The organism is Citrobacter sp. Cpo012 (assembly GCF_030333015.1).
GTDB lineage: Bacteria > Pseudomonadota > Gammaproteobacteria > Enterobacterales > Enterobacteriaceae > Citrobacter > Citrobacter portucalensis.
Genome location: NZ_JAOWGR010000030.1, coordinates 230,686 through 285,502 on the forward strand (window position 1 = coordinate 230,686; position 54,817 = coordinate 285,502).

Annotated in this window: 66 protein-coding genes, 3 tRNA genes and 1 pseudogene (2 of these 70 running past the window's edge); 31 read left to right on the plus strand and 39 right to left on the minus strand. The window is 51.1% G+C overall.

The annotated features are described in order from the left end of the window. The 3 genes from motA to flhD form a co-directional block, all read right to left on the minus strand. Positions 1-403, minus strand: partial view of a flagellar motor stator protein MotA gene (motA, locus tag OGX90_RS03310; protein WP_003034628.1) — the 5' portion only. The gene continues 485 nt to the left of window position 1, outside the view; only the first 403 of its 888 coding nucleotides appear in the window; its start codon is at positions 401-403; its stop codon lies off the left edge, out of view. Positions 404-527: 124 nt separating this feature from the next. Beyond that, positions 528-1,112, minus strand: a complete 585-nt coding sequence (gene flhC, locus OGX90_RS03315) for a flagellar transcriptional regulator FlhC (protein ID WP_008785071.1) — start codon at positions 1,110-1,112, stop codon at positions 528-530. Further along, the gene (gene flhD / locus OGX90_RS03320; RefSeq protein WP_003034622.1) at positions 1,109-1,450 is read right to left on the minus strand and encodes a flagellar transcriptional regulator FlhD; all 342 of its coding nucleotides are present in this window, start codon (positions 1,448-1,450) and stop codon (positions 1,109-1,111) included. Before flhD ends, flhC begins: the two co-directional genes overlap by 4 nt. Positions 1,451-2,243: 793 nt before the next feature. Between flhD and uspC the strand changes: the two genes are divergently transcribed. After that, on the plus strand, positions 2,244-2,672 hold the full coding sequence (uspC, locus tag OGX90_RS03325; protein ID WP_008785072.1) for a universal stress protein UspC: 429 nt from the start codon (positions 2,244-2,246) through the stop codon (positions 2,670-2,672). 17 nt (positions 2,673-2,689) lie between these two features. Here the strand turns inward: uspC and otsA are convergent, their stop codons facing one another. From otsA to OGX90_RS03355, 6 genes are all read right to left on the minus strand, one after another. Further along, positions 2,690-4,111: an alpha,alpha-trehalose-phosphate synthase gene (otsA, locus tag OGX90_RS03330; protein WP_008785073.1), complete on the minus strand. Its 1,422-nt coding sequence runs from the start codon at positions 4,109-4,111 to the stop codon at positions 2,690-2,692. Next, the gene (otsB, locus tag OGX90_RS03335) at positions 4,086-4,889 is read right to left on the minus strand and encodes a trehalose-phosphatase (protein ID WP_218659166.1); all 804 of its coding nucleotides are present in this window, start codon (positions 4,887-4,889) and stop codon (positions 4,086-4,088) included. The genes otsA and otsB overlap by 26 nt, the downstream gene beginning before the upstream one ends. Before the next feature lie 175 nt (positions 4,890-5,064). Further along, positions 5,065-6,051, minus strand: coding sequence for an L-arabinose ABC transporter permease AraH (araH, locus tag OGX90_RS03340; RefSeq protein WP_003034609.1), 987 nt, complete (start codon positions 6,049-6,051; stop codon positions 5,065-5,067). 14 nt (positions 6,052-6,065) lie between these two features. Then, positions 6,066-7,580 (minus strand): arabinose ABC transporter ATP-binding protein AraG, encoded by a 1,515-nt coding sequence (araG, locus tag OGX90_RS03345; protein ID WP_003839135.1) that lies wholly within the window; start codon positions 7,578-7,580, stop codon positions 6,066-6,068. Positions 7,581-7,712: 132 nt separating this feature from the next. Beyond that, a complete protein-coding gene (locus tag OGX90_RS03350; RefSeq protein WP_003833897.1) occupies positions 7,713-8,702 on the minus strand; it encodes an arabinose ABC transporter substrate-binding protein in 990 nt (329 codons plus the stop codon). A 318-nt stretch (positions 8,703-9,020) separates the two neighbouring features. Beyond that, positions 9,021-9,578, minus strand: a complete 558-nt coding sequence (locus OGX90_RS03355) for a DJ-1/PfpI family protein (protein WP_286623128.1) — start codon at positions 9,576-9,578, stop codon at positions 9,021-9,023. A gap of 555 nt (positions 9,579-10,133) precedes the next feature. On the opposite strand from OGX90_RS03355, the gene OGX90_RS03360 reads away from it, so the two are divergent. After that, on the plus strand, positions 10,134-10,637 hold the full coding sequence (locus OGX90_RS03360; protein WP_003034597.1) for a non-heme ferritin-like protein: 504 nt from the start codon (positions 10,134-10,136) through the stop codon (positions 10,635-10,637). Positions 10,638-10,776: 139 nt separating this feature from the next. On the opposite strand, the gene OGX90_RS03365 is transcribed toward OGX90_RS03360, so the two are convergent. Then, the gene (locus OGX90_RS03365; protein WP_003034595.1) at positions 10,777-11,028 is read right to left on the minus strand and encodes a DUF2766 family protein; all 252 of its coding nucleotides are present in this window, start codon (positions 11,026-11,028) and stop codon (positions 10,777-10,779) included. A 129-nt stretch (positions 11,029-11,157) separates the two neighbouring features. Between OGX90_RS03365 and OGX90_RS03370 the strand changes: the two genes are divergently transcribed. Beyond that, positions 11,158-12,579, plus strand: coding sequence for an MFS transporter (locus tag OGX90_RS03370; RefSeq protein ID WP_060683679.1), 1,422 nt, complete (start codon positions 11,158-11,160; stop codon positions 12,577-12,579). 33 nt (positions 12,580-12,612) lie between these two features. Here the strand turns inward: OGX90_RS03370 and OGX90_RS03375 are convergent, their stop codons facing one another. After that, positions 12,613-13,251, minus strand: coding sequence for an RpiB/LacA/LacB family sugar-phosphate isomerase (locus OGX90_RS03375; protein ID WP_003034591.1), 639 nt, complete (start codon positions 13,249-13,251; stop codon positions 12,613-12,615). Between the two features lie 267 nt (positions 13,252-13,518). Between OGX90_RS03375 and yecR the strand changes: the two genes are divergently transcribed. Both yecR and ftnA read left to right on the plus strand, forming a co-directional pair. Then, a complete protein-coding gene (gene yecR / locus OGX90_RS03380; protein ID WP_008785081.1) occupies positions 13,519-13,854 on the plus strand; it encodes a YecR family lipoprotein in 336 nt (111 codons plus the stop codon). Between the two features lie 194 nt (positions 13,855-14,048). After that, positions 14,049-14,546 (plus strand): non-heme ferritin, encoded by a 498-nt coding sequence (gene ftnA, locus OGX90_RS03385; RefSeq protein ID WP_003034588.1) that lies wholly within the window; start codon positions 14,049-14,051, stop codon positions 14,544-14,546. A gap of 45 nt (positions 14,547-14,591) precedes the next feature. Here ftnA and OGX90_RS03390 read toward each other — a convergent pair whose 3' ends face one another. Next, positions 14,592-14,831 (minus strand): YecH family metal-binding protein, encoded by a 240-nt coding sequence (locus OGX90_RS03390; protein ID WP_003034586.1) that lies wholly within the window; start codon positions 14,829-14,831, stop codon positions 14,592-14,594. Positions 14,832-15,056: 225 nt separating this feature from the next. Between OGX90_RS03390 and tyrP the strand changes: the two genes are divergently transcribed. After that, positions 15,057-16,268 carry a tyrosine transporter TyrP gene (tyrP, locus tag OGX90_RS03395; protein ID WP_286623129.1) on the plus strand — a complete coding sequence of 404 codons (1,212 nt, stop codon included), beginning with the start codon at positions 15,057-15,059 and terminating at the stop codon, positions 16,266-16,268. Positions 16,269-16,294: 26 nt separating this feature from the next. Here tyrP and OGX90_RS03400 read toward each other — a convergent pair whose 3' ends face one another. The 6 genes from OGX90_RS03400 to OGX90_RS03425 all read right to left on the minus strand — a co-directional run bounded on the left by OGX90_RS03400 (position 16,295) and on the right by OGX90_RS03425 (position 20,306). Next, positions 16,295-16,960: a YecA/YgfB family protein gene (locus OGX90_RS03400; protein WP_003034581.1), complete on the minus strand. Its 666-nt coding sequence runs from the start codon at positions 16,958-16,960 to the stop codon at positions 16,295-16,297. 209 nt (positions 16,961-17,169) lie between these two features. Continuing rightward, positions 17,170-17,451 carry a heavy-metal-associated domain-containing protein gene (locus OGX90_RS03405; RefSeq protein WP_003833910.1) on the minus strand — a complete coding sequence of 94 codons (282 nt, stop codon included), beginning with the start codon at positions 17,449-17,451 and terminating at the stop codon, positions 17,170-17,172. Continuing rightward, positions 17,448-17,804, minus strand: a complete 357-nt coding sequence (locus OGX90_RS03410) for a hypothetical protein (protein ID WP_286623131.1) — start codon at positions 17,802-17,804, stop codon at positions 17,448-17,450. The genes OGX90_RS03405 and OGX90_RS03410 overlap by 4 nt, the downstream gene beginning before the upstream one ends. Then, positions 17,782-18,924 (minus strand): transglutaminase-like domain-containing protein, encoded by a 1,143-nt coding sequence (locus OGX90_RS03415; protein WP_167820048.1) that lies wholly within the window; start codon positions 18,922-18,924, stop codon positions 17,782-17,784. The genes OGX90_RS03410 and OGX90_RS03415 overlap by 23 nt, the downstream gene beginning before the upstream one ends. A 208-nt stretch (positions 18,925-19,132) precedes the next feature. Continuing rightward, positions 19,133-19,603, minus strand: a complete 471-nt coding sequence (locus tag OGX90_RS03420) for an SRPBCC family protein (protein ID WP_167820049.1) — start codon at positions 19,601-19,603, stop codon at positions 19,133-19,135. 13 nt (positions 19,604-19,616) lie between these two features. Next, positions 19,617-20,306 (minus strand): LolA family protein, encoded by a 690-nt coding sequence (locus OGX90_RS03425; RefSeq protein ID WP_286623133.1) that lies wholly within the window; start codon positions 20,304-20,306, stop codon positions 19,617-19,619. A 204-nt stretch (positions 20,307-20,510) separates the two neighbouring features. On the opposite strand from OGX90_RS03425, the gene OGX90_RS23820 reads away from it, so the two are divergent. Next, positions 20,511-20,855, plus strand: a complete 345-nt coding sequence (locus OGX90_RS23820) for a hypothetical protein (protein ID WP_048235186.1) — start codon at positions 20,511-20,513, stop codon at positions 20,853-20,855. Positions 20,856-21,011: 156 nt separating this feature from the next. Here the strand turns inward: OGX90_RS23820 and OGX90_RS03435 are convergent. The 6 genes from OGX90_RS03435 to uvrY form a co-directional block, all read right to left on the minus strand. Then, a tRNA-Leu gene (locus OGX90_RS03435) sits at positions 21,012-21,098 on the minus strand. A 12-nt stretch (positions 21,099-21,110) separates the two neighbouring features. Next, a tRNA-Cys gene (locus tag OGX90_RS03440) sits at positions 21,111-21,184 on the minus strand. A gap of 51 nt (positions 21,185-21,235) precedes the next feature. Next, positions 21,236-21,311 (minus strand) — tRNA-Gly (locus tag OGX90_RS03445). 151 nt (positions 21,312-21,462) lie between these two features. After that, complete coding sequence (gene pgsA / locus OGX90_RS03450) at positions 21,463-22,011, minus strand: CDP-diacylglycerol--glycerol-3-phosphate 3-phosphatidyltransferase (RefSeq protein WP_003030490.1); 549 nt, start codon at positions 22,009-22,011, stop codon at positions 21,463-21,465. Positions 22,012-22,066: 55 nt separating this feature from the next. Continuing rightward, entirely contained in the window at positions 22,067-23,896 is a 1,830-nt protein-coding gene (uvrC, locus tag OGX90_RS03455; RefSeq protein WP_079934683.1) for an excinuclease ABC subunit UvrC, read from the minus strand. Then, positions 23,893-24,549 (minus strand): UvrY/SirA/GacA family response regulator transcription factor, encoded by a 657-nt coding sequence (gene uvrY, locus OGX90_RS03460; protein WP_003834023.1) that lies wholly within the window; start codon positions 24,547-24,549, stop codon positions 23,893-23,895. The genes uvrC and uvrY overlap by 4 nt, the downstream gene beginning before the upstream one ends. A 296-nt stretch (positions 24,550-24,845) precedes the next feature. On the opposite strand from uvrY, the gene OGX90_RS23870 reads away from it, so the two are divergent. After that, complete coding sequence (locus tag OGX90_RS23870; RefSeq protein WP_418219448.1) at positions 24,846-24,989, plus strand: hypothetical protein; 144 nt, start codon at positions 24,846-24,848, stop codon at positions 24,987-24,989. 19 nt (positions 24,990-25,008) lie between these two features. Beyond that, the gene (locus tag OGX90_RS03465; protein WP_003030482.1) at positions 25,009-25,233 is read left to right on the plus strand and encodes a DUF2594 family protein; all 225 of its coding nucleotides are present in this window, start codon (positions 25,009-25,011) and stop codon (positions 25,231-25,233) included. 66 nt (positions 25,234-25,299) lie between these two features. Here the strand turns inward: OGX90_RS03465 and sdiA are convergent, their stop codons facing one another. From sdiA to OGX90_RS03505, 8 genes are all read right to left on the minus strand, one after another. Beyond that, on the minus strand, positions 25,300-26,022 hold the full coding sequence (gene sdiA / locus OGX90_RS03470) for a quorum-sensing transcriptional regulator SdiA (protein ID WP_008785095.1): 723 nt from the start codon (positions 26,020-26,022) through the stop codon (positions 25,300-25,302). Between the two features lie 230 nt (positions 26,023-26,252). After that, positions 26,253-27,005: an L-cystine ABC transporter ATP-binding protein TcyN gene (gene tcyN / locus OGX90_RS03475; RefSeq protein ID WP_286623135.1), complete on the minus strand. Its 753-nt coding sequence runs from the start codon at positions 27,003-27,005 to the stop codon at positions 26,253-26,255. Beyond that, complete coding sequence (gene tcyL / locus OGX90_RS03480) at positions 27,002-27,670, minus strand: cystine ABC transporter permease (RefSeq protein ID WP_003030474.1); 669 nt, start codon at positions 27,668-27,670, stop codon at positions 27,002-27,004. The genes tcyN and tcyL overlap by 4 nt, the downstream gene beginning before the upstream one ends. 21 nt (positions 27,671-27,691) lie before the next feature. After that, positions 27,692-28,678: a D-cysteine desulfhydrase gene (gene dcyD / locus OGX90_RS03485; RefSeq protein ID WP_212025387.1), complete on the minus strand. Its 987-nt coding sequence runs from the start codon at positions 28,676-28,678 to the stop codon at positions 27,692-27,694. 107 nt (positions 28,679-28,785) lie between these two features. Further along, the gene (tcyJ, locus tag OGX90_RS03490; RefSeq protein WP_003030469.1) at positions 28,786-29,586 is read right to left on the minus strand and encodes a cystine ABC transporter substrate-binding protein; all 801 of its coding nucleotides are present in this window, start codon (positions 29,584-29,586) and stop codon (positions 28,786-28,788) included. A 100-nt stretch (positions 29,587-29,686) separates the two neighbouring features. After that, complete coding sequence (gene fliZ, locus OGX90_RS03495) at positions 29,687-30,238, minus strand: flagella biosynthesis regulatory protein FliZ (protein WP_003030467.1); 552 nt, start codon at positions 30,236-30,238, stop codon at positions 29,687-29,689. A gap of 57 nt (positions 30,239-30,295) precedes the next feature. Next, on the minus strand, positions 30,296-31,015 hold the full coding sequence (locus OGX90_RS03500; protein WP_003030465.1) for an RNA polymerase sigma factor FliA: 720 nt from the start codon (positions 31,013-31,015) through the stop codon (positions 30,296-30,298). A gap of 162 nt (positions 31,016-31,177) precedes the next feature. Then, the gene (locus OGX90_RS03505; protein ID WP_286623141.1) at positions 31,178-32,452 is read right to left on the minus strand and encodes a FliC/FljB family flagellin; all 1,275 of its coding nucleotides are present in this window, start codon (positions 32,450-32,452) and stop codon (positions 31,178-31,180) included. A 255-nt stretch (positions 32,453-32,707) separates the two neighbouring features. Here OGX90_RS03505 and fliD point away from each other — a divergent pair, with 255 nt between their 5' ends. The 4 genes from fliD (at position 32,708) to amyA (ending at position 36,458) form a co-directional block, all read left to right on the plus strand. Next, positions 32,708-34,108 carry a flagellar filament capping protein FliD gene (fliD, locus tag OGX90_RS03510; protein WP_267428597.1) on the plus strand — a complete coding sequence of 467 codons (1,401 nt, stop codon included), beginning with the start codon at positions 32,708-32,710 and terminating at the stop codon, positions 34,106-34,108. Positions 34,109-34,123: 15 nt separating this feature from the next. Then, complete coding sequence (gene fliS, locus OGX90_RS03515) at positions 34,124-34,531, plus strand: flagellar export chaperone FliS (RefSeq protein WP_019077068.1); 408 nt, start codon at positions 34,124-34,126, stop codon at positions 34,529-34,531. Further along, a complete protein-coding gene (gene fliT / locus OGX90_RS03520) occupies positions 34,531-34,902 on the plus strand; it encodes a flagella biosynthesis regulatory protein FliT (RefSeq protein WP_008785101.1) in 372 nt (123 codons plus the stop codon). The genes fliS and fliT overlap by 1 nt, the downstream gene beginning before the upstream one ends. 68 nt (positions 34,903-34,970) lie before the next feature. Further along, a complete protein-coding gene (gene amyA, locus OGX90_RS03525; protein ID WP_286623146.1) occupies positions 34,971-36,458 on the plus strand; it encodes an alpha-amylase in 1,488 nt (495 codons plus the stop codon). A 40-nt stretch (positions 36,459-36,498) separates the two neighbouring features. On the opposite strand, the gene yedD is transcribed toward amyA, so the two are convergent. Then, positions 36,499-36,912, minus strand: a complete 414-nt coding sequence (gene yedD, locus OGX90_RS03530) for a lipoprotein YedD (RefSeq protein ID WP_003030454.1) — start codon at positions 36,910-36,912, stop codon at positions 36,499-36,501. A gap of 185 nt (positions 36,913-37,097) precedes the next feature. Here yedD and yedE point away from each other — a divergent pair, with 185 nt between their 5' ends. Together yedE and yedF are read left to right on the plus strand one after the other, a co-directional pair. Beyond that, positions 37,098-38,303 carry a selenium metabolism membrane protein YedE/FdhT gene (gene yedE / locus OGX90_RS03535; RefSeq protein ID WP_286623150.1) on the plus strand — a complete coding sequence of 402 codons (1,206 nt, stop codon included), beginning with the start codon at positions 37,098-37,100 and terminating at the stop codon, positions 38,301-38,303. Next, complete coding sequence (gene yedF, locus OGX90_RS03540; RefSeq protein WP_000790504.1) at positions 38,300-38,533, plus strand: sulfurtransferase-like selenium metabolism protein YedF; 234 nt, start codon at positions 38,300-38,302, stop codon at positions 38,531-38,533. Before yedE ends, yedF begins: the two co-directional genes overlap by 4 nt. Before the next feature lie 54 nt (positions 38,534-38,587). Here the strand turns inward: yedF and fliE are convergent, their stop codons facing one another. Continuing rightward, complete coding sequence (gene fliE, locus OGX90_RS03545; protein WP_003030448.1) at positions 38,588-38,902, minus strand: flagellar hook-basal body complex protein FliE; 315 nt, start codon at positions 38,900-38,902, stop codon at positions 38,588-38,590. 216 nt (positions 38,903-39,118) lie between these two features. On the opposite strand from fliE, the gene fliF reads away from it, so the two are divergent. The 14 genes and pseudogenes from fliF (at position 39,119) to rcsA (ending at position 50,619) form a co-directional block, all read left to right on the plus strand. Then, the gene (fliF, locus tag OGX90_RS03550; RefSeq protein WP_286623152.1) at positions 39,119-40,792 is read left to right on the plus strand and encodes a flagellar basal-body MS-ring/collar protein FliF; all 1,674 of its coding nucleotides are present in this window, start codon (positions 39,119-39,121) and stop codon (positions 40,790-40,792) included. Beyond that, positions 40,785-41,783, plus strand: coding sequence for a flagellar motor switch protein FliG (gene fliG, locus OGX90_RS03555; RefSeq protein WP_003030443.1), 999 nt, complete (start codon positions 40,785-40,787; stop codon positions 41,781-41,783). Before fliF ends, fliG begins: the two co-directional genes overlap by 8 nt. Continuing rightward, the gene (gene fliH / locus OGX90_RS03560) at positions 41,776-42,483 is read left to right on the plus strand and encodes a flagellar assembly protein FliH (RefSeq protein ID WP_003834049.1); all 708 of its coding nucleotides are present in this window, start codon (positions 41,776-41,778) and stop codon (positions 42,481-42,483) included. Before fliG ends, fliH begins: the two co-directional genes overlap by 8 nt. Continuing rightward, complete coding sequence (gene fliI, locus OGX90_RS03565; protein ID WP_003030440.1) at positions 42,483-43,853, plus strand: flagellar protein export ATPase FliI; 1,371 nt, start codon at positions 42,483-42,485, stop codon at positions 43,851-43,853. Before fliH ends, fliI begins: the two co-directional genes overlap by 1 nt. A 21-nt stretch (positions 43,854-43,874) precedes the next feature. Then, the gene (gene fliJ, locus OGX90_RS03570; RefSeq protein ID WP_234692079.1) at positions 43,875-44,318 is read left to right on the plus strand and encodes a flagellar export protein FliJ; all 444 of its coding nucleotides are present in this window, start codon (positions 43,875-43,877) and stop codon (positions 44,316-44,318) included. Beyond that, on the plus strand, positions 44,315-45,529 hold the full coding sequence (gene fliK, locus OGX90_RS03575; RefSeq protein ID WP_234692080.1) for a flagellar hook length control protein FliK: 1,215 nt from the start codon (positions 44,315-44,317) through the stop codon (positions 45,527-45,529). Before fliJ ends, fliK begins: the two co-directional genes overlap by 4 nt. A gap of 104 nt (positions 45,530-45,633) precedes the next feature. Further along, positions 45,634-46,101: a flagellar basal body-associated protein FliL gene (gene fliL, locus OGX90_RS03580; protein WP_003834054.1), complete on the plus strand. Its 468-nt coding sequence runs from the start codon at positions 45,634-45,636 to the stop codon at positions 46,099-46,101. Between the two features lie 4 nt (positions 46,102-46,105). After that, complete coding sequence (fliM, locus tag OGX90_RS03585) at positions 46,106-47,110, plus strand: flagellar motor switch protein FliM (protein WP_003030434.1); 1,005 nt, start codon at positions 46,106-46,108, stop codon at positions 47,108-47,110. After that, a complete protein-coding gene (gene fliN, locus OGX90_RS03590; RefSeq protein WP_003030433.1) occupies positions 47,107-47,520 on the plus strand; it encodes a flagellar motor switch protein FliN in 414 nt (137 codons plus the stop codon). Before fliM ends, fliN begins: the two co-directional genes overlap by 4 nt. Then, the gene (gene fliO, locus OGX90_RS03595; protein ID WP_103014243.1) at positions 47,520-47,897 is read left to right on the plus strand and encodes a flagellar biosynthetic protein FliO; all 378 of its coding nucleotides are present in this window, start codon (positions 47,520-47,522) and stop codon (positions 47,895-47,897) included. The genes fliN and fliO overlap by 1 nt, the downstream gene beginning before the upstream one ends. Beyond that, on the plus strand, positions 47,897-48,634 hold the full coding sequence (gene fliP, locus OGX90_RS03600; RefSeq protein ID WP_003834056.1) for a flagellar type III secretion system pore protein FliP: 738 nt from the start codon (positions 47,897-47,899) through the stop codon (positions 48,632-48,634). The genes fliO and fliP overlap by 1 nt, the downstream gene beginning before the upstream one ends. Positions 48,635-48,643: 9 nt before the next feature. Beyond that, positions 48,644-48,913: a flagellar biosynthesis protein FliQ gene (gene fliQ, locus OGX90_RS03605; RefSeq protein WP_008785117.1), complete on the plus strand. Its 270-nt coding sequence runs from the start codon at positions 48,644-48,646 to the stop codon at positions 48,911-48,913. A gap of 8 nt (positions 48,914-48,921) precedes the next feature. After that, positions 48,922-49,762: pseudogene (fliR, locus tag OGX90_RS03610) on the plus strand (flagellar biosynthetic protein FliR). Positions 49,763-49,995: 233 nt separating this feature from the next. Continuing rightward, positions 49,996-50,619: a transcriptional regulator RcsA gene (gene rcsA / locus OGX90_RS03615; RefSeq protein WP_003030421.1), complete on the plus strand. Its 624-nt coding sequence runs from the start codon at positions 49,996-49,998 to the stop codon at positions 50,617-50,619. Positions 50,620-50,673: 54 nt separating this feature from the next. Here the strand turns inward: rcsA and dsrB are convergent, their stop codons facing one another. After that, the gene (dsrB, locus tag OGX90_RS03620) at positions 50,674-50,862 is read right to left on the minus strand and encodes a protein DsrB (protein ID WP_003030419.1); all 189 of its coding nucleotides are present in this window, start codon (positions 50,860-50,862) and stop codon (positions 50,674-50,676) included. A gap of 163 nt (positions 50,863-51,025) precedes the next feature. Between dsrB and yodD the strand changes: the two genes are divergently transcribed. Next, on the plus strand, positions 51,026-51,253 hold the full coding sequence (yodD, locus tag OGX90_RS03625) for a YodD family peroxide/acid resistance protein (protein ID WP_003030417.1): 228 nt from the start codon (positions 51,026-51,028) through the stop codon (positions 51,251-51,253). A 206-nt stretch (positions 51,254-51,459) separates the two neighbouring features. On the opposite strand, the gene OGX90_RS03630 is transcribed toward yodD, so the two are convergent. Continuing rightward, positions 51,460-51,645, minus strand: coding sequence for a YodC family protein (locus tag OGX90_RS03630; RefSeq protein WP_003834060.1), 186 nt, complete (start codon positions 51,643-51,645; stop codon positions 51,460-51,462). A 77-nt stretch (positions 51,646-51,722) separates the two neighbouring features. Further along, entirely contained in the window at positions 51,723-52,634 is a 912-nt protein-coding gene (locus tag OGX90_RS03635; protein ID WP_286623159.1) for a DUF808 domain-containing protein, read from the minus strand. A gap of 178 nt (positions 52,635-52,812) precedes the next feature. Here OGX90_RS03635 and yedA point away from each other — a divergent pair, with 178 nt between their 5' ends. Further along, positions 52,813-53,733 carry a drug/metabolite exporter YedA gene (gene yedA, locus OGX90_RS03640; protein ID WP_003834062.1) on the plus strand — a complete coding sequence of 307 codons (921 nt, stop codon included), beginning with the start codon at positions 52,813-52,815 and terminating at the stop codon, positions 53,731-53,733. Here the strand turns inward: yedA and OGX90_RS03645 are convergent. Together OGX90_RS03645 and OGX90_RS03650 are read right to left on the minus strand one after the other, a co-directional pair. After that, positions 53,725-54,192, minus strand: a complete 468-nt coding sequence (locus tag OGX90_RS03645; protein ID WP_137377236.1) for a very short patch repair endonuclease — start codon at positions 54,190-54,192, stop codon at positions 53,725-53,727. The two genes, yedA and OGX90_RS03645, sit on opposite strands and share 9 nt — an antisense overlap. Further along, on the minus strand, positions 54,173-54,817 hold the final stretch of the coding sequence (locus tag OGX90_RS03650; protein ID WP_079935377.1) for a DNA cytosine methyltransferase. It continues 786 nt past the right edge of the window; the window shows 645 of its 1,431 coding nt (coding positions 787-1,431); its start codon lies beyond the right edge, outside the window; the stop codon is at positions 54,173-54,175. Before OGX90_RS03650 ends, OGX90_RS03645 begins: the two co-directional genes overlap by 20 nt.

The following is a 54,817-nucleotide window of genomic DNA, read 5'->3' on the forward strand; positions in this document are numbered from 1 at the left end:
TGATGATCAGGCGCAGATAATCGACAATAAAATCAAGCATTACAGCATCCGCAAGAATGCGCGGATAGCTGGCGAAGATTTCACTTTCTTTTGGGTTTTCGATGTCGCGCTCAAGCGAGAACATGCCCTGTTGACGTGACTTGGCCATCAGGCGATACAAGAGCGCCAGCAGATCCATATACATCGCTTTGGTGTATTTCGAACGACGGAAAAGCAACGGGATCGCTTTCATCGTCCCTTTGATGGCTTTCCCGTTATTGCCGACGATGAATGCCCCAATACCCGCACCACCGATAATCACCAGCTCAGCCGGTTGATAGAGTGCCCCAAGGTGTCCGCCGGTCATCATGTAACCGCCGAAAACTGTACCAATAACAACCAGGTAACCTAATAAGATAAGCACGACATCATCCTTTCGCAATTGACTATGACAGGATGCGCAGTCGGGCAATTAACGTAAGGTCAGGACAAAAAAAAGCAGCGGTAATCGCTTACCGCTGCTGGAGTGTTCATCCACACCATATCAGTTAAACAGCCTGTTCGATCTGTTCATCCAGCAGTTGTGGAATAATATCGGCAGCATTCTGGGAAAGTTTACGTCTTTTTACGGCCCGTGATGGCGGTTGGCATAAACTACAGGCAAAGCTGCCTGCGGGTTGGTGTGCGTGGGTGATAAAATTCCCACCGCAGCAATTGCATTGGGACAACTCCAGCAATCCGCTGTCGACAAATCGCACCAGCGTCCACGCGCGGGTTAACGCCAACAATGGCCCTTCTTCAGGCTGCGGACACTGCTCAAGATATAACCGATACGCCTTGATCACGGCATCCACGCCGCTACAGAGACCCGTTTTGAGCAGGAATTGCCATGCATTGCAAAACATCGACGCATGAATATTTTGTTCCCACGTCATAAACCAGTCGGTGGAAAACGGGAGCATCCCTTTTGGCGGAGGACTACCGCGTAATTCTTTGTACAGCTTGATTAATCGACCACGGCTTAATTGCGTTTCGCTTTCCAGCATTTGCAAACGGGCGCCCAATGTGATTAATTCCATTGCTAACTGGATATCACGCGCTTCCTGAACAATGCTTTTTTCGCTCATCATCAAGCCCTTTTCTTACGTGCTGCATCATCGATGTCGCTTAACAGGCGTGTTGAAAGCATGATACCAGTATGAATTTGCTGAAGATCGTCAACGCGGGAGTCTTGCGTCAGGCGAGTAACAGTCTGGTGATCGTCGAAACGGAAATGACATACCAGTTGGTTTGTTTCGGCCAGTTTGACCATTTGAGGAAGTGTTAATGTTGCCAACGTGTCCGCCATTTCCTCGCTGATACCAAGGCGAAACATCGCAGATGCTTTGTCCTGAACGATCAAACGCTGTGCAAGCAATAAATATGACAAATTGATGTCATAGATGTGTTTCAGCAACTCGGATGTATGCATTATTTGCATCCATAATAACCAACATTGTTTTCATGCGGTAAAACCGCACCCCGTGATGTCGCCGGGAAGGCCCGGTAAAAAAAAGCAAAAGGTCAAATACATAGCAGCGTGACGACACTTACGCGTTGTCTAAACATTCCCTTTTAAGAAGGCAGCGTCCCTTACAAGCTCACATCAATTCTTACAAATGTCTAAGATTTTTCCTAATTCGACGCAACTCTACCCGCCGTCAGTTACACATACAACGGAGGTATGCTGCGAATTTAAAGAATATGTGATCAAGATCACATAAACCAGCCAAACACTTAACATAAATCCATCAGCGTAGCTTTTACTTTGCTTATTTTTTAATCCGCCATCATCTATTTCAATTCCTGATGTACGAATATTCTTGCAATAAAAGCGAATAGTATTTTGTTCACATCCGTTAATATCACGCCGTGAAATAGCGAGCTGGATCACATATTTAACTCAAAAAACTTTTTTAATTAAATTCTTTAGAAACAATAAGTTAAATATTTAGAGTGATTAATTAATACCGCGATGTGACGACCTTGCAAATGTTAATATATGTTTAATTTTTATTAACACATTGTTTTCATTAGCGGTGGGTTTCACTTAAGTAACCTGAACATATCTGCAACTAATATGAATCGATTATTCTATTTATAAGAATAATTAATGAATAATCATGATGACATTCACACTATCGAGGCGGGAAACGTTGCAGTATGGGGTAAGCTGAGTAAAGCTGAAAAGCCATCTCATAATTCTTGAAAAAAAGGAGCGGGTTATGAGCTATTCGCACATTCTTGTTGCTGTTGCCGCCACCCCTGAAAGTCAGCAGTTGTTAGACAAGGCGGTTTCTATCGCTCGCCCTGTCAACGCCCGAATTAGCCTGATTACACTGGTCTCAGACCCCGAACTGTATAACCAGTTTGCTGCCCCCATGCTGGAAGACCTGCGTGAAGTGATGCAAGAAGAGACTCAGGATTTTATCGACAAACTTAGCAAAGAAGCAGAATACCCCATTGAACATACCTTTATTACCTATGGGGCTCTGAATGAACATATCCTGGATGTATGCCGCAAACACGCCGTTGATCTGGTCATTTACGGCAACCATAACCACAGTTTTTTTTCTCGCGCATCCTGTTCAGCGAAAAGCGTGATTCATACCAGCCAGGTGGACGTTCTTCTGGTTCCGCTAGCTGGAGATTAATCCACAGTGCCACGACTTCATGCGAGTTTAGAACAGGAAGAGATATTGTCTGGCAGTTGGCATTGACTCCGACGCGGCGTGACCGTTTTAAGATCGCAAATGAACGTCGCCTGCCAGTTGTCGATATCGTTTTTAACGATAGTCTCAAGCATTTCAGCGTGGCGCGAGATACGTTCGGTAAGTGGCATCGTCAGCGCCTGGTTTAATGCGCCTGCCACTTCATCCCGGTCATAAGGATTAACAATAAGCGCGGAGGTTAGCTCGTTCGCCGCCCCGGCAAATTGCGATAAAACCAGCACGCCAGGGTTAGCAGGATCCTGTGCGGCCACAAACTCTTTCGCCACCAGGTTCATACCATCGCGCAACGGGGTCACCAACCCTACATCAGAGTAGCGGAAGATCTTCATCAGCAATTTACGATCAAAATACTGGTTCAGATAGTAAAGCGGCGTCCAGCCCAGTTGCCCATATTTGCCGTTGATTCGCCCAGCCTCTGTTTCCAGTTGGTGGCGAATATCCTGATAGGCCTGCACCTCTTCACGCGAGGTCGGTGCTATCTGCGTATAGCGAATTTTACCGTGGTGCTGCGGATAATGTTCCAGTAAGGCCTCATAGGCCTGAAAGCGCTCCGGCAAGCCTTTGGAGTAATCCAGACGCTCCACGGAGAAAATATTCTGCACATTTTTAAGCTCCGCTTTTAGCTGTGCCAATTTTGGTGGCAGCGGACCGGACGCCTGTCGAGCAATCTCATCCGGTTCAATACCGATGGGATAAACCTGAGTGCGAAACGCTTTTCCCCATGCCAGGTGCTGCTTATCTTTATGCGTGGACACCCGAGTCTGGGCTGCGAGACAGTCCAGAAAAGCCTGACGATCGTTTTCGGTCTGGAAACCAAGCAAATCAAAATCACACATTTGCTCAAGCAGCGCCAGATGTGGAGGGAGCGCATTAAAAATTTCCGGCGTCGGAAAAGGAATATGCAGGAAAAAACCGATGCGATTGCGCACGCCGCGCTTACGCAGCTCGCAGGCAAACGGCAACAGATGGTAATCATGAACCCAAATAATGTCGTCATCGCCAAGCAACGGCAGAAGTTTATCTACCAGTAAGGCATTAACCCGTTGGTAACCTTCCCAGGCAGAGCGCTGAAACTGAACTAAATCCAATCGATAGTGAAACGCGGGCCATAAAACCGCATTTGAAAACTGGCAGTAATACTCTTCGTAATCTTGCTCACTCAAATTAAACGAGGCCCAGGTGATATTGCCACGGGTGACCTTTTTTAAAGGTTTATCCTCATTACCTGTATCACCACTCCAGCCAAACCATAAACCACCAGCAGCTTTTAACGCGCCCAGTACACCGACCGCGAGCCCACCCGCGCTCCCTTTGTCATCTGGTGAGGCGATACGATTAGATACTACGACTAAACGACTCATAGCCACCTCTTCTGTTATTCGTTGCTTTCGGTTCTTGCTGCGAAGAGTTATTTTTCTCCAGCCAGTGCCAGACATCCCTGACACCATCCAGACGCCATGTTGCCTGCGTCGGCCCGCTCCCTACCTTTACAGAAATACCGCCAGCGCGGTTAACTACAGCAAACCCTGTTTCATCTGTCAGATCATCACCGAAAAACACAGGGATCCGGCCAGCAAAAGGCGCTTCCTGCATAAATGCAGCTATCGCGTCGCCTTTATTACTGCCCTTAGGCTTTATTTCCACGACACATTTTCCGTGCTGCAGAGCAAGCTGCGGCCATCTGCGCGTGATGCGTTCAGCCAGCGTAACCAGCGCCGCTTCGTGTTCGGGTGCCTGGCGATAATGCAACGCGAAGGCCATGCCTTTGGTTTCAAGTGTTGTCCCCGGTAACGTCACCAACGCTGCGTGTAATAACGCCCCGGCTTCACGTTCGATAACTTCAGGCAGGTTTACTATGTGCGTTTGACCATTGATGTCACGGCGTTCTGCCCCATGCACTCCGGCAAGCGGAAAACGAAACGGAGTAGTGAGTGCGTCAAGCTCAACCATTGAGCGCCCTGAAATCAATGCCAGCGCATCCGCATTCTGCGTCGCTAACCGATGTAGACATTGCAGGATTGTCTTCGGGACAACGACCTGGTCGGGAAAAGGTTTAATCTCAGCAAGTGTCCCATCGAGATCAAAAAAGTATGCACAGTTTGCAGATTGTTCAGGGGGTAAAGTCAGTGATGCTGTCACCCGGTTATCCTCCTCATCATGGTCAGAACGCCACGCGGATCGCGGCATATAGATGATGTATGACGGATATAAGTATAGACAGTGTGACCATGCTCGCCATTTGAAAAAACAATCGCCAGCCGGGTAGCGGCTGGCGACGGGCAGAAGCTAGACTAAAAAGTTGGGGTTTAAATCATCAAACGGTACGCTTCGCTTTTTGCTTGTAACGGTCGAAGATCACCGCCGCCAGCAGGATGAGGCCACGTACCACATACTGCGCGAACGGAGAGATATTCAGCAGGTTCATCGCATTCTCAACCGTCCCCAGGATCAACACCCCGGCCACCACATATGAGATTTTTCCGATGCCGCCTTTAAGCGAAACGCCCCCTAACACGCAGGCTGAAATCACGATCAACTCATAACCGATTGAGGTCATTGGCTGGCCGCTGGTCATACGCGATGCGAGGATAATCCCGGCAATGGCGGATACCAGACCGGAAAGAATAAAGATAATAATCTTGGTACGAACAACCGGAACCCCAGCCAGGCGCGCCGCCTCTTCATTGCCCCCAATGGCCAGCGTATTACGCCCAAACGTGGTTTTGTTCAGCAGTAAGCCAAAGACAATGAAACAAACGACCGTGATCCAAATAGGCGCCGGCAGACCAAACCAGTTAGCATAGCCGAGTGTGAAGAAACGCTCGTCTTCAATCCCGACTGCCTTACCGTCGGAGATAATATAGGCCAGACCACGTACAATCTGCATTGTCGCAAGAGTAGTGATCAGGGCGTTAATTTTTAACCGCGCAATCACGAACCCATTGACCAGGCCACACAGAATACCGAGCAGCAGTCCGGCAGCCACACCAATCCACAGACTTTCGGTCATGTTAATGACTACGGCAGTGGTAACACCAGCACAGGCAATCACAGATGCGACAGACAGGTCGAAATCACCGGATGCCAGGCAAAACAGCATCCCGCAGGCAACCATACCCGACATCGATACCGCCAGCCCTAACCCCTTCATGTTGATGAAAGTCGCAAAGTTTGGCACAAAGAGGGAACAAACCAGGAACAGCACGGCGAACACCACCAGCATGCCGTATTGATCCCAAATGCGGCCCAGATTTAGCGCCGACTTCGCTGCGCCAGAACCCGATGTAGAAACGGAAGACATCATACTCTCCTTATTCAGGCTACAGCCTGGCTGACTTTAGGCATAGCAAGGCTCAACGCCTGGCGCTCATCCGCCTGTTCATGAAGTAACTCACCGGCAATTTCACCTTCTCTCATCACCACAATACGGTCGGCAACACCGAGTACTTCTGGCAGGTCACTGGAAGCAAACAATACGGCCACACCGCGCGCTGCGAGGGCATAAATCACGTTGTAAATTTCATGTTTGGCGCCCACATCAATGCCGCGTGTAGGCTCATCCAACAAAATCACTTTCATCTCTTCCGATAACCAACGACCGAGAATAGCCTTCTGTTGATTACCGCCGGAGAGGTTCATGATCAGTTGCTCTGCACCCGGCGTTTTGATGTTGAGTGAACGAATATGGTGATCGGCATTGGTCTCTTCCCAGCCGTTGTTGATCACGCATCCCCCCAGAACATGCTTACGCCGTGCACTAATGTTGATGTTGTTGCGCACTGAATGGACCGGAATGATCCCTTCAGCTTTGCGATCCTCCGGGCACAGCATCATCCCCGCTTCAATGGCATGGCTTGGTTTACGGATATCGATAGGCTGTTCATCAATAAATACCTGGCCCGCAGTGATACGCGTACCGCCGAACAGCCCTTTCATTAATTCGCTACGTCCGGCCCCCACCAGGCCAAACAACCCGACAATTTCACCGCTTCGCACGGATAAGCTGATTGGCGTACGCACGCCTGGAGCTTTGACTTCATGCAGCCGCAGACGCTCTGTGCCATACGGTCTGGATTTCCAGCCATAGATATCCCCGAGGTCGCGCCCGACCATCGCCTGCACCAGCGCATCGTGATCGACCTGCTGCATGTCCGTGAACGTTTTGACGTAATGACCATCTTTAAACACGGTGATGGCATCGCTGAGAGCAAAAATCTCCTCCATACGGTGTGAAACGTACAGAATGATGCGTCCTTCGTTGCGCAGCTCACGGATGACGCGAAACAGATTCTCAATCTCGCGAGCCGACAGGGAGCTGGTTGGTTCATCAAAGGCGATAATTTTGGCGTTTCGCGCCAGCGCTTTTGCAATCTCCACCATCTGCCACTGGCCAATGGAGAGGTATTTCAGTGGGGTATCGGGATCGATATCCATCCCCAGATGCTTCAGCTGGATTCCTGCTTCATAGTTCAGCAGCGAGCGGTTCACAATCCCGCCTTTGTGCGGTAACTGCCCTAAGTAAATATTCTCGGCAACGGTCATTTCCGGGACGAGATGCAGTTCCTGATAAATAATGGCGACACCGGCGTTGAGTGCGGCAGTGGTATCCGCGAACGAAACTTCCTGTCCGCGGATCGTCAGAGATCCCGTTGTTGGCGCATAGTTACCGCTGAGAATTTTTAAGAGTGTTGATTTCCCGGCGCCATTTTCGCCCATCAGCGCATGCACCTGTCCGGCATAGCAGTCGAAACTGATATCCGTCAGCGCCTTAACGCCCGGGAACGTTTTGCCAATGCCGCGAAATGAGAGATACGGGGTAGACTGTTGCATAACGTCTCCGTGAGTCAGGATTTTACCGGCCAGGAAAACCGCCGGACGTAGGCCCGGTAAGCACAGCGCCACCGGGCATTGCGCCGGAAGGCGGCTTCGCCTAATCCGGCCTACAACATCGCAGCACTTCTGTTACTTACCGCCTAAGCCTTTCTTCGCCAGCTCTTCTTTGAAGTTATCGCGGGTAATCAGCACCACATCTGTCACTTCAGTGAATGCCGGTGGCTCTGCACCTTTCGTTACCCAGTTGTAGAGCATTTCACTGGATTTGTAGCCGTGCACGTCCGGGCTTGGCAGCAGTGAACCGTAGAACCCGGTCGCTTCGCCTTTGGACAGTTCGCTCACCGCGTCAACACCGTTGATTCCGATACCAATCACGTTTGGTGCTTTGAAGCCCTGCCCCTCGGTCGCACGTACGCCACCCAGCACGGTGTTGTCGTTCATGCCGACAATCAGCCAGTTTTTGACTTCAGGATGCTGAACCAGCATGGAGTTGGCGGCGTCAAATGCGCCGGGGATGTCATTCGATTTTGTTGGGACCTGGTAAATCTGTTTTTCCGGGAAGCCTGCGGCTTTAAGCGCTTCCATTGAACCAGAAGTACGACGACGTGCGGTATCCAGTTCGTTGGCGGTAATGGCCATTACGGCGGTGGATTTCACATCCCAACCGCGTTTTTGCATCTCTTTGTACAGCTCCTGGCCCTGGCGTTCACCAATTTTGGTTGCCGCCATCATCACCAGCGGCACGGTATCCATCGGCTTACCTTTGGCGTTGGCAAACTGGTCGTCGACGGCAATGACTTTCATATCGTAGCCACGTGCCTTAGCCATAATGGCTGGCCCCAGTTTTGGATCTGGCGTACAAATCACAAACCCTTTTGCTCCACTTGCAGCCAGGCTGTCGATGGCGTTAAGGGTTTTCTCACCATCCGGAACGGCAATTTTAATCACCTCAAAACCAAGGTCTTTACCGGCTTTATCGGCAAATTTCCATTCAGTCTGGAACCACGGTTCTTCCGGCTGTTTGACCAGGAAACCGAGCTTCATGGATTCAGCGATAGCGGATTGTGACATAATGGCCGCCAGACCGATGGCAGCCAGCGCTTTAGTGAATTTGTGCATGGTTAACTCCAGCTTTAACGTTCTTTTATGTAGGGTAAAATCAGACGATTTTTTGTAATTCGGACGTAAAACAAGGCATTACCTTTTATTGATAAGATCAATGCCAGTGCTGAGAGTATTTTTAGCGGGAAATTGATTCTCCATAAGAGAGCGGCATCACACCACAGAATTACAGTAATTGCGTACATAAATTCAGCGGGAAATGACATAAAAAAACGCGGTTTTGTCGACGGGAAAAAAGAGGGGTAGCAGATTAGTCCATAACATCAGCCAACGAATCCTTGTTCCCGAATACCGAAGCATTCGGGAGCACAATGATTACCATCTGTAATAAATGTGGTCAGCGTGATCGCGAACCGGAATGTCATCTCCCAATAGACGCGCTGAAAGCGTCAATGCAAAATCGAAAATATGCCCTAATCCTTTGCCGCTAATAAGGTTGCCATCTTCAACAACCGGCGCATCAATATATTCCCCATCCGCGACGTTTTGCCACAGATCTCCCGAACACACATAGCGACGCCCCTTCAGCAGGCCGTTGCCGCCCAGCACGCGCGCCGCCGCAGAACACACCGGGCAAATGAGTTTTCCAGCCTCGTCATGGCGAGCGATAAACTGGATGACAGCCTCACTGGCGGCAAGGTTAACGCTGCCCTGCGGCCCGCCGGGTAACACAACGGCATCATAAAGATCCGTCTGACGCGCAGCCAGCGTGCTGTCCGTCACCATCGGCACGTCATGGTAGCTCACCACCGCACGGGACTCGGCGCAGGCCAGTGTTTCAACTTCGATCTGCAGGCGACGCAGAATATCAATGGTAACAATGGCTTCCGCCTCTTCAAAACCAGGTGCCAGTAGCACGGCAACCTTTTTCATACACACTCCTCGATTTTTCCAAATACACCAAACAATAAATGTCGAATCATTCAGGCGCTTAACTTTATTAATTTCCACAAAACTGATCTGGCGCAAAAAAAATTAGCCAGCAGATAGCGTTCACCGACGCGGGTCAATGGTGAAATTTCTTCATCCGAAGACCAGATAATCATCTGGCGACAGACAATACCTGATTGTGAAATTCCATTTCGTGATATGAAACATCATTTCATTATCAATATTTCACTTTAATGCTATAAATATCAATCTGTTATATTCACAGCATTTATATACACAAGCGGAAAAATCACTAATATTGCTATGACAATATGTAAAAAATCATAAATACGCAGATTTAAGGATTTTCTTATGTCGGGACTGGAGTTATGCTGAATCTCGATCGGGAGCGAATATAATTCGTGATCACTAAAGGACCGGCGGAACGGATTTATTCTGCTAACAGTTTTAATTGTACGTAGAGGTGACGTGTAGCGGCAGCCCGTTGCACTGACGTTAGTAACGTACATCCCCCTTTCTGGAAATAAGGATATTGATATGGCTGCAGTTGGAATTGTTCATAAACTCAACACACAAATGAACCTCGAGTTCTACGCATCGAATCTTTACCTGCATCTCAGTGAATGGTGCTACGAACACAGCCTGACTGGCACCGCAACCTTTCTACGCACCCAGGCGCAAGGTAACGTGACTCAAATGATGCGTATGTTTAATTTTATGAAAAGTGCCGGGGCTAACCCTATCGTCAAGGCTATCGATGTTCCAGGTGATGAACTAACTTCCCTTGAAGAACTGTTTCAGAAAACGCTGGATGAATACCAACAGCGTTACAGCAAGCTATCACGCTTAACCAATGAAGCAGAAGCCTTGAATGATGCAACAACCATTGATTTTCTTCACGATCTGGAAAAAGAGCAGCAGCAGGATGGCGTGCTGTTACAGACGATTCTTGATGAAGTCCGCAGCGCTAAACGTGCGGGACTGTGCATGGCGCAAACCGATAAGCACCTGCTGAACGTCGTGAACTATCAACATCACTAATCTTCAATTTTCATCGTGTTAATGCCGGATAACGATGCGACGCACCTTATCCGGCTGGTGCTTAATTTTCTCTACGCCCACGCCTCTCATTCTGCGAGGCGCAAAAAAACCTTTCTAAAACCTGAAACAACGGTTTATTTTAGTGAGATTCATTCTGCGGCGTGAATTTCAACTCGATCAAGGCAACCGCTTTTTGTATTGCGCGCATAGTGACCGGATCGGCACCTGCAGGATGGCTGGAAAAGTCGATGCTTTTCAGCTGGCTGGACATTTTCTCCCGAACTTCAACTGGGGCAATAACATCAAGAACATCCAGAATCTGCTTGATAACCAGCTGACAGGCAACAACGTCCGAGAGCAGTTCCTGATCGGCATTCAGTGTTTGGGACATAGTGAGCTCCTTATAGAAAGGTCGTCATAGTACCCATTCAACGAACGAAACGATAGCCGCGCATACCTTCCGAATGCGCTGAAAATAAAAATAGTTCCAGTCAGTTTCTTTTGAGATGGCAAGCACAACATGAGTGAACATTTAGCGGTTGAGAACAAACGCGGTCTATCCCCGGCTGCATTACTTGTTGCCGGGGCTTTCTTTATGGAGTTTATTGACGGCACGGTGATTGCCACCGCACTGCCCGACATGGCGAAAAGTTTTGGCGTGCAGGCAGTTGACCTGAACATAGGTATCAGCGCCTATCTGATCACCCTCGCGGTACTGATCCCCGCCAGCGGCTGGATTGCGGATCGCTTCGGCGCCAGAAAGGTGTTTACCCTTGCACTGGCGATATTTACTCTCGCCTCGGTTTTATGCGGTTTGTCCGAAAGCCTTGAGAGCTTTGTCGCCATGCGAATCTTACAGGGTGTAGGTGGTGCGCTAATGGTTCCGGTTGGCCGACTCGCGGTATTACGAACCACGCCTAAACATCAGTTGATCACCGCTATTGCGACCCTGACCTGGCCCGCTTTAGTCGCGCCCATCATTGGCCCTCCCCTTGGCGGATTCATTACCAGCTATGCCAACTGGCGCTGGATCTTCTTCATTAATGTACCGCTCGGAATACTGGCGATTGCGCTGGCGCTACGTTTTATCCCGGATATTCATGACGACGAGCGCCGCCCATTTGATATAACAGGATTTATCGCAACCTCTGTTGCGATGGTGAGCCTGGTGTATGCCATGGAGTTACTGGGAACCCAACAGCCTCAGGGCTGGCTGACCGCCGGACTTTTGGTGCTAGGAACATTGACCTTTCTGTTTGCCCTGCATCATTTTCGTCGCACCGCCTGGCCAATGATTCGCCTTGATGCCATGAACGTCCCTACTTTTCGCGTCACCATGTATGGCGGATCGCTGTTTCGTGCCTCTATCAGCGCCGTGCCGTTTCTGCTGCCGTTAATGTTTCAGGTAGGTTTTGGCATGAACGCTTTTCACGCGGGTTCACTGGTGCTGGCGGTATTTGTCGGCAATCTGACGATTAAACCTGCCACCACCCCGTTGATACGCTGGCTGGGCTTTAAGAAGCTGCTGTTGATTAACGGTGCACTTAATGTTCTGGCGTTGCTGGCCTGTGCATTAATTACGCCGCAGACCCCCGTGTGGGTTATTTTGCTGGTGTTGTATCTGGGCGGTGTGTTCCGCTCAATTCAGTTTACCGGCGTCAGCACGCTTGCCTTCGCGGACGTCCCCGCGGCACAAATGAGCTACGCTAATACGCTGTTCAGTACGGCGACACAATTAGCAGTGGGATTGGGCATTTCTTTAGCCGCTATTGGCATCCGCATTGGCGATGTGGTCAGTGAAAAGCTGGCATTGGGCAATATTCCGGGGATCAGTTTCCGGCTGGCCTTTGTCGCTATTGCCATTATTTGTCTGGTAGGTATGGTGGATACGCTACGGCTCACCCGTGATGCAGGAAGCGCAGTATCGAACAGGAACAGGTAGCCCGGAGGGTGAACGCCGCCGGGCCAACAGGATTTAGCCAATCACCTCGCGTACAAACGCTTCGATTGCTTTGTCCTGGCAGTTTTCAAAGAAGCACTGCTGGAAGCGCGGGCCTGATACAGCGGTTTTCACCAGTTCAGGATCGATCGCGCGCAGCGTGTCCAGATAATTTTCTTTTACCACAGCCGCTTTCACCTGATTCAGAATACCGGCGTTACGCACCTGCGGCTCTTTACGCTCCGGTGGGTAGCCTTCACCGTTACGCCCGGTGAACGCTTTTTCAAACATATAGCGCACATTCAGCTCTGCACCCCAGCCAAAACCTTTGGCGAATGCCAGAGAAAGCGCGTTGCCGTTGTTAATTTGAGAGAACAAGAACGCATCTGCAGGATCAAGGCAATAACCACACACCACACCCGGATGGATATTCAGTGACATCATTGCCCCCTGGCCCGTACCGCAACCTGTAACAACAAAGTCTACAGCTTTGGAATTAAGCAGGATGCTGGCCATAATGCCTAAATGGATGTAGGTCAGATGATGATCATTTTCGTCGCTCATCCCAACGTTATAGACCGGAAAACCTTTCTCATCCGCAACGGCTTTAAGCTCATTATGGATGATGGCGTTTTTGCTTGCCTGGCTGTTTTCCATCATCAATGCAATTTTCATTCTGTACTCTCCTGAATGCGCTGCGGTAGCCCGCTGAAAGTCATAACACTCAGCCACATTACTATTTTGCAATCACACTTTCAAATTTAATGAAATTTAGTTTTAAAAAACAAAGTTGCGCTCACATTCCTGTCTGAACAGTTCAGAATTACCTCAAACAAATGACCTCGTTGTGATTAATCGCAGGTGATCTTCGGGCTATTCAAGCCATTGATGAGGGTCTCTGTATGCCATGATAGTGTATCTTCGAACTTTCAGAGCGATCTCATGAAGACCTTTATCCTAGCGCTTTTGCCGCTCATGCTGACAGGATGCACAATTACAAAACAGGCACAGGTCAGCGAAGCCAGCGCCATCACTGGTGTGGTTCGCCTGACTTATAATCAGGCCATGTTACAAACAGCACGTACCGATGACTACGTTACCCAGGGGACAGCCACCAAAGAGTGTCAGCGCCTGGGCTATGCCAGCGCAGAAGCGTTTGGCCAGCCGGTGTCAACCTGTAGCGTGTATGCAGGCTCTCTGTGCTTAAATACCAAAATTACACTCGCCTGGCAGTGTCATGGTGTCGCGGTGCCCCAATCACCTTCTTTCAATTATTAATATTTCCGACCAGCTCATTTTTGCTGGTCTTTTACCACTTTATTATTTATACCCTCCGTTTAATATCGTTAATGCGTTTTATTCCCATTCGCATTTTTAATAAATAAATTTATTATTTTACCTTTTGCAAATAATTAAATAACAAATTATAGTGGCGCCACGTCAATATATAATAACGTTTGTGGAGCAGAACCATGCTGAAAACAGAAATGATCGACCAACTGAATGAGCAAATGAATCTTGAATTATATTCATCTCTGCTCTACCAACAGATGAGCGCGTGGTGCAGCTATCACAGCTTCGAAGGTGCTGCCGCGTTTTTGCGCCGTCACGCCCAGGAAGAGATGACGCACATGCAGCGTCTGTTCGACTACCTGACCGATACCGGCAGCTTGCCGCGTATTAATACCGTTTCTTCACCCTTTGCTGAATATGCTTCTCTGGATGAACTGTTCCGTGTTACTTACGAACACGAGCAGCTAATCACCCAGAAAATTAATGAGCTGGCACACGCGGCAATGACCCACCAGGATTATCCAACCTTTAATTTCCTGCAATGGTATGTTGCCGAGCAGCATGAAGAAGAGAAATTATTTAAATCTGTTATTGATAAGCTGTCGCTGGCAGGAAAAAGCGGCGAAGGTCTTTATTTCATCGACAAAGAACTGGCTACGCTTGATACACAGAATTAATATTTTAGGGTAATGAAGGCAACCCGCCATCATTACCCCTTGAAATCAGTGACGGCAGATCTTGCTTTCGTGCGTAGAGAAGCCGTCTTCTTTTGCAATAAACTTTCCCTTCGCCGCTAAAAACGCCACCAACTCGCCTGCCGTCATATCCGCCGCAGAACAAGTGTGAAAACGCGCCTGCTCGCCGAAACGTGCCGTAATCGCCGCTTCAAGGCTGGCATTTGAATACTGCTCACCAGATTCAATCATCATGTTAAGCACTTCGTGACCGTGAATAGATTCCATATTACCTCCTTAATAAAGTCCGTAGCCTAATGTGAACCGCACATCGTCGCTTTGCGCTAACGCAGGTTTATCAGCAGATAAATGTCATTTGTTATACATCTTAATGGTCAAAACATCGTAAACATTAATGTACAGTCATTGTAACGGTGATTTGACGAAAATAGTGTTTTGCCTTAATCTGCGCCGCAGATATAACCATTGATTATCTCTGGGACAGAGGAAAGCGTGAAAAACAGAACCCTGGGTAGTATTTTTATCGTGGCGGGAACCACGATTGGTGCCGGTATGTTGGCAATGCCGCTGGCTGCGGCAGGCGTGGGGTTTAGCGTCACGCTGGTATTGTTAGTCAGTCTTTGGGCGTTGATGTGCTACACCGCTCTGTTGCTGCTTGAAGTGTATCAACATGTCCCGGCAGACACCGGGCTGGGTACGCTGGCAAAACGTTATCTTGGTCGTTACGGACAATGGGTAACGGGCTTTAGCATGATGTTTTTAATGTATGCCCTGACGGCGGCGTACATCAGTGGTGCAGGTGAACTGCTGGCCTCCAGCATCAGCGACTGGACCGGAACAAATATTTCCCCGACAACAGGCGTACTGCTGTTCACCTTTGTTGCCGGTGGCGTGGTTTGTGTTGGGACCTCGCTGGTCGATCTGTTCAACCGTCTGCTATTCAGTGCCAAGATAATCTTCCTGGTGGTGATGCTGGCTCTGTTAATGCCGCATATTCATAAAGTGAACCTGCTTACGCTGCCGCTGCAACAGGGGTTGGCGCTCTCCGCAATCCCGGTCATCTTCACCTCGTTCGGTTTTCACGGCAGTGTTCCCAGTATCGTCAGCTATATGAACGGTAACATCCGTAAACTGCGTTGGGTGTTTATTACGGGTAGCGCTATTCCTCTGGTCGCCTATATCTTCTGGCAACTGGCGACGCTTGGTAGCATTAACTCGACAACATTCATGGGGCTTTTAGCCAATCACGCAGGCTTAAACGGCTTATTGCAGGCATTGCGTGAAGTCGTGGCTTCGCCGCACGTCGAACTGGCGGTGCATCTGTTTGCTAACCTCGCACTGGCAACCTCTTTCCTCGGCGTTGCATTGGGATTATTTGACTACCTGGCCGACCTCTTCCAGCGCCGCAATACCGTAGCGGGAAGAATGCAAACCGGCGCGGTGACCTTCCTGCCACCGCTGGCATTCGCGCTGTTCTATCCGCGTGGTTTTGTCATGGCATTAGGATATGCGGGCGTTGCCCTGGCGGTGCTGGCGCTGCTCATTCCCTCGATGCTGGCCTGGCAGAGCAGAAAACATAATCCGCAGGCCAACTACCGCGTAGCAGGCGGTGCTCCGGCGCTGGCGCTGGTATTTTTGTGCGGCATTGTGGTGATAGCAGTACAGTTTTCTATTGCAGCAGGATTACTACCAGAAGTGGGTTAAAACAAAGGGGCTTTCGCCCCTTTCTGTTAATGCAAACAGCACTGCTTATATTTCTTGCCGCTGCCACACGGACAAGGGTCATTGCGCCCTACTTTGGCATCCACTTTCACCGGTACTTTGACCGGCGTTTCCTGAGGATGCGCCATCCAGTAAGCATGCAGGTCCAGCGCAGCCAGGCGGATGGCATCCACGCTCTCTTCAAACGCTTCCGGCGTTAGTTTCTCAACCACCGCAAAGTTCTCTTCCGTACCGTGCAGCGCAATAGCTTCAAGTGCTGGTTTTAACGTGTCCGGTAACGCGGACCAGTCTGACAGTGCGACACCGCGCATATAACCAAAGCACCACTCTTCAACGATGGTCAGTTCATGCTCGTCAATTTCACGCAAACCAAACAGCGGCTCAAACTGCTCAGGATATTCATCCAGACGATCGGCCGTATCCGCCATATGTTGAAACGCCAGGTTCATGAAACGCGTCATTTCTTTTTCGGAGGACCAGCGAGGGACATACTGCGCGCCGCCCCAAATTGCGACCAGCCACTGCTCTGGTTCAATTTCATACGGTGAACTCAACACCGCCGTCAGCAAACCATCCAGTTCTGACACATCCAGAATAGCCTTGTCTGTATTGTACTTAGTCAGTACATCATCCAGCCATTCCAGTTCGCTCTCGTTTAATGGTCCCGTTTTCATAACGCTTTTCCTTAGTCAAAAAATCTTGCCTGTGATCATCCTACATGGCTGGAGGGATAACAGATACAAATGGGCATATGCGGCATACAGCTGCCGCCTGTTCAGGTTAACAGGAAACGAGGGGAATTCCGGAAGTTAACGCACAAAAGAGAACACTAAGCCGCCGGGCATCATACCGGGAAAAAACAATAAAACCACCCGCAGGTGGTTTACTGTTGTTCAATACGGTTGAGCGTTGCGGTATAGCCCGTTTTCGCCACCGCGTTAAGTAAAGTATCGGTTGGGAAACCTTCCGGTACAATCGCTTCTGCTTGTCGGGTTTTTAGGGAGGATTTGGCTTTAATCACACCGTCGGTTTCACGTAGCGCCTGATTGACCGAAATAACGCACAGCGAGCAGGTCATATTTTGTATATCCAGCACCACTTTTTGGTTAGCCGCCTGAGCCCACAGCGGCAGCAACAAGCATGCAACTAATGTGAAGATTTTCATTCAAATACCTCATAAAACCAGGCAACGAGCGTTGGATAAAATAGCACCGGAAAAATCAACGCCAGCGCGCACCAGTAGAGAATGCGCGCTTGCTTCAGCGTTAACCACCCGGAGCACCACAGTCGTTTGGAAAAATAGAGCCGCCAGAAAACGCGCAGTAATAAGCCCAATGACACCAGCATCAGGGGAATTCGCAAAAACTCAAACTGGGTGAAAACAGCAAAGCTCGCCGCCGAAATACCAAACAACAGATAGAGCAGCGGTCCAACGCAGCATAAGCCCGCGGTGACAGCAGCCGCAGCGGCCGTCAACAGGGTGAGTCCCGCCCCTTTAGCGTTGTTCTGTGGCGACATAGCTGTACGAGAACGCTTTAGGATCATAGAAATTGATCGGGTCACCATCGACTTCAGCGTAAGGATAGCCAAAGTTGTTCATGGCTCCCTGCTCCGTTGCTGGATACAGCTCGAAATCACGCCCGTAGTTAAATCCAACCCAGTTCATTTCCCAGTTACCAAACAGGTAAGTGTTTACCGCCTGGACATCGGCGTCCTGATGCGATTTTTTCTCTGCCAGACGCATTTTGGTCACATCAGCAGGATCGCACGGTAACCAGCCGTAACCGGCCAGATAGAATTCGGCGCGGCAATGTTGTCCGCCGCTCACATCGGCGACGCCTGCACTGTCTGCTTTGCCAAAAGCGCTTTTCGAGTAACGTTCGAGTTTATTGGCTTTGCCCAGACGGATGCCAAACAGTTCGCGTGCCGGAATACCGCTGGCCCGTGCCAGAGCAACAAAAACGGAGCTCATGTCGGTGCATTTTCCTTTGAGCTTACCGCTTTTTAAGATCTCCGCCACATCCCCCGTGCCGCAGCCGATAACGTCGTTATCGCGCTCCATATGGCTACTCACCCACTCGTAAATCAGGCGTGCTTTTTTCAGCGGATCCTGCTCATTACCGGTAATTTTACGTGCGGTTTCCAGAACCAGCCCATCAACTGGGGTATGTGTCGTCGGCAGCAGGTACGGTTTTACATCCAGCGGATAAATAATCTGCTCCGGCGCTTGCCAGGTTTTCAGCGCGTCCTGCTTCAGCGGCTCCCAGTCGGCGGTTTCAATGTCGATATCAACGTTAATCAACAGTTCGCCCTGCGAGTCAGGCCAGGTGGCGAACAGCGTTTTCGCGCCATAAGTATTATTAGTGGTAACGTACGCATGCTTGTAGTTTCCGCTAAAGGCAAGCGCCGTCATTTGTTGAAACGCGGTATCTACCGGAAGCGGGATCCACAGTTTTACCACGCCGCTCGATCCCTTAGGAGGGTTAAGTTTATACGTCTGGGATAACACAAAGCGCCGACGCGCGACTGGTGCAACGGATGGCTCAGCGGCGTGAACCGTCTGGCTAATAACCGCAGGACCGACTAAACCGGCGGCGGAAAGGAGAACGCTATTTTTGAGAAATTGTCGACGTTGCATTGCTGTCTGTCCATGTTGTAAGAGTTGGGCTACGGCTAAAAAGGCAAAAACCGTATGCGATCATCACAGCAGACAGACGCTGACATAAAAAGGTGAGCCGATGGAGGTTATTCATCAATAACAGACCTGTTAACTGTGAATGAAATAAGAAACTGCGCGACAGATAGTAAGCCATAGGCAGGCAAAAAGTACAGCCGTGAGAGCGAGTTCAGAATATATAAACATTCGTTGCCAGCTTACGGGCTAACCCTCTGGCCCCTTCGCGCATAACCATATCGTGATTCCAGCGAAAAACAGGTGCCGCCAGTGGGGCAAGATAATTCATCCAGCGGATCGTGGTACGCACATTCCAGTCATATCTGACGATAGTTTCTGCACCATTGGCAGAAAAAGACCACACTCCTCGCCCTTCAACCGCCCCGCTGGCTTGCCCCTCAAGCAGTGAGCAAGGCAGAATATTCAACACGTTGATGTCAAAGGTTAAGCGATAAGGAAGCGCTCCTTTCCAGGTATAACGATGTAGCGCCCCAATTCCCTGTATATCACCTTTTTTAATCTCAACAATGCGTTCCAGACTTTCCCACCATTCCGGCCACTGATCGGGATGAGAAAAAACATCCCATACTTCCTGAATTGAAGCCTCAACCCGCCAGACGGTGGAAAACTGATAGTTAGCCATAATACAGACTCCCTCAAGGCGAGAAGAAATTGGCGGGAAAATGGATGTTAATGACCATAGCATCCAGAAGCACGGTTTCTAATCGCTGCCCATCTGGCGCATAGCTGATCACTTTGGCAGGGAGTCCATGATAATTATCCAGCCAGATGTCATAACGATGTACTCCATCAACCGCCATTGTTCCTGGCCCAACCACAGATACGTGCATTGTCGCCCGTCCTGCAAGGTTTTCCTTACCAACAGTGGTTGTTGTCCCTTCGCGTTGCAGATGACGAATATTGCCCAACAACACGCCGATATCAGAGCGATCCACACGATGACCACGCTCATCCTGGATCAATGAATTAGTAGGTGACAGGTGCAAAATGGGCAACGAACCCACACCAAATGGCCATAACGTCACTTTATCGCTGACAGGATTAAAGATAAGCACCGCACCTGAATGCGGTTGGGTAAAATCCATCCGCACATACCCAGGCTTTTGAAAGCTATAGCGAATAATTTTGCTTTCATCGGATGGCGACGAGGAGCGCATCATAACCTGATAAGACATCAGGTTATTAAATGACTGTTGAGAAAACACGATGGGATCCGTAGCCCTGGCATTCTGCGAAAAGATATCCCCTTTTTCCACCGAATATGCTGCACCACTAAAGGTAAGCAATGCTGCGAACATGACTATCGGAAAAGATGAAATGTTCATAGCAGCCCCCTGAATCAGCACTGTCTGCAAACAGAAGTAATCACCTGTTGGCTGTTTTTATTATAGTTCTTAACTGCGCGGCACTACTCTTCCGGTCTTTTAAACACAGTATGGATAGCAGGTTTAGATTATTGGTTTTCTTTTCGGTTAAGATGACAACATAAAGCTATACTTTAATAGCCATGCTTTTTATAGGTATTAATCATGAAACTGCCATCGGTATTTTCATGCGCCGTTCTCATATTACTGCTGCTGGCGTCATCGTCTGCCACAGCCAGCGCGTTACAAAACCAGGCTGTTAGAGAGCAAGAGTTGAGCGAGGCACTTCGAGCTGGTAATGGCGTGATCATCATTGGCGGGACGGATGATTTCGCTTTCACGTTCAGGGCACGAAACCGAATCCACAGACAGCTGGCGATACAGGATGGCTTTGGCGATCCCATACTGATGAATGGTTTCCAGGACCACAACTATAATCCCGCCCGCGATGGGTTTATCAACAACCCTGCCCGAGGGGGCTTTATGTTTAACGCGCCGATTCGGCGATAGATTGATTAGCAATAGTGAGTATATAGAGGGCAGTTTACGTTTCTGGCAGGCTGCTTGACGCAAAGTATCTATGCTTGTAAAAAACAGGCACAAAAAAACCACCCGTAGGTGGTTTCACGACACTGCTTATTGCTTTGATTATTCTGTTCTTTCCCATGGTACCCGGAGTGGGACTTGAACCCACACAGCGCGAACGCCGAGGGATTTTAAATCCCTTGTGTCTACCGATTCCACCATCCGGGCTCGGGAAGAAATTGGAGGCGCGTTCCGGAGTCGAACCGGACTAGACGGATTTGCAATCCGCTACATAACCGCTTTGCTAACGCGCCGAAATCTTCTGGCTTTACAGCCGACATCCGCTATTGCCGATGTCTTAAATTTGGAGCGGGAAACGAGACTCGAACTCGCGACCCCGACCTTGGCAAGGTCGTGCTCTACCAACTGAGCTATTCCCGCATCACCAAGTAATTTTGTTAATCACTTGATTTTGTTATCGTCTGGCAATCAGTGCTGCCGTTCGATGCGTTGCATTCTACTTACCTGACGCAATGAGTCAACGATATTTTTCACCACTGACGATCGTTTGCTGAAATTTGCGTCGAAACGATCACTGATCAAGCAAATCTCCACGTGCAGCGCTCAAATACTGGAACATTGACCACAAAGTCAGTATCGCGGCGACGAAGAAAAGTGCGATCCCAGCATACTCTACCCAGATATTTGGACGCCACAGCAGCCAGGCCAGTGCAGCCATTTGCGAAGTGGTTTTCACTTTACCGATCCAGGATACGGCTACGCTGCTGCGTTTACCCAGTTCGGCCATCCATTCACGCAGTGCAGAGATGATAATTTCACGCGCAATCATTGTTGCGGCAGGAAGCGTCACCCACCAGCTGTGGTAATGCTCTGTCACCAGGACCATCGCGATTGCCACCAGCACTTTATCAGCGACCGGGTCGAGGAAGGCGCCAAAACGCGTGCTTTGGTTCCAGCGGCGTGCCAGAAAACCGTCAAACCAGTCAGTGACCGCTGCGATACAGAAGATCAGCGCACAAACAAAGGGAGCCCAGGTGAATGGCAGGTAAAAAGCCAATACAAAGAATGGGATCAGGATGACGCGAAACAGCGTGAGCAACGTAGGGATATTAAATTGCATATGACGGATAACTATCTGTTGTCAGTGAAATTACCCCTATGTTGCTACAGAGGGCCTAATGTTTCAACGAGTAGAAGATCTTTTCTGCCAGAGCTTGCGAAATACCCGGCACTTTTGCAATTTCTTCGATACTTGCGTTACGAAGACCTTGCAAACCTCCCATATATTTCAACAACATCTGGCGACGCTTTGGCCCGACACCTTCGATGGTCTCAAGCGTGCTGGTGCTTTTCACTTTCGCCCGCTTTTTACGATGCCCGCTAATCGCATGATCGTGAGATTCATCGCGGATATGCTGGATAACGTGCAATGCAGGCGAATCCGGCGGCAGACTGAAGCCCTCACCTTCCGGCTCAAAGAACAACGTTTCCAGACCGGCTTTACGATCGGCCCCTTTTGCCACCCCCAGCAAGAGTGGGTGCTGTTTGTCCCAGGGAACATCCAGCTCAGCAAAAACGGCTTTCGCCTGCCCTAACTGACCCTTACCGCCGTCGATCAATATGACGTCCGGAATCTTACTTTCTTCAATCGCCTTACCGTAACGCCGACGCAAGACCTGATTCATCGCCGCATAATCATCTCCCGGCGTAATGCCGGTAATGTTGTAACGGCGATATTCTGCGCGCAGCGGGCCATTGGCATCAAAGACCACGCAGGAAGCTACCGTCTGTTCACCCATCGTATGGCTGATGTCGAAGCATTCCATACGCTTCACCGCAGGTAACTTCAACACCGATGCCAGCGCCGTCAGACGTTGCGTAATCGTCGACTGCTGAGAAAGTTTCGTGGTGAGTGCCACTGCCGCGTTGGTCCGCGCCAGCTTGAGATAACGTGCGCGATCTCCTCGCGGTTTCGTCTGCACGTTAATCTTCCGTCCGGCCAGTTCAGACAGAGAGTCTGCCAGCAGGGTTTTATCGCTAAGATTAAAATCGAGCAGGATCTCCCCGGGTAAGGTACGCATCTGGCTCCCCTGCAGATAAAACTGCCCGACAAAGGTTTCGACGACCTCGCCGAGTTCCGTGCCACCGGGTACTTTCGGGAAATAGCTGCGGCTGCCCAGCACTTTACCCTGGCGAATAAACAGAACGTGCACACAGGCCATACCGGCGTCAAACGCCACGCCAATGACGTCCAGATCGTCTCCGGTATTAGAGACAAACTGTTTTTCTGTCACGCGGCGTACGGCCTGGATTTGGTCACGAATGCGCGCAGCCTCTTCAAATTCGAGATTTTGGCTGGCCTTTTCCATGCGGGCGATCAGCTGCGTTAATACCTGATCGTCTTTTCCGGACAGGAACAGACGAACATACTCGACCTGCTGAGCATACTCTTCCTCACTCACCAGACCCGCGACACACGGACCGAGACAGCGGCCAATCTGATATTGCAGACAAGGCCGAGAACGGTTGCGATAAACGCTGTTTTCGCACTGGCGGATAGGGAATATTTTCTGCAACAGCGCCAGCGTTTCACGCACCGCATAACCGTTAGGGAACGGTCCAAAGTACTCGCCTTTGGCATGCTTTGCCCCGCGATGCATCGCCAGGCGCGGGTGGGTATCGCCGCTAAGGAATATAAAAGGGTAGGATTTATCATCGCGCAGCAATACGTTATAGCGCGGCTGATACAGCTTGATGTAGTTGTGCTCAAGCAATAACGCTTCGGTTTCAGTGTGCGTTACCGTGACATCAATCTGCTGGATTTGCGCGACCAGCGCTTCGGTCTTGCGTGACGCAAGATTACTACGGAAGTAGCTGGAAAGCCTTTTTTTCAGGTCTTTCGCTTTCCCGACATAGATAACCGTCCCGGCGGTATCATACATACGATAGACGCCGGGCTGACTGGTCACGGTTTTCAGGAACGCTTTGGCATCAAACTCGGTCACTGGCTTGTTAATGTCTCCGCATTACACAGGCCATGGCGAATTGCCAGGTGAGTCAGCTCTACATCGCCGTGAATGTTTAATTTACTGAACATTCGATAGCGATAGCTGTTCACCGTTTTAGGACTAAGATTCAGCTGTTCTGAGATCTCATTGACCTTCTGACCTTTGGTGATCATCAGCATAATCTGCAACTCGCGTTCAGACAAACTGGCAAACGGGGTTTCCGTTTTCTCAGGCTCAATCTGGCTGAGCGCCATTTGCTGAGCGATATCGGAGGCAATATAACGCTGCCCGGAAAAAACCGAACGAATGGCACTCACTACTTCCTGGGGGGCGGCGCCTTTGCTGAGATACCCTGCGGCCCCTGCCTGCATAACTTTTGCAGGTAATGGGTTTTCGGTGTGTACCGTCAGCATGATCACTTTAATGTCTGCCGTGGAACGCGCAATTTTGCGGGTTGCTTCCAGACCGCCAATACCGGGCATATTCATATCCATCAGTACAACGTCAACGGAATTTGAGCGGCACCATTTTACCGCATCTTCACCGCAGCACGCTTCGCCGACAACTTTTATGCCTTTTATATCTTCCAGAATGCGTCGTATCCCTGCGCGCACCAGTTCGTGGTCATCAACAAGAAAAACGTTGATCAAAGGAATATCTCCAGAATAGGGATAACGCTACCGATAGTTAATCGGCCCTATGTTAACGGGTTTTATCTCAACTTTGAAATGTAAAAAACGTCCGACTTTCGATTTTGCTCTCGTTTTTGGAAATTAGATTGTACGACGAGTGGAAACTTTCAGTCCTGACAGCCTTCTGCCACGGTTATATCTGCATAGCTGTTTCAGAATAGTGACAAAAAATTCATATTCCCCCGCTGAATGCAAAATAGGCAGTCAAAGTTGTAACAATAATTAACGAGGAAAATACTCGAAATAAACAACATGTGGAGAAAATATATGCACTGCAACATGTTGTTTATTTTAATGTCCACAACATTGGTCCGCGCAAAAAACAACCACAGATATTTTTAGCCTCGCTTATGGTATACTCCGCCGCCTTAAGATTTGACATCGCACTTTTTCATTGAAACATAACGAGGAAAATAAATGAGTACGCCTGACTTTTCCACTGCTGAGAATAACCAGGAACTGGCCAATGAAGTCACCTGCCTGAAAGCCATGTTAACGCTGATGCTGCAGGCAATGGGTCAAGCCGATGCAGGCCGCGTGATTCTTAAAATGGAAAAACAGCTCGCGCTGATTGAAGATCAATCACAGGCGGCGGTATTTTCCAACACGGTTAAGCAAATTAAACAAGCTTACCGCCAGTAAAAAGAAACCGGCTGATAGCAATGCTCTCAGCCGGTTTTGCGTCTGACACTCAGAACGATAATTTACTCAGATAAGCCCGGTTGCCGCGGCATAACAGGCTATCTGCGTTTTGTTTGGTGCATTGAATTTCTTTTGCATATTCTTCTGGTGGAAGTTTACAGTATTTTCAGAAATAGACAGAATGATGGCTATCTCTGAAGAGGTCTTCCCCTCCGCCGTCCATTTCAATATTTCCTTTTCCCGCTTGCTAAAGCGCATTTCTGGCGCCATAACCATGTCATCTTCCAGCCGCGTCAGTACAGACAGGCTTTCCCGCACCAGAAGCTGCATCCTGAGCTCCACTTCATCGCTCGCAAGGCGACTGTTACGGATACTTGCACGCGATACCGATAAAAAACCCAACGCCCGATTAGGCAACATTAAGCATTGCGTCATCCCTTTGCGTAAACCGTGATTGCGTGCGGCGTCCCACAAAGGTTGCGCATCGCGAAACAGAGTATCGTTCCAGGGTAAATGCCCCTGACTGAAGTTTTCAGGTTTCAGCACCGGATCAATGGCGAAATAATTTTCGGACTGATAATGCGCCACCCATGCTTTGGGATAGGTCGTATGAAGAGACGTTTTAGGTCGGGTAAAAGGTACCGGATGACGAACACAGAGCGCGTAAAAATCGAACTCTAAGTGCTGCGTCTGTTGTTGTAATTCCGTATAGACATCCTCTGCCGTCGCCATTTCCTGAAAGCGTAACAGCATGCTCCGTCGCCAGGTGAAGAAATCATGATCCTGCATACTAAGTGGTAATGCCCCTGAGATTGATAATCATCCAAACATATGAAACAAGCTAACACATAAATGTATTTTATATATGCAAATTATCGGACAAATGAAGAATTACTTGAGTATTACTCAGCAGTGGAAGGAAGTAACAGATTCAAGCGTTAATAATAAAGCAATAATTATAAATAGTTATGCGAACAGCACTCGCCAGAAACAATTCCGACGAGTGCTATATGCACTATTTATTGCATCAAAAACTTCTCAAGAAACTGGCGGGTACGCGGCTGCTGCGGATGCGTGAATAAGGATTTTGCGGGTCCCTGCTCCACTATCCGTCCTTGATCCATAAATATTGCTCTATCGGCAACATCGCGAGCAAAGCTCATTTCATGCGTCACAATTACCATGGTGCGTTTTTCCTGCGCCAACTGGCGGATGGCATTAAGTACCTCGCCAACCAGCTCCGGATCGAGCGCGGAGGTCGGTTCATCAAAAAGAATAACCTCAGGTCGCATCGCCAGCGCTCGGGCAATCGCTACGCGCTGCTGCTGTCCGCCCGATAAACGCCGCGGATAGCTGGTTTCTTTACCTGCTAGCCCGACTTTCGCCAGCAATTCACGCGCACGAGCTGTCGCTTCAGCTTTTGGTTCACCTTTGACTATCACCGGCCCTTCAATAATGTTTTCCAGCACCGTCCGATGCGGAAACAAATTAAAGTTCTGAAACACAAAACCGACGTGCTGACGTAACTGACGAATCAGCCCTTTCTGCTGAGTCAACGAACGCGCGGTATCAATGGTAATCTCACCCACTTTAATAGTGCCCGCCTCCGGTTGCTCCAACAAATTAATGCTACGCAGCAGCGTGGTTTTGCCCGATCCGCTCGGCCCAATAATCGCTACTACTTCACCAGGTTTGACGTCAAGATCGATCCCATGCAGCACCGTTTGCCCATGAAATTTTTTGACCAGGTTTCTGACTTCGATAGCACTCATTTCGGCTCTCTCTCCTGGCGATTCAGTTGTTCTTCAAAATAGTTTTGCAGTGCAGAAAGTACCGTCGCCATCACCCAGTAAATCAACGAGGCCGCCAGATACATCGTAAAGACTTCCAGCGTACGCGAGGTAATCAGCTGCGCCTGACGGAACAGTTCCGGTACCTGAATAGTGGCGGCCAAAGAGGTATCTTTCACCAGACTGATAAAGCTGTTGCTCAGCGGCGGCAACGCAACGCGCGCAGCCTGCGGCAGGATTGCCCGGCGCATGGTCTGCCAGCGCGTCATACCAATACTGGCACCTGCCTCCCACTGCCCTTTATCGATGGAAGAGATTGCCGCACGCAGAGTTTCCGCAGCGTAGGCCGCCGTATTCAGCGACAAGCCAATCATCGCCGCCGGGATGGGATCAAGCTCAATACCAAACTGCGGCAGACCGTAATAGATCATGAACAGCTGGGCAATTAGCGGTGTTCCGCGAAAAATAGAGATATAAAAACGCGCCAGCCAGCGCACAGGCAACAGCGGCGACAAACGCATCAACGCCAGGATAAACCCCAGCACGAGGCCAAAAAACATCCCGCCGATACTCAGTTGCAGCGTAAAAACCGCGCCTTTGAGCAGATACGGCAGAGAATCAATTACCAGTTGGATACTTTCATGCATTAGCGTTTTTCGACCTGGTTGTTACACGTGAGGATGGTAGGCAAACAGTGCAGGTGCCCCACCGGTATGAATAAAGAGGATTGGCCCTTCGTCTTTGAAGCGTTTCTGGCTGATACCGTCAATCAAACCCGCCATCGCCTTACCGGTATACACCGGATCCAACAAAATGCCTTCCAGTCGCGCCAGCAGTTTTACCGCCTCCATGCCCTCTTCGTTTGGCGTACCGTAGCCCGGCGCAAAATAATCGTCCCATAACAGGATATCCGCCGAGGCCGTCAGTTCCAGTTCGCGGGCAATGTCCTGCTGCAACGTTACTACTTTGGGCTTTTGATCGGCGACGCTGCGCGAGACGGTCACGCCGATAAGTTCGACGTCTGGCATCAGTTGTTCCAGGCCCACGGCCAGCCCGGCGTGCGTTCCCGCGCTGCCCGATGCCACCACAACGGAAGAAAGCGCAACGGCCCCTTCACACTGCTGGGCAATTTCCAGCGCGCTTTCCACATACCCCAATGCGCCCAGGGCGTTAGAACCACCAACGGGGATCACATACGGGCGGAACCCCTGCGCTTCAATGCGCGTCGCCAGTTCCTGAAGCTGCGCATTCGGGTCGGTCAGCGCATCGCACATTTCGATTTGCGTATTAAACAGGTCCAGCAGCAGACGGTTGCCATTGGTGAGATAGTTTTCCGCAGTAGTGCCAATCGGATTTTCCAACAGCGCCACGCAGTGCAGACCAAGCTTAGCCGCTACCGCCGCCGTCTGACGAACGTGGTTAGACTGGATGGCACCCGCGGTTATCAGCGTATCTGCACCTTCACGCAGTGCGTCTGCGGCCAGGAATTCCAGCTTACGCAGCTTATTGCCGCCCAAGGCCATCGGCGTGACGTCATCGCGTTTGATGAAAATATCGCGCCCGAGGTGGTCGGAGAAACGTGGAAGATATTCGAGCGGCGTTGGCGCGCCAATAAATTCCAGACGTGGAAAGCGCGTTAAGTTATGCAGCGGCATACAGCCTCCGGTATTCGTTGTTGTGATGTTCTTTTTATTATGCACGCTCAGGCGCAATGAAATAAAAAAAGGCGCTGTTAAAGGCGCCTTTTTTCATCGGATGCCGATTATTTCGTCACATCCGCTCCAAACCATTTTTCAGACAGAGCTTTCAGCGTACCGTCTTTCTGCATTTCAGCAATGGCCGCATCAACCGCTTTCAGCAGATCTTCATTGCCTTTGCGCAGCGCCACGCCGGACTCCTGGCGGGAGAATGCTTCACCGGTCACAGCCAGCGTATCCTTGGTTTTCTTGACCAGATCCAGCGCTGCCAGACGGTCAACCAAAATGGCGTCGATACGGCCTACACGCAGATCCTGGTATTTGGTCGGGTCATCATCATAGGTACGAATATCCACGCCCTGCACGTTCTGGCGCAGCCACTCTTCATAGTTGGTGCCCAGACCAACGCCGACTTTTTTACCTTTCAGATCGGCAGCGGTCTTAATAACGCCTTCATTACCTTTCTTCACCAGCGCCTGAATACCAGAAACCGTATACGGGGTAGAGAAATCGTATTTTTTCTTACGTTCGTCAGAGATGGTCACCTGGTTGATGACCACGTCAATGCGCTTGGAATCAAGAGAGGCCAGCATACCGTCCCACTTGGTCGGCTTCAGGTTAGCTTTCACCCCAAGGTGCTTGGCCAGTTCCTCAGCAAACTCCACTTCGAAACCGGTCAGCTTGCCGTCATCGCCCTGAAAACTAAACGGGGGATAGGTCCCTTCCAGGCCCACCAGCAGCGTGCCGCGCTCTTTAACTTTATTTAACAGACCTTCATCTGCATAAGTCTTTACGCTCATTCCAGCGACAAGTGCAACAGCCATTACACCCATCAGAGCCTGACGTCCCAGAAGTGCTAATTTCATAGTTACCCCGAATATTGTCATTAGTGACTATCATTTATGACTACAGTGTAAAGCGTTTACTGTGTTCCACAAACACGACTCTGTTACACCTTATTCGTTTTTAATATATATCAGAACTGGCTGTCCAGGAGGATTTCTGCATATGTCCCATATGGGTATGGGCTTTGAACTGCTCATACTTACGCAAGGCGATGCGGTAATTGTTGGTGCTGGTTTCCGGCAGCCACGGGGCAAGGTTTTCGTCGAGGAACCCTTCCTGCAGCAGGTCATGAGAGATATTTTGTTCGGTCAGGTGATTCCCGAGGCGACGCAGGCGGACAACGTATTCACGTACCGTGCCGTGACTCATTTCGGTCTGCTCAAATAAAAACTGCTTAAAACCAATAATGTCGAAAAAGTCGCTCTGCTCTTTGCAATGCAAATCACCACAAAAACGACACAGTGCCACCCACTCTTTTTTCTCCTGCTCCCACTCGGCTTCATCCAACAAAGTGTCCAGTCGGGCGATGGCGATTTTATTCACAATTTGCCCACGACGAACCAGCGTGATCCGGTCGAGCAACTTAAAGCAATGGGCGCAATGCGTCTGGCTGTGTTTGAAATCTTTGAGGTAGCGGCTTAGAGGCCGTCTTTTTGATTGCTGCACCGTCATGAGAACTCCTGGTAGTCAATTCGTAATGCGGCATTGTTCAGGGGTAATGATGTACCCCTATAGCTTACCCAGTTTGGTGCGTAGACGTTTGATGGCCTGACTGTGCAACTGGCTGACCCGTGATTCCCCGACTTCCAGTACCGCGCCAATCTCTTTCAGATTCAGCTCTTCCTGGTAGTACAGCGTTAACACCAGCTTTTCGCGCTCCGGCAACGCCTCGATCGCGTCCATCACGCGCTGGCGGAGGTTACCCTCAAGAAGCTGTTGTAACGGGTTTTCCTGCTGATGTTCTTCCGTCACCAGCTCGATACTATCGCCATGCTCTTCCCGCCACTCGTCATAAGAGAAGAGTTGGCTGTTATTGGTATCGAGCAACATCTGACGATACTCTTGCACAGGAATAGCCAGACGCGCCGCCACTTCGGTTTCCGTCGCGTTGCGCCCTAATTCCTGCTCCAGTTGTCCCATCGCCTGTGCCACTTCGCGAGCATTGCGCCGAACGCTACGCGGCACCCAATCCCGGCTACGTAGTTCGTCCAGCATTGCTCCACGAATACGCTGCACTGCGTAAGTGGTAAATGCCGTTCCTTGCAAAGCGTCATATCGGTCAACGGCATTCAATAACCCGATGCCGCCCGCTTGTAGCAGGTCATCCAGTTCTACGCTCGCCGGCAAACGCACCTGAAGGCGCAATGCTTCGTGACGCACCAACGGTACATAACGCTGCCACAGCGAGTGTTTATCCATTACACCTTCAGCGGTATACAGTGAATTCACGATAAACAGCCCTGCGTTAAATGAGTTATCGGCATGATTATCCGTTTCTGCAGGGGTTTTAATCGGGTGAATAGTGGGTGAAATGGGGGGTTATTTGGGGGTTACGGGTAAAGCTAAATGTAAAAAACCCCGCCGGAGCGGGGTTTGCGCAATGAGCGTAAATTAACGCAGCAGAGACAGAACGTTCTGCGTAGTCTGGTTAGCCTGCGCCAGAACAGAAGTACCCGCCTGTTGCAGGATCTGAGCACGAGACATGTTAGACACTTCGGTCGCGTAGTCGGAATCTTCGATACGGCTACGAGCAGAAGACAGGTTGTTCACGGTATTGCCCAGGTTGGTAATTGCAGATTCAAAACGGTTCTGAATCGCACCCAAGGAGCTACGGAACTTGTCTACATCAGACAGCGCAGCATCAATTTTCTTCAGCGGATCAAGGCTGATATCTGGGCTCACGCCACCAGTACCTTTTACAGCTGCACCTGCGGCACTAAATGTCACTTTTTCGTAGGTATTATCTGCCTGTTTTATAGCATAAGCCATTTTATTTGTGGCAGTGTCTTTATATGTGATAACGCTTTCACCAGCACCTAATCCTGCACCAGTAAATGCTACTTCTTTTTGAATGTTATCAACTTTATTAGCTGGAATACCTGCTGCTGCTTGTGCTTTAGTCAAGTCTGCACCAGCTAACTCGGTTGGATCATATGTAATAGTACCTGCTTTGTTATCTACACTGGCGGAATAGAATTTTGTACCATCTTTAATATATGATTTGCCATCCGCTGGGTCTTTGTATAATTCAGGTGTGCCCCCCCATGTTACTGCAGCACCCGAACTTTGCATTACACCGGCAGCTACTGCAACGTCAGTATTAACCTTAGCACCTTTGCTCAGGGTTGTTGCGATCTTTGTAACGTCCAAGTCATCAAGCTTCAACGTATCGCTGTTAATTTTTTTCAGGTCAATGGTGATTGTTTCACCATCTTTTGCCCCAACCTGAATAGTCAGTTGACCGTCCTGATTCAGAACTTTTTTACCGTTGAAGTCGGTTTGCTCGGAAACACGGTTGATTTCTGCCAGGCGTTGATTAATTTCGTCCTGAATAGAAGTCAAATCGGAATCAGAGTTGGAGCCGTTTGCTGCCTGTACGGACAGTTCACGAACGCGCTGCAGGTTGTTGTTGATTTCAGACAGTGCGCCTTCAGTAGTCTGCGCAACAGAGATACCGTCGTTAGCGTTACGGGAAGCCTGAGTCAGACCTTTGATGTTAGCGGTGAAACGGTTTGCAATCGCCTGACCAGCAGCATCGTCTTTCGCGCTGTTGATACGCAGACCAGAGGACAGACGCTCGATAGCGGAGCCCAGAGCGGACTGAGATTTGTTCAGGTTGTTTTGGGTCAACAGCGACAGGCTGTTTGTATTGATGACTTGTGCCATGATCTTTTCCTTATCAATTACAACTCGATGTTATTGGGCTGTTGCCCACGGTTTCTGACCGTAACCCATGTATCGGCACCTTAAATTCGAACTTTAGAAAATTTTTACTTTCCGCTCTCTTTTTTCTTAGTCCGTGAAATACCCTCTATATGCACCACTATTCCGCGCATTATTTTGACAAAACTATCATTAAACTTTGCGCGCAGATTGCCGATAACCCGCTTAACAATTGTTTGCAATCACAAGGAATCGGGCATGGCTTCATTTACATCATTAGGCGTAGGCTCAGGCTTACCACTGGACACGTTGCTAAACAACCTGACTATCGCTGAGAAAAAACGTTTAAATCCAATTACTCAGCAACAGACCGACAATACCGCCCGTCTGACGGCTTACGGTACGCTGAAGAGTGCGCTGGAAAAATTCCAGACGGCCAATACCGCGTTAAATAAACCGGAACTGTTTAGAAGCAGTAATGTGACCAGCAGTACTGAAGACCTGAAAGTGACCACCGAAGCCGGCGCGGCACCGGGTATTTATACCATCAGCGTCACGCAGCTGGCCCAGGCGCAGTCTCTGAGCACCAAATCAGTTGCTTCAAACAAAGAGGCGCTGGGTGATGGTTCTGCCACCCGTACAATTAAGATTGATCAGCCGGGTCGTAAAGAGCCGCTGGAGATTAAACTGTCGCAAGACAAAACCACGCTGGACGATATCAGTAAGGCGATTAACGATACCGATAGCGGAATCTCCGCCAGTATAGTGAAGGTGAAAGATGGTGAGTTCAAACTGGTGCTGACCGCAGCAGAAGGTATGGACAGCAAAATGACCATCTCTGTTGACGGCGACAGCAAGCTGAACGATATGCTGGCCTACGACAGTACAACCGGCACCGGAAAAATGACCGAGTTGGTTCAGGCCCAAAACTCCAAGCTCACGATGAACGGTATCGATATTGAACGTCAGAGTAACAAAGTCACCGATGCCCCGCAGGGCGTGACGCTGGAACTGACCAAAAAAGTCACCGACGCGCGTGTCACCGTCACGAAAAGCAATGAGAAAGCTACGGAAGCGATTAAAGGCTGGGTGGATGCCTATAACTCACTGATCGATACCTTTAATACGCTGACCAAATATAAAGCCGTAGACGCAGGTGCGGAAGGTCAGGACAAAGACAACGGCGCGCTGGTCGGGGATAGCGTGGTGCGTACCATTCAGACCGGTATTCGCGCGCAGTTTGCCAACTCTGGTAGCGAAGGTGCCTTTAAGACGCTGAATGAAATTGGCATCAAGCAGGATGGCAAAACCGGCAAGATGACCATCGATGATACCAAACTGAAAAAAGCGCTGGACGAAAACACCGCCTCAGTTCGCGAACTGCTGGCAGGCGACGGCAAAGAAACCGGCATCACCACCAAAATTGCGGCTGAAGTAAAAAGCTATCTCGCTGATGACGGCATTATCGACAATGCGCAAGACAGCATTAACGCCACGCTGAAAAAACTGACCAAACAGTATCTGTCAGTTAGCGCCAGCATTGATGACATGGTTGCGCGCTATACGGCGCAGTTTACCCAGCTTGATAGCATGATGAGCAAGCTGAATAACACCAGTACCTATCTGGGCCAACAATTTACAGCGATGAATAAATCCTGATAACACGAGGTAAGCATGTATACCGCGAGCGGTACCAAAGCCTATGCACAGGTCAGCGTGGAAAGCGCCGTGATGAGCGCCAGCCCACATCAGCTGATTGAAATGTTGTTTGACGGCGCGAATAGCGCCCTCGTGCGCGCTCGCCTGTTTATGCAACAGGGTGATATCGTCGCCAAAGGTGAGGCCTTAAGCAAAGCCATTAACATTATCGACAATGGTCTGAAAGCAGGCCTGGATCAGGAAACTGGCGGTGAAATCGCCACCAACCTGTCCTCGCTGTATGACTATATGATCCGCCGTTTACTGCAAGCTAACTTGCGTAATGATTGTCAGGCCATTGAAGAAGTCGAAGGGTTACTCGGCAACATTGCAGATGCCTGGAAACAGATCTCACCGAAAGCGTCGTCCCAGGAGTCTCGTTAATGACCTCAGCCGTGGAGTTTATCAACCGTTGGCAGCGCATCGCGCTACTCAGTCACTCGCTGCTGGAACTGGCGCAGCGCGGTGAATGGGACCTTTTACTGGAACAGGAAGTTACCTATCTGCAAAGTATTGAAGTGGTCATGGAAGAGCAAACTCCACCGGGCATTACGCGAAGTATTCAGGACTTGGTTGCCGGGTATATTAAGCAAACGCTGGATAACGAACAATTACTCAAAACGTTGTTGCAGCAGCGCCTGGATGAGCTCAGTAACCTCATTGGCCAGTCGACACGCCAAAAGACGCTGAATAACGCCTATGGTCGTCTTTCCGGCATGCTGCTGGTACCCGACGCCCCCACCTCGCCACAATAATTTCCCGTCTCGTCTGAATTATCTTCCATACTCCAGAGGTCGGCCAAACGACTTCTGGAGCACGGAAGATGAAAAATCCCACGTTATTGCAGTACTTCCACTGGTATTACCCTGATGGCGGTCAACTCTGGCCCGAGCTTGCCGAACGCGCAGGCGGTCTGAATGATATCGGCATCAATATGGTATGGCTGCCTCCCGCTTATAAAGGCGCGTCCGGCGGCTATTCCGTTGGCTACGACTCCTACGATCTGTTTGACTTGGGCGAATTCGACCAAAAGGGAACCGTCGCCACCAAGTACGGTGATAAAAACCAACTGCTGGCGGCGATTGACGCACTGAAACACAATGATATTGCCGTACTGCTGGACGTGGTGGTTAACCACAAAATGGGCGCTGATGAGAATGAAAAGATCCGCGTCCAGCGCGTTAACGCCGAAGATCGCACGCAAATAGATGATGAGATTGTCGAGTGCGAAGGCTGGACGCGCTATACCTTCCCTGCCCGCGCTGGCCAGTATTCGCAATTCATTTGGGACTTTAAATGCTTCAGCGGCATTGACCATATCGAGAACCCAACCGAAGACGGGATTTTTAAAATCGTTAACGATTACACCGGAGAAGGCTGGAACGATCAGGTGGACGATGAGTTGGGTAATTTTGATTATCTGATGGGCGAAAACATTGATTTTCGCAATCACGCGGTGACAGAAGAGCTCAAATACTGGGCGCGTTGGGTAATGGAGCAAACCCAGTGTGACGGTTTTCGTTTAGATGCGGTGAAACATATTCCGGCATGGTTTTACAAAGAGTGGATTGAGCACGTGCAGGAGGTTGCACCCAAGCCGCTGTTTATTGTGGCGGAATACTGGTCCCATGAAGTCGATAAGCTGCAAACCTACATTAATCAGGTGGAGGGGAAAACCATGCTGTTCGACGCCCCTTTGCAGATGAAATTCCACGAGGCCTCCCGTCAGGGCCGCGATTACGACATGAGCCAGATTTTCACCGACACTCTGGTGGAGGCCGATCCTTTTCATGCCGTCACGCTGGTGGCCAATCACGACACACAGCCATTGCAGGCACTCGAAGCTCCCGTCGAGCCGTGGTTTAAGCCGCTGGCCTATGCGCTGATCCTGTTACGCGAAAACGGCGTACCGTCGGTGTTTTACCCTGACCTCTACGGAGCGCATTACGAAGACACCGGCGGCGATGGCGAAACCTATCCTATCGACATGCCGATCATTGAACAACTTGATGAACTGATCCTCGCGCGCCAGCGCTTCGCGCACGGGGTACAGACGCTCTTTTTCGATCACCCTAACTGTATCGCTTTTAGCCGCAGCGGCACGGATGAGGATCCCGGCTGTGTGGTGGTGCTGTCTAACGGCGATGACGGAGAAAAGACCATCAATCTCGGCGCCAATTATGGCAATAAAACCTGGCGCGACTATCTGGGAAATCGTGAAGAAAGCGTGGTCACCGATGAAAACGGCGAAGCGACGTTTTTCTGTAACGGCGGGAGCGTCAGCGTGTGGGTGATTGAAGACGTGTTGTAAAGCTCAACCCCGGTGACCGATGGTTACCGGGGCGTACGGCTTATGGCAGCGGTGTTGCCAGCGGCGTTTTCTTTAACGCGTCAGCACATTCCTGCGTCGGGCGATCCACCCGCTGCAGCGTCATACCGTCATATTCCAGCGTATTGCCTTCGCGCTCGATCTCGTACAGCTCGCGTTTCACCGTCACGTTGGTGAGATCGCCAGAGAGCATCGTCAGTTTCCCCGGCAGCGCGATCACCCGCTGCCATTGGCGACAATCCAGCGTATCGCCCTCTTTCGTTATCACCAGGCTGGCAATGGCTTCCGGGCTGACCAGACTGCGTTGTGGACCTTTTGACTGCCAGTATCCTTCCAGACCGGCTGGCGCTGGCGTTTTCACCACGTCGTTATAATTTTCTACTTCGGCGCATCCGGTAAGCGCCAGAAATACACCAACGATTGCTAATTTTTTCATCATTCATCCTGCATGCGAAGAAAATGGGATTGTGGCATTAAAGGCCTGATGTCGCCAGCCTTTCGGCAGCGTTGAGAAAGATTGATCCAGACGGTGTTACCTCTTATTACTCATAGTCAAAAATTCTGAACGGTGTAGTATCCACACTTCTTGTTACATACCTTCTGAGTTCAGAGGCACAACGCATGTCATGGCAACACTTCAAACAGGCCTGGTTGATTAAATTTTGGGCCCCCGCCCCTGCGGTCATCGCAGCGGGTATTCTCTCTACTTACTATTTCGGCATTACGGGAACCTTCTGGGCCGTTACCGGTGAATTCACCCGCTGGGGTGGTCAAATCCTGCAACTGTTTGGTGTGCACGCCGAAGAGTGGGGATACTACAAGCTGATCCATCTCGAAGGCTCGCCCCTGACCCGCATCGACGGCATGATGATCCTCGGTATGTTCGGCGGCTGTTTTGCTGCCGCACTGTGGGCCAACAACGTCAAGTTACGCATGCCGCGCAGTCGAGTGCGCATTATGCAGGCGATAGTCGGCGGGGCAATCGCCGGATTCGGCGCACGGCTGGCAATGGGCTGTAACCTGGCCGCATTCTTCACCGGCATTCCGCAGTTCTCGCTACACGCCTGGTTTTTTGCGCTGGCCACGGCTATTGGCTCCTGGTTTGGTGCACGCTTTACCCTGCTGCCAATGTTCCGTATTCCGGTCAAAATGCAGAAAGTCTCCGCCGCTTCGCCGTTAACGCAAAAGCCGGATCAGGCCCGTCGCCGTTTCCGCCTGGGCATGCTGGTGTTTATCGGCATGATCGGCTGGGCGCTACTCACCGCGATGGATAAACCCAAGCTCGGTCTGGCGATGCTGTTCGGCGTCGGGTTCGGACTGCTGATTGAACGGGCGCAAATCTGCTTCACTTCAGCCTTCCGCGACCTGTGGATTTCCGGTCGCACCCATATGGCAAAAGCGATCATCTTCGGGATGGCGGTCAGCGCCATCGGTATCTTTAGCTACGTGCAACTGGGCGTCGAGCCTAAAATCATGTGGGCGGGTCCAAATGCGGTGATCGGCGGCTTGCTGTTCGGCTTTGGCATCGTTTTAGCGGGCGGATGTGAAACCGGCTGGATGTATCGCGCCGTTGAAGGCCAGGTGCATTACTGGTGGGTTGGTCTGGGCAACGTTATTGGCTCGACCATTCTGGCCTACTACTGGGATGATTTTGCTCCCGCGCTTGCCACCAACTGGGACAAAGTGAATCTGCTCAACACCTTCGGTCCGCTCGGCGGTCTGCTGGTGACCTATCTGCTGTTGTTTGCCACGCTGATGCTCATTATCGGCTGGGAAAAACGTTTCTTCCGTCGCGCAGGGCTGACGCCTGCCAAGGAGTCTGTATGAAAAATATCGTGCCTGATTATCGCCTCGATATGGTCGGCGAACCGTGTCCATACCCGGCTGTAGCCACGCTGGAAGCGATGCCGCAATTGAAGAAAGGTGAAATTCTGGAAGTGGTGAGCGATTGCCCGCAGTCAATCAACAATATTCCACTGGATGCGCGTAATCACGGCTATACGGTGCTGGATATTCAGCAGGATGGTCCAACGATCCGCTATTTGATTCAGAAGTAACTGGTTGCCGGATGGCACTGCGCTTATCCGGCAAACATTCTCTGCATGTTGCCCCTACACTTGCATCGACATGACTTCCTGATACGCCGACACCAGTTTATTACGCACCTGAATACCCATCTGCATCGATACCGACGCCTTTTGCATATCGGTCATCACATCATTTAACGCAATACCCGGCTCACCCAGGGTAAATTTCTCCGCCTGCGTACGGGACGCGGTTTGCACATCGCTGATTCTGTCTAACGCCGCATGCAGTTGTCCGGCAAAACTCACGGTCGGTTGTGGCTGCATATCCTGCATTTTTGCTGACATCGCCGTGGCCTGTAACTGGCTGATGACCCCTTCAATCCCCTGTATTGCCGACATTCTGATCCCCTGGATGATTTTTTACGTAGCTGAGATTACCAGTTAGTCAATAAGATAAAGGCGTTAAATAACGATAAAAAACCACGGTTTTTAACGCATAGAAAAATTCGAAACCGCAAATAATGAGACCGTCAATTTTTCGAGTTTGCTGACCCGGGAGTGAGTCTTGTTCCACTTTGCAAAAAACGCCGTCCACGATAAGCCACGAGGTGCGAGATGAGTGCGACAGCATCGACTGCAACCCAGCTTAAACCTCTCGAGTGGTTAAACCGCCTGCGCGCGAATCCCAGAATTCCGTTGATTGTGGCGGGAGCCGCTGCCGTCGCTATCATCGTGGCGATGGTCCTGTGGGCCAAAGCGCCTGACTATCGCACGCTGTTCAGCAATCTTTCCGATCAGGATGGTGGCGCGATTGTCACCCAACTGACGCAGATGAACGTTCCCTATCGTTTTACAGAGGGAAGCGGTGCTATAGAAGTTCCTGCCGATAAAGTCCACGAACTACGTTTACGTCTGGCGCAGCAAGGCCTGCCGAAAGGCGGCGCCGTTGGTTTTGAACTGCTGGATCAGGAAAAGTTTGGTATCAGCCAGTTTAGCGAGCAGGTCAACTACCAGCGTGCGCTGGAAGGTGAATTAGCCCGTACCATTGAAACGCTGGGACCGGTAAAACGCGCCCGCGTGCATCTGGCAATGCCGAAACCGTCGCTGTTTGTGCGTGAGCAAAAAGCGCCTTCAGCCTCCGTGACCGTTAACCTTGAACCGGGTCGCGCACTGGATGAAGGTCAAATCAGTGCGGTCACGCATCTGGTTTCCAGCGCTGTCGCAGGGTTACCGCCGGGCAACGTTACGCTGGTCGACCAGGCAGGTCATCTGTTAACTCAGTCGAACACCAGCAGCCGCGATCTTAACGATGCGCAGTTGAAATACGCCAGCGATGTCGAAGGCCGCGTTCAACGTCGTATCGAATCGATCCTGTCGCCGATTGTCGGCAACGGTAACGTACATGCGCAGGTCACCGCGCAGCTGGATTTTGCTAATAAAGAGCAAACCGAAGAACAGTACCGTCCAAACGGTGATGATTCCCAGGCCGTGCTGCGTTCACGCCAGTTAAACGTCAGCGAGCAGGTCGGAAGCGGAGCGCCAGGCGGCGTACCGGGCGCATTGTCTAATCAGCCAGCACCGGCAAATACCGCGCCAATCGCCAACCCTCCGGCTAATCAGCAAAATGCGCAAACCACGCAGACGGCAAATAACAGCAATAATGCCGGTCCACGCAGTACGCAGCGCAATGAAACCAGCAACTATGAAGTCGACCGTACCATTCGCCACACCAAAATGAACGTCGGGGATGTGCAGCGTCTCTCGGTTGCAGTGGTGGTCAACTATAAAACGTTGCCGGACGGCAAACCGCTGCCGCTAACCGCCGATCAGATGAAACAGATTGAGGATCTGACCCGCGAAGCGATGGGCTTCTCCGACAAACGTGGCGATACCCTGAACGTGGTGAACTCTCCGTTCACGGCGACCGACGATTCCATTGGCGAGCTGCCGTTCTGGAAACAGCCGTTCTTTATTGATCAGTTGATGACCGCAGGCCGTTGGTTACTGGTTCTGCTAGTTGCCTGGATTCTGTGGCGCAAAGCTGTTCGCCCGCAGTTGGTTCGCCGCAGCGAAGAAGCAAAAGCGGTACAAGAACAAACGCGTATTCGTCAGGAAACCGAAGAAGCGGTAGAAGTTCGCCTCAGCAAAGACGAACAGACCCAGCAGCGTCGTACGAATCAGCGTCTGGGTGCAGAAGTGATGAGCCAGCGTATTCGTGAAATGTCAGATAACGATCCGCGCGTCGTGGCGCTGGTCATTCGCCAGTGGATGAGTAACGATCATGAGTAATGCCCTTACCGGTACCGATAAAAGCGTCATCCTGCTGATGACCATTGGCGAAGATCGCGCGGCAGAGGTGTTTAAACACCTTTCCACGCGCGAAGTTCAGGCGCTGAGTACAGCGATGGCGAACGTACGCCAGATCTCCAACAAACAGTTGACTGAAGTGCTGGCCGAATTTGAGCAAGAAGCAGAACAGTTTGCCGCGCTGAATATCAATGCCAACGAATATCTGCGCTCGGTGCTGGTGAAAGCGCTGGGCGAGGAACGCGCCTCCAGCCTGCTGGAAGATATTCTGGAAACCCGCGATACCACCAGCGGCATTGAAACGCTCAACTTTATGGAGCCGCAAAGCGCCGCCGACCTTATCCGCGACGAGCATCCGCAAATTATCGCCACCATTCTGGTGCACCTCAAACGGGGCCAGGCCGCCGATATTCTGGCGCTGTTCGACGAGCGTTTACGTCACGACGTGATGCTGCGTATCGCCACCTTCGGCGGCGTACAGCCTGCCGCGCTGGCAGAACTGACCGAGGTACTGAACGGTCTGCTCGATGGCCAGAACCTCAAGCGCAGCAAAATGGGCGGCGTGAGAACGGCGGCAGAAATTATCAACCTGATGAAAACCCAGCAGGAAGAAGCGGTTATCACCGCCGTGCGCGAATTCGACGGCGAACTGGCGCAGAAAATTATCGACGAGATGTTCCTGTTCGAAAACCTGGTGGACGTCGACGATCGCAGTATCCAGCGCCTGCTGCAGGAAGTGGATTCCGAATCGCTGCTGATTGCGCTGAAAGGTGCCGAACAGCCGCTACGCGAGAAGTTCCTGCGCAACATGTCGCAACGTGCTGCCGATATTCTGCGCGACGACCTTGCCAACCGCGGTCCGGTGCGCTTGTCGCAGGTGGAAAACGAACAGAAAGCGATTCTGCTTATTGTGCGTCGTCTGGCGGAAACCGGCGAGATGGTGATCGGCAGCGGCGAGGATACCTATGTCTAACGAACTGCCGTGGAAAGTCTGGACTCCGGACGATCTCGCCCCACCGATGGCAGAGTTCGTGCTGGCCGACCACAGCGAAACGCCGCTGTCCGAAGAGACGGAAGAACCCGAGCTTTCCGCAGAGCAACAGCTTGAACAACAGCTCGCACAGCTGCAAATGCAGGCCCATGAGCAAGGGTATAACGCGGGGCTGGCGGAAGGTCGACAAAAGGGTCATGAACAAGGCTATCAGGAAGGTCTGAGCCAGGGGCTGGAGCAAGGCCAGAACCAGGCGCGTGCGCAGCATGCGCCGATTCATGCCCGTATGCAGCAACTGGTGAGCGAGTTTCAGAATACGCTGGACGCACTGGACAGCGTCATTGCCTCGCGCCTGATGCAAATGGCGCTGGAAGCTGCGCGTCAGGTGATTGGTCAGACGCCTATCGTGGATAACGCTGCGCTGATTAAGCAGATCCAACAGTTATTGCAACAGGAACCGCTGTTTAGCGGTAAGCCACAGTTGCGCGTACATCCGGACGATCTCCAGCGTGTTGAGGAGATGCTCGGTGCCACTCTCAGCCTGCACGGCTGGCGGCTGCGCGGCGATCCCACGCTGCATCACGGCGGATGTAAAGTTTCAGCCGACGAAGGCGATCTGGATGCCAGCGTCGCCACGCGCTGGCAAGAACTCTGCCGTCTGGCAGCGCCGGGAGTTGTGTAATGACCACTCGCCTGACTCGCTGGCTCAATACGCTGGACAACTTCGAAGAGAAAATGTCGCTGCTGCCTGCAGTGCGTCGTTACGGTCGCCTGACCCGCGCAACCGGGCTGGTGCTGGAAGCCACGGGGTTACAGCTGCCGCTGGGTGCCACCTGCGTCATTGAACGCCAGGACGGCAACGAAACCCAGGAAGTCGAAAGTGAAGTCGTGGGTTTTAACGGTCAACGTCTGTTTCTGATGCCGCTCGAAGAGGTCGAAGGCGTTCTGCCCGGGGCGCGCGTGTACGCGAAGAACATTGCCGGAGAAGGTCTGCAAAGCGGGAAGCAATTACCGCTTGGCCCTGCTCTGCTGGGGCGTGTGCTGGACGGCAGCGGCAAACCGCTCGACGGACTGCCCGCCCCGGATACCACCGAAACCGGCGCGCTGATTACACCGCCGTTTAACCCGCTGCAACGTACCGCAATTGAACACGTCCTGGATACCGGTGTACGCCCCATCAACGCGTTGTTAACCGTAGGTCGCGGCCAGCGTATGGGGCTTTTCGCAGGTTCCGGCGTCGGTAAAAGCGTCCTGCTCGGCATGATGGCGCGTTATACCCAGGCCGACGTCATCGTCGTGGGCCTGATTGGCGAGCGTGGCCGCGAAGTTAAAGATTTTATTGAAAATATTCTCGGCGCTGACGGTCGCGCACGCTCGGTAGTGATTGCCGCTCCGGCGGACGTCTCGCCGCTGTTACGTATGCAAGGCGCGGCCTACGCCACGCGCATCGCCGAAGATTTCCGCGATCGCGGACAGCACGTATTGCTGATTATGGATTCCCTCACCCGCTATGCGATGGCGCAACGTGAGATAGCCCTGGCGATCGGCGAGCCGCCGGCGACTAAAGGTTATCCGCCGTCAGTATTCGCCAAATTACCGGCGCTGGTTGAACGTGCCGGGAACGGTATTCACGGCGGCGGTTCAGTCACCGCGTTTTATACGGTACTGACCGAGGGTGACGACCAGCAGGACCCGATTGCCGATTCCGCGCGCGCAATTCTGGACGGCCACATTGTGCTGTCACGTCATCTGGCCGAGGCGGGTCACTATCCGGCCATCGATATTGAAGCCTCGATCAGCCGCGCCATGACCGCGCTCATTAGTGAAAAACATTACGCACGGGTGCGCAACTTTAAACAGTTGCTGTCCAGCTTCCAGCGTAACCGCGATCTGGTTAGCGTGGGGGCGTATGCCAAAGGCAGCGATCCAATGCTGGATAAAGCCATCGCCTTATGGCCACAGCTGGAAGCGTTTTTACAGCAAGGCATCTTTGAACGGGCTGACTGGGAAGATTCTCTACAAGCTTTAGAACTGATTTTCCCTGGTGTGTGATTAAGCAGGAGAGCATAGGTCATGGCACAACATGGTGCGTTAGCAACACTGAAAGACCTGGCTGAAAAAGAGGTAGATGACGCCGCTGTCTTATTAGGAGAGATGCGTCGTGGCTGTCAGCAGGCAGAAGAACAGTTAAAAATGCTGATCGATTATCAGCATGAGTATCGCAACAATCTGAATACCTATATGGGCCAGGGTATTACCAGCAATCGCTGGATTAACTACCAGCAATTTATTCAGACGCTGGAAAAAGCGATTGAGCAACACCGCCAACAGCTCAATCAGTGGACGCAAAAAGTGGACATGGCTTTGAACAGTTGGCGCGACAAAAAACAGCGATTACAGGCGTGGCAGACGTTGCAGGACAGACAAACCTCGGCGGCGTTACTGGCCGAAAACCGTCTGGATCAGAAAAAAATGGATGAATTTGCTCAGCGCGCAGCTATGAGGAAACCCGAATGATTACTTTACCCCAACTGATTACCACCGACACAGACGTAGCCGCAGGTCTTCAGTCAGGCAAAGCGGTAGATTCACCCGAGGATTTTTTAGCGCTGCTGGCTGGCGCATTAGGTGCGGGCGACGCGCAGGGTAAAGACGCTCCGCTGTCGCTTGCCGACTTACAGGCGGCCAGCAGTAAGCTGCAGAAAGGATTACTGCAAAAAAATGGCGATGCCGCACAGTCGGTCAAATTAACCGATCTGTTGGCGCAACAGGAGCTACAAACCGAGTCTTCTCTTGCCGACATGACAGACGCTCAGCAACTGTTGTCTGCTCTCACACCTTCACTGAAAGCTAATGCCCTGACGACGCTGGGCAAAGTCGCTCAGCAGGACGAAAAAAATACTACGCTGAGTGATGACGATCTCGCCAATCTGAGCGCATTGTTCGCCATGCTGCCAGGACAACCGCTGGCTACGCCTGCCGTCGACAGCGCACCAGCCCCGGTTGATGCCACGCTTTCGGTGTTGTCACGTGGCGCGGTACACGGCGCGACGACTGATAATGCAGACGAATTGCTGCCGGGTGATGCCAAAAAAGGCAAAGCGGATGTCACACTTGCTGGCGGTGGTGCTAATCAGGCAAACAATACAGCACTAACCCCGCTGACGGCGGCGGCGAACGCCAGAGCTGAAATCGACAGCACCCCGTCACCGACTAGCATTGGCATGACTGCGGCCCCGCTAAGTGGTCCACAAACACACGCACAACCGTTACCGACGGCAGCGCCAGTGTTAAGCGCTCCGTTAGGTAGCCATGAATGGCAGCAATCGCTGAGCCAGCACGTCACATTGTTTACGCGCCAGGGCCAGCAAAGCGCAGAGCTGCGTCTGCATCCGCAGGACCTGGGTCAGGTACATATTTCCCTCAAGCTGGACGACAACCTCGCACAATTGCAAATGGTATCACCGCACAGTCACGTGCGCGCCGCACTGGAAGCCGCATTACCGATGCTGCGTACGCAGTTGGCTGAAAGCGGCATTCAACTGGGGCAAAGCAACATCAGCAGTGAAAGCTTCGCCGGACAACAGCAGTCTTCCGGGCAGCAACAGCAGGCTGGTCGCGCTCAAGGACAAGACATTTTTGCCGCTGAAGATGACGCAATACTGGCAACCCCAGCCTCGCTGCAAGCCGCTGCCCGCGGCGATGGCGCAGTAGACATCTTCGCCTAACGCCAGAGGTAGCATGATTATCCGCGTCTTTTCCACGCTTTGTCGTGGACAGGACACGGGATAATCAGCCCATAAGCTGTACCGAAACAGGAAGCCCGTATCTGATGACTGACTCCGCGATTAACAAAAAAAGTAAACGCGCTATTTGGATCCCTCTGCTGGTATTAATTACCCTCGCCGCCTGCGCAACTGCGGGTTATAGCTACTGGCGCATGCAGCAGCAGCCGTCCGCCAGCGTCAAAGCGGAACCGCCTCCACCGCCAGCCCCGGTGTTCTTTGCGCTGGATACCTTTACCGTCAATCTGGGTGATGCAGACCGTGTGCTGTATATCGGTATCACGCTGCGCATGAAAGATGAGGCGACACGTTCACGTCTTAACGAATATCTGCCGGAAGTGCGCAGCCGCTTGCTGCTGCTGTTCTCTCGTCAGAATGCAGCCACACTCGCCACCGAGGAAGGTAAGCAACAGCTGATTACCGCCATCAAAGAGACGCTGGCGACTCCGCTCGTTGTTGGGCAGCCGAAACAGGTTGTCACCGACGTTCTTTATACAGCTTTTATTCTGCGGTAAAGACATGGGCGACAGTATTCTTTCTCAGGCTGAAATCGACGCATTGCTCAACGGCGATAGCGAAACCAAAGACGAACCCATTTCAGGTATCGCAAAAGAAAGCGATATTCGTCCTTATGATCCCAACACTCAGCGTCGCGTGGTACGTGAGCGTTTACAGGCGTTGGAGATCATTAACGAACGCTTTGCGCGCCAGTTCCGTATGGGGTTATTTAACCTGTTGCGCCGTAGCCCGGATATTACCGTGGGTGCGATCCGTATCCAGCCATACCATGAATTTGCGCGCAACTTACCGGTTCCGACCAACCTGAACTTAATCCACCTGAAGCCGCTGCGCGGTACGGGTCTGGTGGTGTTCTCACCGAGTCTGGTATTTATCGCCGTAGACAACCTGTTTGGCGGTGACGGTCGTTTCCCGACGAAAGTCGAAGGTCGCGAATTTACGCACACGGAACAGCGCGTTATCAACCGCATGCTTAAGCTGGCGCTGGAAAGCTACAGCGACGCGTGGAAGGCCATCAACCCGCTGGAAGTGGAATACGTCCGTTCGGAAATGCAGGTGAAATTTACCAATATCACTACCTCTCCGAACGACATTGTGGTGAACACCCCGTTCCACGTTGAAATTGGCAACCTGACAGGTGAATTTAACATCTGTCTGCCATTCAGCATGATTGAACCGTTGCGTGAGCTGCTGGTGAATCCGCCGCTGGAAAACTCACGTAATGAAGATCAGAACTGGCGCAATAATCTGGTGCGTCAGGTTCAGCATTCTGAGCTGGAGCTGGTGGCAAACTTTGCCGACATTCCGCTGCGGCTATCCCAGATTTTAAAACTGAAACCCGGCGATGTACTGCCGATTGAAAAACCCGACCGCATTATTGCTCATGTGGACGGCGTGCCTGTGCTGACCAGCCAGTATGGCACCGTAAACGGTCAGTATGCGTTACGCGTAGAACATCTGATAAACCCGATTTTGAATTCGCTGAATGAGGAACAGCCCAAATGAGTGATATGAATAATCCGTCCGATGAGAACACTGGCGCATTGGACGATCTGTGGGCTGACGCGTTAAACGAGCAAAAAACCACGCCCACCAAAAGTGCGGCCGATGCGGTATTCCAGCAGTTAGGTGGCGGCGACGTCAGCGGTGCTTTGCAGGACATCGACCTGATCATGGACATTCCGGTCAAGCTGACCGTCGAACTGGGCCGTACCCGCATGACCATCAAAGAGCTGCTGCGTCTGACGCAGGGTTCGGTTGTCGCACTGGATGGTCTGGCAGGCGAACCGCTGGATATTCTGATCAACGGTTATCTGATTGCCCAGGGCGAAGTCGTCGTAGTTGCGGACAAATACGGTGTGCGTATCACTGACATTATCACCCCGTCTGAACGTATGCGCCGTCTGAGCCGTTAATCATGAATACCCAGGCTACCGTTTCTCAACCCGCCGCCGTTCCCGGCTCACCGCTGGTGCAGGTAAGCGGCGCGCTGCTCGGGATCATCGTCTTGATCCTGGCGGCGGCCTGGGTCATTAAACGTCTGGGGTTTGCCCCTAAAAGTGCCGGTACGCGCGGGCTAAAAGTTACGGCCAGCACCTCACTGGGTCCACGTGAGCGCGTGGTGATTGTCGAGGTCGAAGATGCCCGTCTGGTACTAGGCGTCACAGCCTCGCAGATTAACGTCCTGCACACCCTGCCCCCGGCACCTGCCGATGCAGAAGAAAAAACGGCCTCCCCTGCGGATTTCCAGGCCATGATGAAGAGTTTGCTGAAGCGTCCTGGGAGATCCTGATGCGCCGTTTGTTATCCCTTACGCTGGCAGGCTTGTGGCTTTTCAGCCCCGTTGCCCTCGCCCAACTCCCGGGTCTGGTCAGTCAGCCTTTGCCGGGCGGCGGACAAAACTGGACGTTACCCGTGCAGACGCTGGTGTTCATCACCTCGCTGACGTTCCTGCCTGCAATTTTGCTGATGATGACCAGCTTCACCCGCATCATCATCGTTTTTGGTCTACTGCGAAATGCGCTGGGTACCCCCTCAGCACCACCTAACCAGGTGCTCCTGGGCCTGGCGCTCTTTTTGACCTTTTTCATCATGTCGCCGGTGATCGATAAAATCTACGTTGACGCATACCAACCGTTCAGCGAAGAGAAGATCTCCATGCAGGAAGCCATGGAGAAAGGCGCCCAGCCGCTGCGTGAGTTTATGTTGCGCCAGACCCGTGAAGCCGATCTGGCACTCTTCGCGCGCTTAGCAAACAGCGGTCCGTTACAGGGACCAGAAGCCGTGCCGATGCGGATTTTGCTGCCCGCTTATGTAACCAGTGAGCTGAAAACAGCATTCCAGATAGGCTTTACCATTTTTATTCCGTTTCTGATTATCGACCTGGTGATCGCCAGCGTGTTGATGGCGCTCGGGATGATGATGGTCCCGCCCGCCACAATCGCGTTGCCGTTCAAGCTGATGCTGTTTGTGTTGGTAGACGGTTGGCAGCTACTTGTCGGCTCGCTGGCACAAAGCTTTTACAGTTAGAGGCGCGAAATGACTCCTGAATCGGTCATGATGATGGGCACAGAGGCGATGAAAGTCGCCCTGGCCCTTGCCGCGCCTTTGCTGTTGGTCGCTCTCATCACGGGTCTTATCATCAGTATTCTGCAGGCGGCGACCCAGATTAACGAAATGACGCTGTCCTTCATCCCCAAAATTGTCGCGGTGTTTATTGCCATTATCGTTGCTGGCCCGTGGATGCTTAACCTGCTGCTCGACTACGTGCGTACGCTGTTCAGCAATATCCCCTATATCATCGGGTAGACAACGTTATGTTGCAGGTGTCCAGCATTGAGTGGCTCCACTGGCTGAATTTATACTTCTGGCCTTTGCTGCGCATACTGGCGCTCATCTCAACGGCCCCCATCCTCAGTGAACGAGCCATCCCCAAACGGGTAAAGCTGGGGCTGGGGTTGATGATTACCGTCGTTATCGCCCCATCGATTCCCGCCGTTGACGTCCCCATCTTTTCTGTTGGCGCGCTTTGGCAGGCAATGCAACAAATCCTGATCGGTATCGCATTAGGCTTCACCATGCAGTTTGCGTTTGCCGCAGTACGTACCGCCGGGGAATTAATTGGCCTGCAAATGGGCCTTTCCTTCGCGACGTTCTTCGATCCCGGTAGCCGTCTGAATATGCCGGTTCTGGCACGACTGATCGACATGCTCGCCATGCTGCTGTTCCTCACCTTTAACGGCCATTTATGGCTGATTTCGCTGCTGGTAGATACTTTTCATACTCTGCCCATCGGCGGCAATCCGGTGAACAGCAATGCATTTCTCGCGCTGGCACGGGCGGGCAGCCTGATTTTCCTCAACGGGCTAATGCTGGCCCTGCCGGTAATGACGCTGCTGCTCACGCTGAACCTCGCACTTGGTTTGTTAAATCGCATGGCACCACAGCTGTCGGTTTTCGTCATCGGCTTTCCTCTCACTCTGACCGTAGGTATTTCACTAATGGCGGCGCTAATGCCATTAATTGCGCCATTCTGCGAACGATTATTCAGTGAGATTTTTAATTTACTGGCCGATATCGTCAGCGAAATGCCTGGAAAATAATAACCCTTATTTTTTATCCTGTTTTACTAAGGATTGTCCTAAATTTAAAAAGTGACAACATCCACCAGGATATCTCTGTCGCGGCTTATTTGTTTTTGCCTCACTCACATAACGCAACATTCACTTTACTTTAAGATGTTTCCTGGCAAATTATACGCAACTTTACGGGATAGTAAATTCGCCTGAAAAACAGCGAAAGCGTCATCTTGGGTCGTTATTATTCCGTTTAGTTGTGATGAAATAATCAGGTAAGGGGAATTATCGTTACGCATTGAGTGAGGGTATGCCATGTCAACGATTATTATGGATTTATGCAGTTACACCCGACTAGGGTTAACCGGATATCTGGTAAGTCGGGGAGTGAAAAAAAGGGAAATCAACAACATTTCCAACGTTGATGAACTCAGTCTCGCCTGTGTCTCTCAACAACCCGCTGTGGTGTTTATTAATGAGGACTGCTTTATCCACGATCCTGCAAATAGCCAGCAAATAAAGCAAATCATTAATCAGCATCCCAGCACATTATTTATTGTGTTTATGGCAATTGCCAACGTGCATTTTGATGAATATCTACTCGTCAGAAAAAATTTATTGATTAGTTCTAAATCGATTAAACCTGACTCACTGGATAAACTACTTGGCGATATTCTGAAAAAGGAAGTAGATATTGCTATTGATGTGAATCTGCCGACATTATCATTAAGTCGAACCGAATCCAGCATGCTGCGTATGTGGATGGAGGGTCAGGGAACAATACAGATATCAGATCAAATGAATATCAAAGCCAAGACGGTGTCATCCCATAAGGGGAATATAAAACGAAAGATTAAAACGCATAATAAGCAAGTTATCTATCACGTTGTAAGGCTTACGGATAACGTCACCAATGGTATCTTTGTGAATATGCGCTAAGACGTTCTGACTGGTGGCGACTCCACCAGTCAGAATCAAACAGCGAAACTCATCTCACTCCACTTTTTCCACAAAGATACCATCCTGATGACCTGATTCATTAAAGAACCAGATACCGAGCGGGTAGTCTTCCAGCGAAACCAGGTACATGGTGCCTTCACTAAACTCTTCGATTGCCAGTACCACGCCCGGTCGACGAGGACCGCCGTCCGTTTTGACTGTGACCCGATCATTCACCTTCATAGTTTTCCTCCTGTGGCTTTGTGCCAGTGTAGAACAAATTCCTTTTTCTGGCAGCGCTGTACACGCGCGATTGCGGGTTTTATCGACGGTCTATACTTAAGTTGTGCGTATCTGATGTTTGGGTACGCTCCCCCGGTATCCTTAACGGTTGAGAGGTATGAGGATGAAAACCGCGAAAGAGTACAGCGATACGGCCAAACGTGAAGTCAGCGTCGATGTCGACGCGCTGCTAAAGGCAATCAACGAAATCTGCGAGAGTGAAATTCATCGCAGCCAGGATGACCCGGAGCGCGTCAGCGTTGACGGGCGTGATTACCATACATGGCATGAACTGGCCGATGCGTTCGAGCTTGATATCCATGACTTTAGCGTGTCGGAGATCAATCGCTGACTGAGGGCGAAAAAAATCCCGGCCCTTACCGGGTCGGGATCAAGCTTGCTTATGCAAGAAGCACTTGTAAATTCGTTACACCAGAAAATCTGATGTGAACCAAACCTTATCTGCAATTTTTTTGCCTGACAAGTAAATAATTCTCACCGGAATGATAAATATAACTAATGGGTGAGAGATCACCAGGTTACGGTCGAGCCAAATATTCAGGCATCCTGGGAGAGCTGTCTTCGCTCGCCAGGCACCACCAGTTCATCTTCACGGAATGCTTCCCGTTTAACGCCAAAGCCGTCGTACCAGCGACATTCCACCATTCCGCTGGCATACCCGGTAACGATCATACGTGGGCCACCCTCTTTGGAGGTGACTTCCTCACTGACAGAAAAGACCATACCTGCCTCCTGTATCAAGAGAAACCTTTACACCTTAGATGACAAGAAGGCGTTTTGCGTAATCAGTCCTGTAACAATTAGTGCGAAATTCCGCGCACTCTGGCGACAGCTTTTACCAGCAGAACGACAATCCCACCGATGATAAAGCCGAGCACCAGGTTAAGCAGGGTCGGAAGCATTAGCGAAATCAATGTACTTTGCTGCTGAGCAAAATGTTCAATCGCATGATGCAGCGGCGATATTCCGTGTACCACAATGCCGCCTCCCACTAAAAACATCGCCAGTGTGCCGACCACAGAAAGTGTTTTCATAAGCCAGGGGGCAACCACCAGTAACCCTTTGCCCAACGACTGGGCAAGCAGGCTACGCTTTTCTGCCAACCAGTACCCAATGTCGTCAAGCTTAACGATAATCCCGACCAGGCCATACACGCCCACGGTCACCACTAACGCGATACCTGATAGCACCAACACCTGATTCAGCAAGGGTGCGTCCGCTACAATACCCAGCGTAATTGCGACAATCTCGGCAGACAAAATGAAGTCGGTACGTATTGCCCCTTTGATTTTATCTTTCTCAAAGGTGAGTGGATCCTGTGGGGCCAGAGCAGCCAGACGCTGCTGACGCTCTTCCGGGCTTTCTTTGTGCTTCCGCGCCTCCAGGGTATGCAGAACCTTTTCCACCCCTTCAAAACAGAGAAACGCCCCACCTACCATTAATAAGGGGGTGATCGCCCAGGGAATAAATGCGCTTATCAATAGCGCCAACGGCACCAGAATAACTTTGTTAACAAACGATCCTTTCGCTACACTCCAGACCACCGGGAGTTCGCGGTTCGCCCGCACGCCCGACACCTGCTGTGCATTAAGCGACAGATCATCCCCCAGCACGCCCGCGGTTTTTTTCGCGGCCAGTTTTCCCATCACTGAGATATCATCCAGCAGCGTGGCGATATCATCGAGTAAGGTCAGTAAGCTACTTCCTGCCAAAATTTTCACCCTCAATATTATTTTTTTGCAGTCATAAGTATGAAGTAAAACACGCCATGCTGAAACTGACCTTTCTGGTCAACAAGTTTTTAACATCAACACGTAATTATAAATCTCGCCAGTAAGATAGTTTTGACGTTTACTATGTTGCACCTTTTTATTTCCACCGTGAGGGATTATGCGTTTCAGGCAATTGTTACCGCTTTTCAGTGCGCTATTCGCGCTGTACATCATTTGGGGTTCCACGTACTTCGTTATTCGCATTGGCGTTGAAAGCTGGCCGCCGTTAATGATGGCAGCCGTACGTTTTCTCTCCGCGGGAATTTTACTAACAAGTTTCTTACTTATTCGCGGGCACAAGCTGCCCCCTTTACGCCTAATCCTGAACGCCGCGTTAATTGGTATCCTGCTGCTGGCTGTAGGTAATGGGCTGGTCACCGTCGCAGAACACCAAAATGTCCCTTCCGGTATTGCCGCCGTGGTGGTCGCCACCGTCCCGTTATTTACGCTGTGTTTTAGCCACTTTTTTGGCATCAAAACGCGCAAGCTGGAATGGTTGGGGATAGCGATTGGGCTAGCAGGGATCATCATGCTGAACAGCGGAGGCAATTTAAGTGGCAATCCGTGGGGCGCTATTTTAATCCTGATCGGTTCAATAAGCTGGGCGTTTGGCTCGGTGTACGGTTCACGCATTACGCTACCCGTTGGCATGATGGCCGGAGCCATTGAAATGTTAGCCGCCGGTATTGTGCTGATGTGCGCATCGCTACTCTCCGGGGAAAAACTGACCACCATGCCAACATTTTCAGGCTTTATGGCGGTGGCTTACCTGGCCCTGTTTGGTTCCATTATTGCCATTAATGCGTATATGTTCCTGATCCGCAATGTCAGCCCGGCGCTAGCCACCAGCTATGCCTACGTCAATCCAGTTGTTGCCGTGCTGTTAGGTACCGGTCTGGGGGGTGAAAGACTGGCCCCTATCGAATGGCTGGCGCTCGGCGTGATCGTGTTTGCTGTGGTGCTGGTAACGTTGGGGAAATACCTGTTCCCTGTTAAAGCGGATGCCGTTGCTACCCCGTCGGAAAAAACGTTACAGTAAATGAATACCGCGTGTGTCGATCTGCGCGGTGTCGCCACCGCCGCAGATCCACTCGATGACACGTTCAGATAACGCTTCATCGTCCAGCTTTTCGCGACCACGCAGGGCACACTCCCAGACAATCAGTACGCGCCAGCCCAGAACCTGCAACTTTTCACAATCCCGTGCATCGCGTTGGACATTTTTGCCTATTTTTTCCAGCCAGAATTCCGTTCGTGTCGCGGGGACTTTAAACAAATAGCAATCGTGGTGGTGCCAGAAACAGCCGTGAGTAAAAATCACACAATGATAATCATCCACCACAAAATCGGGGCGACCGGGTAACGTCGCATCCTGCACGCGAAACGTTACCCCCTGCTCTTTCAGCACGCTGGCAAGGCGTTTTTCAATTGCGGTATCGCGGGTAGCTATCGCCCGCATATTTTTACTGCGTGTTGCTTTATCGTGAACGTCTGCCACGCTGGTTCTCTTTCTCGCGAATAGCAACTGCCTGCCTGATTTTCGGCTCCAGCAGCCTGGCCACCGCCGCAAATGCCGGAACGACCACCGAATTACCAAACTGGCGATAAGCCTGGGTATCCGACACAGGGATCCTGAACTGATAGCCCTGCGGAGATTCAAACCCCATCAGACGCGCGCACTCTCTGGGCGTAAGTCTGCGTGGGCGGTGGCGCTGATTCTGCGGATCGTCAAAATCTTTTTCACCCAGCGCCATATCCCAACCACGGTCAATCAGGATCTCCGCTCCATCCTTATAATAACGCGCAGATAACGTGCGCGTTACGCAATCAGGGTTACCGGGATACACCATGCCATAGCCAAATCCATTGCCCCGCGCCTGATGCTTTTTCGCATAGCGATAGAGGTATTTCCACAGCACCGGCGTCAGTACATATTTCGCATCGACGGTCGGCTCAAGCAGTTCCGCCAGCGTGGTACGCCGCGGCGGATAACGCGTGACAATATCCCGCAGCGTGAAGTCTGATTTCAAATTCAGATCGCGTCGGAAGCCGACAAGCACGATACGTTCGCGATGCTGAGGCAAAAAATGTTGCCCATCGATAATTTTCGGATCGTCCGGGCC

What these genes read in the sequence shown, in the direction of transcription:
- OGX90_RS03375 (WP_003034591.1), bottom strand. Translation starts at nt 13,251, where the DNA reads ATGAAAATTGCATTGATGATGGAAAACAGCCAGGCAAGCAAAAACGCC.
- fliM (WP_003030434.1), top strand. Translation starts at nt 46,106, where the DNA reads ATGGGCGACAGTATTCTTTCTCAGGCTGAAATCGACGCATTGCTCAAC.
- fliL (WP_003834054.1), top strand. Translation starts at nt 45,634, where the DNA reads ATGACTGACTCCGCGATTAACAAAAAAAGTAAACGCGCTATTTGGATC.
- yedE (WP_286623150.1), top strand. Translation starts at nt 37,098, where the DNA reads ATGTCATGGCAACACTTCAAACAGGCCTGGTTGATTAAATTTTGGGCC.
- fliS (WP_019077068.1), top strand. Translation starts at nt 34,124, where the DNA reads ATGTATACCGCGAGCGGTACCAAAGCCTATGCACAGGTCAGCGTGGAA.
- tcyN (WP_286623135.1), bottom strand. Translation starts at nt 27,005, where the DNA reads ATGAGTGCTATCGAAGTCAGAAACCTGGTCAAAAAATTTCATGGGCAA.
- OGX90_RS03410 (WP_286623131.1), bottom strand. Translation starts at nt 17,804, where the DNA reads ATGTCGCCACAGAACAACGCTAAAGGGGCGGGACTCACCCTGTTGACG.
- fliK (WP_234692080.1), top strand. Translation starts at nt 44,315, where the DNA reads ATGATTACTTTACCCCAACTGATTACCACCGACACAGACGTAGCCGCA.
- amyA (WP_286623146.1), top strand. Translation starts at nt 34,971, where the DNA reads ATGAAAAATCCCACGTTATTGCAGTACTTCCACTGGTATTACCCTGAT.
- yecR (WP_008785081.1), top strand. Translation starts at nt 13,519, where the DNA reads ATGAAGACCTTTATCCTAGCGCTTTTGCCGCTCATGCTGACAGGATGC.
- fliP (WP_003834056.1), top strand. Translation starts at nt 47,897, where the DNA reads ATGCGCCGTTTGTTATCCCTTACGCTGGCAGGCTTGTGGCTTTTCAGC.
- dsrB (WP_003030419.1), bottom strand. Translation starts at nt 50,862, where the DNA reads ATGAAGGTGAATGATCGGGTCACAGTCAAAACGGACGGCGGTCCTCGT.
- OGX90_RS03355 (WP_286623128.1), bottom strand. Translation starts at nt 9,578, where the DNA reads ATGAAAAAGGTTGCCGTGCTACTGGCACCTGGTTTTGAAGAGGCGGAA.
- fliG (WP_003030443.1), top strand. Translation starts at nt 40,785, where the DNA reads ATGAGTAATGCCCTTACCGGTACCGATAAAAGCGTCATCCTGCTGATG.
- OGX90_RS03420 (WP_167820049.1), bottom strand. Translation starts at nt 19,603, where the DNA reads ATGGCTAACTATCAGTTTTCCACCGTCTGGCGGGTTGAGGCTTCAATT.
- fliD (WP_267428597.1), top strand. Translation starts at nt 32,708, where the DNA reads ATGGCTTCATTTACATCATTAGGCGTAGGCTCAGGCTTACCACTGGAC.
- otsA (WP_008785073.1), bottom strand. Translation starts at nt 4,111, where the DNA reads ATGAGTCGTTTAGTCGTAGTATCTAATCGTATCGCCTCACCAGATGAC.
- araH (WP_003034609.1), bottom strand. Translation starts at nt 6,051, where the DNA reads ATGTCTTCCGTTTCTACATCGGGTTCTGGCGCAGCGAAGTCGGCGCTA.
- OGX90_RS03350 (WP_003833897.1), bottom strand. Translation starts at nt 8,702, where the DNA reads ATGCACAAATTCACTAAAGCGCTGGCTGCCATCGGTCTGGCGGCCATT.
- fliZ (WP_003030467.1), bottom strand. Translation starts at nt 30,238, where the DNA reads ATGACGGTGCAGCAATCAAAAAGACGGCCTCTAAGCCGCTACCTCAAA.
- yodD (WP_003030417.1), top strand. Translation starts at nt 51,026, where the DNA reads ATGAAAACCGCGAAAGAGTACAGCGATACGGCCAAACGTGAAGTCAGC.
- sdiA (WP_008785095.1), bottom strand. Translation starts at nt 26,022, where the DNA reads ATGCAGGATCATGATTTCTTCACCTGGCGACGGAGCATGCTGTTACGC.
- uspC (WP_008785072.1), top strand. Translation starts at nt 2,244, where the DNA reads ATGAGCTATTCGCACATTCTTGTTGCTGTTGCCGCCACCCCTGAAAGT.
- OGX90_RS03370 (WP_060683679.1), top strand. Translation starts at nt 11,158, where the DNA reads ATGAGTGAACATTTAGCGGTTGAGAACAAACGCGGTCTATCCCCGGCT.
- pgsA (WP_003030490.1), bottom strand. Translation starts at nt 22,011, where the DNA reads ATGCAATTTAATATCCCTACGTTGCTCACGCTGTTTCGCGTCATCCTG.
- OGX90_RS03505 (WP_286623141.1), bottom strand. Translation starts at nt 32,452, where the DNA reads ATGGCACAAGTCATCAATACAAACAGCCTGTCGCTGTTGACCCAAAAC.
- fliJ (WP_234692079.1), top strand. Translation starts at nt 43,875, where the DNA reads ATGGCACAACATGGTGCGTTAGCAACACTGAAAGACCTGGCTGAAAAA.
- ftnA (WP_003034588.1), top strand. Translation starts at nt 14,049, where the DNA reads ATGCTGAAAACAGAAATGATCGACCAACTGAATGAGCAAATGAATCTT.
- fliI (WP_003030440.1), top strand. Translation starts at nt 42,483, where the DNA reads ATGACCACTCGCCTGACTCGCTGGCTCAATACGCTGGACAACTTCGAA.
- yedD (WP_003030454.1), bottom strand. Translation starts at nt 36,912, where the DNA reads ATGAAAAAATTAGCAATCGTTGGTGTATTTCTGGCGCTTACCGGATGC.
- rcsA (WP_003030421.1), top strand. Translation starts at nt 49,996, where the DNA reads ATGTCAACGATTATTATGGATTTATGCAGTTACACCCGACTAGGGTTA.
- OGX90_RS03360 (WP_003034597.1), top strand. Translation starts at nt 10,134, where the DNA reads ATGGCTGCAGTTGGAATTGTTCATAAACTCAACACACAAATGAACCTC.
- fliN (WP_003030433.1), top strand. Translation starts at nt 47,107, where the DNA reads ATGAGTGATATGAATAATCCGTCCGATGAGAACACTGGCGCATTGGAC.
- fliQ (WP_008785117.1), top strand. Translation starts at nt 48,644, where the DNA reads ATGACTCCTGAATCGGTCATGATGATGGGCACAGAGGCGATGAAAGTC.
- dcyD (WP_212025387.1), bottom strand. Translation starts at nt 28,678, where the DNA reads ATGCCGCTGCATAACTTAACGCGCTTTCCACGTCTGGAATTTATTGGC.
- OGX90_RS03365 (WP_003034595.1), bottom strand. Translation starts at nt 11,028, where the DNA reads ATGTCCCAAACACTGAATGCCGATCAGGAACTGCTCTCGGACGTTGTT.
- OGX90_RS03630 (WP_003834060.1), bottom strand. Translation starts at nt 51,645, where the DNA reads ATGGTCTTTTCTGTCAGTGAGGAAGTCACCTCCAAAGAGGGTGGCCCA.
- OGX90_RS03400 (WP_003034581.1), bottom strand. Translation starts at nt 16,960, where the DNA reads ATGAAAACGGGACCATTAAACGAGAGCGAACTGGAATGGCTGGATGAT.
- yedA (WP_003834062.1), top strand. Translation starts at nt 52,813, where the DNA reads ATGCGTTTCAGGCAATTGTTACCGCTTTTCAGTGCGCTATTCGCGCTG.
- tcyL (WP_003030474.1), bottom strand. Translation starts at nt 27,670, where the DNA reads ATGCATGAAAGTATCCAACTGGTAATTGATTCTCTGCCGTATCTGCTC.
- fliH (WP_003834049.1), top strand. Translation starts at nt 41,776, where the DNA reads ATGTCTAACGAACTGCCGTGGAAAGTCTGGACTCCGGACGATCTCGCC.
- yedF (WP_000790504.1), top strand. Translation starts at nt 38,300, where the DNA reads ATGAAAAATATCGTGCCTGATTATCGCCTCGATATGGTCGGCGAACCG.
- OGX90_RS03425 (WP_286623133.1), bottom strand. Translation starts at nt 20,306, where the DNA reads ATGAACATTTCATCTTTTCCGATAGTCATGTTCGCAGCATTGCTTACC.
- OGX90_RS03405 (WP_003833910.1), bottom strand. Translation starts at nt 17,451, where the DNA reads ATGAAAATCTTCACATTAGTTGCATGCTTGTTGCTGCCGCTGTGGGCT.
- fliT (WP_008785101.1), top strand. Translation starts at nt 34,531, where the DNA reads ATGACCTCAGCCGTGGAGTTTATCAACCGTTGGCAGCGCATCGCGCTA.
- OGX90_RS03465 (WP_003030482.1), top strand. Translation starts at nt 25,009, where the DNA reads ATGAGTACGCCTGACTTTTCCACTGCTGAGAATAACCAGGAACTGGCC.
- OGX90_RS03415 (WP_167820048.1), bottom strand. Translation starts at nt 18,924, where the DNA reads ATGCAACGTCGACAATTTCTCAAAAATAGCGTTCTCCTTTCCGCCGCC.
- OGX90_RS03390 (WP_003034586.1), bottom strand. Translation starts at nt 14,831, where the DNA reads ATGGAATCTATTCACGGTCACGAAGTGCTTAACATGATGATTGAATCT.
- fliF (WP_286623152.1), top strand. Translation starts at nt 39,119, where the DNA reads ATGAGTGCGACAGCATCGACTGCAACCCAGCTTAAACCTCTCGAGTGG.
- OGX90_RS23820 (WP_048235186.1), top strand. Translation starts at nt 20,511, where the DNA reads ATGAAACTGCCATCGGTATTTTCATGCGCCGTTCTCATATTACTGCTG.
- fliE (WP_003030448.1), bottom strand. Translation starts at nt 38,902, where the DNA reads ATGTCGGCAATACAGGGGATTGAAGGGGTCATCAGCCAGTTACAGGCC.
- tcyJ (WP_003030469.1), bottom strand. Translation starts at nt 29,586, where the DNA reads ATGAAATTAGCACTTCTGGGACGTCAGGCTCTGATGGGTGTAATGGCT.
- araG (WP_003839135.1), bottom strand. Translation starts at nt 7,580, where the DNA reads ATGCAACAGTCTACCCCGTATCTCTCATTTCGCGGCATTGGCAAAACG.
- flhD (WP_003034622.1), bottom strand. Translation starts at nt 1,450, where the DNA reads ATGCATACATCCGAGTTGCTGAAACACATCTATGACATCAATTTGTCA.